Raw genomic sequence first — 57,671 nt, forward strand, 5'->3', positions numbered from 1 at the left:
TATCTTTTCGTCATTCCTTCTACTGTTTGGGCCAGTAAAGAATCGCGTTGAGGGACCATGTCACCGATGTAATAAGGCAACCCACAGCTCGCATAGGAAATGTATTCTCCTTTTTCAAATAAGACAATTTGCGCCTCCAGATCTAACCGACGTAAACGAGCGGCCGCTGTTGCTCCTGCAGCTGCTCCACCGATAATTACAATTTTCTTCATTGTCTATTCCTCCTCATATACTAATGGGGGTATTTTAAATAATAAAATAATGCCGCTTATTATTTGATATTTGTATCTTACTCGCTTTTTTTAATTTTGTCAAATACCCCTGTGTGTATTTTTCATCAAATGAACCTTTTTTTCTGGAAAGATATTGTTGGTATAATAGATAAATAAATTTACATATTGCGAAAGTGAGGAGAAGTGGTGAAAAGAGCGTTTCTCCGAAGATTTTTATTATGATTGTGGAGATGAGGAAGCCCCCTTTGGAAGTGACGAAGGAAGCGATACTCTAGCTATCTTGTCAGAAATCATCAGAAAAAATCCTCAGTTAGATTTTTTAGATTTTCCGCAAAAACTTATTGAAGAGGAGTGGGGAATGGAATATATTCCAGCGGATACATTCACCAGGCAGGAAATAGACAATTTGATGAATACAAAAGAAATGGATATGATACAAAGCGACATGGTGACTTATGCCTCGGTTTTTGCTCAAATTAAACTTACAGGAAAGTTGGACGAACGATTACAAGAACGGGCAGTTCATTCAATGAAACGTTTAAAAATAGCATGTAAAATTGAAACATCTGACGTGATAGATAAAATGATAGAAGATCTTTCATCATTTTCAAATTAGACATTTAGTCTTGTAAATAAAAATGCTGCTTTGGAGGGTAACTTCTATTTATCTACCCTCCAAATTCCATATTATATCTAAAGCACACCCTCGTACCTAGCTTTACAATAATCGTGACGATTAGATCTTTCTATCATTCATGTGCATGTAAAACAGGTTCAGGCAATAATTTGGCAATCTCTTCTTGCTTACCTTCGTGAAATAGCTGAACGATTTGACTGCCGACAATTACTCCATCACAATGTTGCCCTAGTTCTTGTGCCTGCTCTCTTGAAGAAACACCGAACCCAGCAAGAACAGGCACTTTCGCTTCTGCTTTGATTCGCTGCAAAAATTGATATACCTCCTCTTGAAAGTTAGATCTTACCCCTGTAATCCCTTTAATCGTGACAGCATAAATAAATCCTTCTGCCCCTTCTGTGATACGCTTTATTCGCTCTATTGGACTTGTTAAAGTCACTAAACGAATCAGTGCGAGATCATGTTGATCCAATGAAGATTTTACTTCCTCCTCTTCTTCCAGCGGCACATCCGGAATAATGACACCGGATACCCCTGCTGATGCCGCATCATGAGCAACTTGTTCGACTCCATATCGGTAGACAGGATTGAAATACGTCATTAACACAAAAGGAATGTGGAGGTCATTTTTTATGTTCCGTAGTTCATCTAATACTTTCTTCAAGGTCACTTTTTGCTGTAGGGCTCGTTTCCCAGCTTCTTGAATAACCGGACCATCTGCCACCGGGTCTGAAAAAGGAATGCCTACTTCAATCAATGTGACTCCAATCTGTTGCAAATAAAGCATTTGATCCTTCAATTTATTTAAGCCACCATCGCCTGCCATAATATAAGCAACAAAGGCTTTTTTGTTTTTCTCATTCCGCGTTTGGAAAGCAAGCTTTATCTTTTCTTTACTCATTGTCTTCTCCTCCTAATCTCTCTTGAATCGCAGCTACATCTTTATCTCCACGTCCCGATAAGCAAATGACCACTGTCTCTTCTTTTGACATCGAAGCCGCGAGCTTGACTGCATAAGCAACTGCATGAGAGCTTTCAAGTGCAGGGATAATGCCTTCTGTTTGCGTCAATAGTTTAAACCCTTCTAGTGCTTCTTCATCGGTCACCGCTTGATAGTCCACTCGGCCAATCTCTTTTAACAAACTATGCTCAGGACCTACCCCTGGATAATCTAAGCCCGCAGAAATGGAATGCGCTTCTTGGATTTGACCGGCTTCATCTTGCAATACATACATTTTGCTTCCATGAAGAACACCAATGGAACCTTTTGTTAATGACGCGGCATGCTGCTCCGTTTCCATTCCGTTACCAGCGGCTTCCACTCCATATAACTGAACTTCTTTATCATCAATAAATGGGTAAAACATTCCCATTGCATTGCTTCCTCCACCAATACATGCGACAACCGCATCAGGGAGCCTTCCTTCTTTTTCGAGCATTTGTGCTTTTGTTTCTTTTCCGATGACACTTTGAAAATCGCGGACCATTTGCGGAAACGGATGTGGGCCAAGGACGGACCCCATAATGTAATGAGTATCCTCTACATGAGCGACCCAATAGCGCAGGGCCTCATTCACCGCATCCTTCAATGTCCCGCTTCCTTGACTAACACCGATCACTTTTGCTCCTAATAGCTCCATTCGGAACACATTTAACTGTTGCCGTTTAATATCTTCTTCTCCCATAAAAATGACACATTCAAGATTAAGCAAGGCACAAATGGTCGCTGTGGCCACCCCATGCTGACCGGCACCCGTTTCGGCTACGACTTTTCTTTTTCCCATTCGAACCGCAAGCAGCCCTTGACCAATCGTATTGTTAATTTTATGAGCACCTGTATGATTCAAATCTTCGCGCTTTAAATAAATCTTCGCGCCACCAATTTTTTCAGTTAAATTCCGCGCAAAATATAGCGGATTTTCTCGGCCGACATAATCTTTTAAGTACCTGTTTAATTCTTCGATGAAGGATGGATCTTTTTTTGCTGTTTCATATGCTTCCTCTAACTCAATTACCGCCTGCATTAATGTTTCTGGTACATACCTACCTCCAAACTTTCCAAAATGCCCTTTTGAATCTGGTTGTGTATATATAGTCATCGTCGACAAACTCCTTTCACTTGATCAATAAATGTTTTCATTTTTATAAAGTCTTTAACACCCTTTGTTTCGACGCCACTCGAAACATCAACAGCCGCTGGGTCAATCGTTGTGATCGCTTCTTGTACATTGTCAGGATGAAGGCCACCTGCTAAAATGAGCCTTGTGCGATCAAAAGTTTCATTCGCAAGTAAATTCCAATCAAATGACGTTCCATTTCCTCCTCGATACGGACCTTTGGCGCTATCTAGTAAAATTAAGTCCGCTGGATAAGCAAGCACGTCTTGGATCGACAACTTTTCGGAATAACTAAACGCTTTAATGACTGGGCGCGTTAATTTTCTTGCGTATTCTGGCGGCTCCTCTCCATGCAGCTGAATGATATCGAGAGAAGCGGCCTCTGCGATTTCCTCTACTCGTTTGACGTTTTCATTGACAAACACACCTACTTTTAACGGACCTTTGTGTAAATGATCCGATATGGCAGCCGCTTGTTCAGCTGACACTTGCCGCTTACTTTCGGCAAAGACAAACCCGATATAATCCGTCCCTATTTGTTGAGCATATAATGCGGTGTCTATGTCTTGGATCCCGCAAATTTTCACCTTCACCTTACTCACCTCACAGCCTAATTTTTAATTCTTCGATGGTGCGAGGAATATCACTGCTCTTCATCAATGTTTCACCAACTAAAATCGCCCTTACCCCTGCATCTCGAACACGTTCAACCTCTTCCTTCGTTTGAATTCCACTTTCTGAAACAAATACCAGGTCTGGCTGATGATACGATTGAAGCAAGCGTTCAGTTGTCGCTAAATCGACTTGAAATGTATTTAAATCACGATTATTAATACCAATGATCGTTGCATTAATCGCTAGTGCCCGTTCCATTTCTTCCTCATTATGCACCTCTAATAGGACATCAAGCTCCCGTTCTGACGCATACTCATATAATTCTTGAAGCTTCTCTTGGCGAAGGGCAGCAGCAATGAGTAAGATCACATTAGCCCCAGCTTGTTCCGCCCGATCAATTTGAATGGGGTCGATGATAAAATCTTTACAAAGAATCGGTACATTCACCTTCGCATGAACGCTTCGCAGATCGTCCATCGTCCCTTTAAAAAATGGTTCATCGGTTAAAACAGAAATAGCATCTGCTCCACTGCTTTCATACAGTTGCGCCTGTTGTTGTGGATTGACATTTAAATTGATCGCTCCTTTAGAAGGAGAAGCTCGTTTGATTTCAGCAATCAGACTCATCGTAGTAGATTGCATGCACGATTCATACAAGGAATTCCTTTTTCTACTTGAAGACTTCACTTGTTTTTGAACATTCCCTTTCAATTGTTCAACTTCCTCTTTCTTTTTTGCCAATATTCTGTCTAATATAGTGATTGTCATCCTGTAATCCCCACTTTCTGTTGCCGTTTCGAATGCTCAATTAAAAAATGTAATTTTGATAAAGCGGCTCCTGAATCAATGCTTTCCTTCGCTAGCTGAATACCTTTTTGAATGGTTGATACCTTTCCATTCGCAAACAATCCAATACCCGCATTTAATAATACCGTATCGCGCGGAGCTCCTTTTTCTCCTTCCAACACTCGTTTTAAAATATCCGCATTTTCTTTTGCTTCTCCCCCGCGAATCGCTTCTAGGCCATATGTTGGCAATCCCACATCTTCTGGTGTAACGATTATTTTCTTCTTCTGCCCTTCCTCTAGTAACATCAAATGGTTTTCTCCAGCGAGTGAGGCTTCATCCATAAATCCTGCTCCATTAATGACCACCGCTCTTTTCCGTCCGAGTCGATCGAGAACATTCGCCATCATATCAAGCATATCGCGGCGATAAATGCCTAGTAATTGCGTATCGAGCTCGACGGGATTTGTTAACGGGCCAATCAAATTAAAAATTGTTGGGATTTTCAAATCTCGCCTAACCTTCATCACTCGCTTTAATTTTGGATGAACATGAGGAGCGAACAAAAAAGCGATCCCGTTTTCTTCTAATAAATAATCTGTCTCCCCTTCTAAATAATCGAGAGAAATCCCTAAATGCTCAAGTACATCGGCACTCCCTGTTTTACTAGAGACACTACGATTTCCATGCTTCGCGACTTTCACTCCTGCTCCCGCAAGAACAAATGCGGATGTTGTACTAATATTAAAGCTTTGCGAGCCATCGCCTCCCGTTCCACAGTTATCCATCACATTCGTAAACTGTTTGCCGGTTCCAAGAGAGTTTCTTCTAAGGACATTGACTAAAGAAGCGATTTCATCGACTGTTTCACCCTTTGATTTCAATGCGACTAGCAAAGCGGCAATCTCTCCTTCTGTTGCATCTTCTTGTAAAATTTCTTCGATCGCATTCATCATTTCCTCTTCCTCAAGCGCTTGTTGATCCGCCAATTTGAGCAAATAGTGCTTCATATTTTTTTCCTGTCTGTACTGTCTAAAGAATTGCTGAACGAGCTCGGTGCCTGCTTTTGTCCCGATTGATTCTGGATGAAATTGCAACCCATACACCGGATATTCCTTGTGACGAATGGCCATGATTTCTTCATCATCCGTTGAAACGGCAAGCACTTCTAACTTTTGTGGTAAGGTCGCTTTCTCGACAGACAAGGAATGGTAGCGCATCACCGAGATCGGGCCATTAAATGATGAGAAAAGATCTTTCCCTTCATGTTTGATCAATGACACTTTTCCATGCTTAATGGTTTTTGCTTGCACGATATCCGCTCCAAAAGCGGCCGCAATCGCTTGATGTCCAAGACAAATCCCTAAAATCGGCATGCGATGATAGAAGCTGCGAACGACTTCCATACAAATCCCTGCTTCTTTCGGTGTGCCTGGACCCGGTGAGAGCACAATCGCTTCCGGCGCCATTTTTTCAATTTCCTCAAGCGTGCATTCATCATTGCGAACCACTCGCACGTGCTTCCCTAAAGAAGCGATTTGTTGATATAAGTTATACGTAAAAGAGTCATAGTTATCGATTAATAAAATCATGATTTAACCTCCAATAATGCTTTCGCTTTATGCATCGTTTCTTCATACTCTGCTTCTGGGATAGAATCATACACAATCCCTGCGCCCGCTTGGACATACGCTTTATTTTCTTTGACAATCATTGTCCGGATCGCGAGGGCGAAATCTAAATCGCCATTCGATGAAATATAACCTACCGCTCCGGCATATAATCCTCGCTTCACACCCTCAAGTTCATTGATGATTTGCATCGCACGAATTTTAGGAGCTCCTGATACCGTACCAGCCGGCAAACAAGAGGATAACGCTTCTACAGGGTGGATCTCCGCTTGAAGTGTGCCACTGACTTCTGACACGATATGCATCACATGTTTATATTTTTCAATCTTCTGATATTTCGTTAAATGAACACTTCCGATTTCACACACTTTTCCAAGATCATTTCGACTTAAATCGACGAGCATGCGGTGTTCCGCTATTTCCTTCTCATCGTTGAGCAACTCTGTTTCAAGCGATTGATCCTCCTGCTCGCTTTTTCCTCTTCTCCTTGTACCAGCAATTGGATTCGTGACCACCTTTCGACCTCTCACACTAATTAAACTTTCTGGAGAAGCGCCGAGCACTGTATAGTCCTTAAAATCTACGAAAAACATATAGGGAGAAGGATTCGACGTTCTTAGCTTTCGATACAAAGAAAAAGGATTGCCGGTAAATTCAGACGAGAGCCGTTGGGACAACACCACTTGAAAAATATCGCCGCGAATAATATGATCTTTCGCTTTGTTCACCATTTCGCTAAATTGTTGTTTCGTCAAATTGCCTTGAAACTGTAGCGACTCAATTCCCTCTATGTAAGGAGGGTTGACCTGTATGCTGATTATTTGCTCATACTCGGTGATTTCTTCTTCTAGCTCTGCTTCACTCCGATCTCCGAAAAGATCAACAGCGACAACTGTCACTTTCTGAAGTACATGATCATACACCACAAAGGTCGAATAAAACATAAAATGAACATCTGGCATCTGTAGCTCATCTTCCAACACATCGCCAATCACTTCATCGAGAAACATTACATCATAACCGATATATCCAACTGCTCCGCCGAAAAAGGGAAAAGGCTGTGCTTCATTTTGTACTTGTAGCATTTCTTTTAGTTGTTTCAAGCTATGCCCTTGGAATTGTTCGACCGTTTCTATTTGATGGTCGATCACCTCGATTGCTGTTCCTGTTGCTCGATATTCTTTCGTTGGATTCATCCCTAAAAAAGAATAACGTCCACTTTGCTCATGCTTATAAGAGCTTTCTAGTAAAAACTTTTTCTCACCTTTCATTTGATGATAGAGCATAATCGGGGTCAGCATATCCCCTTCAAGTTCTTTTAATTTATAGTTCATCGTCTTTCACCTCATTAATATTTGAAAATAAAAAAAGTCCTCCATAGTCATGCAGTTTTCATGACTATGGAGGACGATCATACCGCGGTGCCACCTCACATTGGAGCAATCATCGCTCCCTCTTTTACATCCTGTTAACGGTGGAAACCGGGTAGTCATTTCCTTCTACCACTCACAAGTCCATTCAGTCAGCTTGTGCGTACCGGCTCTCACCTATTCCGGCTCTCTGTTACGCATCCCTCTCACTTACTCTTCTTGATCATCGCATTATCATTATTTTATATTTAAAAACACAAAAAGACCCCCATCGCAAAGGACGGGAGCCGTGGTGCCACCTTTATTGATTGTTTTCACAATCCACTCAATCTGCATCGAAGCAAAAATGCTTGAATGCATGTCTTTTGTAACGATAAGACATTCGCCAGAGCCTACTGCCAAGATGGGTTCGGTCTGGAAGCTCGGAAGGCCATTCACTGTCACTCCTGCACCGGTTCTCACCAACCACCAGCTCTCTGAAGCATTCATGACAACTACTCTTCTTCGTCAGCGCTCATTTCATGTACGTTCAAATTGTTAAGGTAATCATATTACACTAATATTCAGAAAGTCAATAGTTTTTTCAAAAAATCTTTTCTATTACAAAAATCTTTCCTATTAGGGATTTCCTTCAAAAAACATATATCTTTTGTATCGATTTAATAGTAAAATTGACATATGTGTGTGAGGTGTTTATATGACAGTATATGTAGCAAGACAACCAATATTTAACAAAAAAGAAGAAACAGTGGCCTATGAGTTACTTTATCGCAATCAACAAGGACAAACATTTGCAGATATATCAAACGGGGATCAAGCTACCATGGAGCTGTTAAAAAACAGTATACTCCATATTGGAATGGATCAATTATCAGAAGGAAAAAAGCTGTTTATTAACTTCACTGAAAATTTATTACTAAGTGCCCCCCTGCATTTTTAGAAAAAGACAAGATTGTTATTGAAATTTTAGAGGATGTTCAATCTTCTGAGAGACTCATTGAATCTTGTCAAAATTTAAGAAAAAAAGGCTATATTCTCGCTCTCGATGATTATATTTTACATGAAAAGAATAGAGCGTTAGTCCCACTAGCTAATATTATCAAAGTTGATTTTTTGCAAACACCCAAGTCCGAACGTCAACAAATGATGAAAGAACTAAAACCATACAATATTCGTTGGCTTGCTGAAAAAGTAGAGACAAGGGAACAGTTCCAACAAGCAAAGGAAGAAGGCTTCTCTTACTTTCAAGGCTTTTTCTTTGCTAAACCTGCTTTAGTGAGCGCAAATTCTATACCAGAGTTCTCCAATAATTACTTTGTTATTTTAAAGGAAATGGAAATGCCTTCACCAAATATACAAAAGATCGCCCGATTAATTGAAGGAGATTTATCACTTTCCTATCAACTGCTCAAATTATTAAACAAAACCGCATTTATTCAGAGAGAAAAAGTCAAAACGATTCAACAAGCCATTATGCTCATCGGATTAGAGGAGCTAAAAAAATGGATACTCTTTATTATGATCAATACTAACAACCAAACATGTTCAGAAGAAATTATGCGAACCTCTCTCGTTCGAGCCAAAACGCTAGAGCAATTAGCTAGGCGTTATTTCTCTAAACAGTCGGCTTCGCAATTTTTTCTACTTGGTATGTTCTCGATGATCGATGCTCTTTTAGGGAAACCGATGGAAAGTATTTTACCAGAATTACCAATCGATATCGAGATAAGGGAAGCTTTATTATTAAAAGAAAACCATTTTTCGAAGGTGCTTCTGTTAATCAAATCATTGGAAGAAGCAAACTGGGTATTAGCGAATGATTTTTGCTCACAATTACAATTGGAAGAAGATATCCTGTTCACTTCTTATAGCCAAGCCATTCAATGGACAGATCAATTACTACAAAAAAGCACCGAGCTTGAATAATTAAGCTCGGTGTTTCTCTTGTTTGGCTGTCGTAAAAAGCGTAACAATAACAAAAATAATCAATGAAATCAAAATAGGCAAAACGACGGTATGCATACCTAACGCATTGGGATAAAAAGAATGCAGCAAAATATAGGAGAGCATCCCTGAAATCATTGAAGCGACCGCACCTATTCCATTAGCCCTCTTCCAATAAAGCGCAAAAATCACTGGCCAAATAAAGACGGCTTCTAATCCACCAAATGAAAATAAATTTAACCAAATGATCAAATTAGGTGGATTCAATGCCACGAAAAAGACAATGATGCCAATAATGGTCGTTACCCATAAGCTGAGCGTTTTGATCTTCTTTTCCTCTGCATTTTTATTAATAAAATGTAAGTATAAATCCTTAATGACGGCGGAAGAAACGAGCAAAAGAAGCGAATCTACCGTCGACATAATCGCGGCCATTGGCGCCGCCAATACAATACCCGCTAGCCAATCCGGCATAATCGTCATCGCAAGTTCCGGCATCACCTTATCACCGACCGTGATCCCGGGAACGATCGCTCTCGCCATCACTCCGATTAAGTGCATTCCTAACATAATTACGCCGACTACAATCGTACCGATGATCAATGCTCGATGCATCGCCTTTGAATTTTTATAACTCATTGCTCGAACGGTTACTTGTGGGAGCCCCACTACTCCGACGCCAACCAAAATCCAAAACGAGGAGATAAACAGTGGCGTTAAACTTTGATCATGCCCGTACGGAGTTAATAGGTTCGGATTCTCCTCCCGTAGCGTGCCCATAATACTTTCCATACCACCACCGGCTTTTAAAGCCGCAATGAATAAGATAAGCGTACCGCCAACCATAATGATCCCTTGTACCATATCTGTGATTGCTACTGCTCGAAAACCACCGATGACGACGTAAATTAATACAGAACCCGCAAAAATAATTAAAGCAGTCGTATACGAAAGACCGGTAATCGACTCCACTAACCGAGCGCCACCAATCCACTGGGCAATCATAGCGGAAAACAAAAAGATAATAATGCTGAGGGCAGCCAGTACAACGACAAGTTGATTTTTATAGCGCGCATATAGAAAATCAACTAATGTAATAGCCTCATATCGCCGCGCCATAATCGCAAACTTCTTCCCTAAAATCATCAACACAAAGTAGCCAGTCGCCACTTGACTCATCGCAAGCAACACCCAAGCTAACCCATAATTATAAGCCGCTCCGGGGCCGCTTAAAAAGCTTGAGGCACTTCCATATGTCGCTGCCATCGTCATTGCTAAAATAAAGCCACCTAGCTCTCGGCTTCCTAAAAAGTATTCTTGCACAAATGAGGAGGAACTTTGCACATACTTAGACGCATAAACGCCGATGAAGAAGATAATAATTAAAAACAATAACAAAGGCAAAATAACCGCCATATTCATCGTGAATCACCATCCTCATCAAAAGGCACTTCTTTAAACAGTACCTTTACAACAACAGCGACAAGAATCACCATTAACACAAGTCCTGCGATACAGCTATAAAAAAACCAAGCTGGCAGACCTAATACATATGTATATTCTTCCACTGGCGCTTTGCCGAGTCCAAACGCAAAACCGTACCACCAAATGAAGTTAATGATCACTAAAATGACGCCAACCCACGCCTCTTTTTTAGCGATCACAAAACGCGGATCTTCTTTATTTTTCAACCTGTTTCCCCCTTTTTCTCTCTAAAGCAACATCACTCTTCCCTTGTTTACCTTACGATAAGCTTCTTTCGGATGCAATATTGTTTTTTTGAAAAACAGAAAAAAGTCATCGCCATTTCTCGATAAATTCCGCAAGCAATGGATTCACTTCTGCCGAGAATTTGGATGGGAGCTGGTGCGTCCCGTTCTTAATAAAAATAACTTGGCTATTAGGAAGTGTTTCATAGTAACGACTATACTTATTGACTACTGGAGACCTGCCCCCATATAGCGATAGTATGGGCAACTGCCAAGAAGCTAGTTGGCTAGTAATATCACTATGCAAAGACAGTTGATAAAACCGCTTCCATACATGCCGATCCACTTTTCTCATCGCTTCATACATCTCCCGTTTATCTTCTTGTCTGTTAAAATGACTGTTTGAAATCAGCTTTGCTAGCAATAAAGGCGCCTTGTCCGTGAGTTGGATACCTGTTTGATGTTGAGCTTGAAATAAAAAGGCGTCTACTTTCGGATAACCGCTCGCAAGGATGACCCCCTTCACTTTATCTGGATATGTAAGAGCATACCGTTGAACGAGCGTTCCTCCTGCCGAATAGCCAAACAGAAAAATTTGTTCTTCTTCGATTGCTGACTGAACAGCTGATATATCTTCTAAAAAACTGTTCATATCGCCGATGAAAGATGATTCACTTTGACCGTGCCCATTTAAATCCATCAAAATAAGCTTCATTTTTCCTTTTAACAAATATTGTTTACAAAAAACATATTGACTCATTCCTGGAGGATGAACGAAAAGAACAGCAGGCCCCTCTCCTGCTGTTTCATAAAAGACCCGGCGATTTTTGATTTCAGCGTAAGGCAAACAAGACACACCCTTTCAGTTTTTCTTAGTATGCGTCTTATTTACTTGCTTATACAAAAAGGAAAAGCCCCATGGACTTTTCCTTTTTACACATATTGAATACCGTTCTTCTCGATCTCTAATTGTTGAACATCACAATCTTTAAACACTTGACGGAAAATCTTAACCACCTTCTCACCCTTACCAGTTGGGGCAAACGTTAAAATCGTCGGTCCTGCCCCGCTAATAACAGTTGCATACGCTTCCGCCTCTTTTGCTAGCTTTCTAGCGTCTATAAATTCTTTAATGAGTGCGATTCGATATGGCTCATGGAACAAATCTTTCTCCATCATCTTTCCAGCAAGCGAATAGTCTTTCACCGATAAAGCAGCAAGTAATACATTCGCTACTGCGCTTGCTTCAACAGCTTGAGCCCTCGCAAAAGCATCTGGAAGCACACGGCGGGCATCCTCCGTTTTTAGTTCATAAGGAGGAATAACGACAATAAGATCCATCTCAGGGGCAGGGAGATGAACAATCTCTGCTTCTTCACCGAAGGACACACCTGCAACCATCCCACCAAAGATAGACGCGCCAATATTATCTGGATGACCTTCAAAGCGATTGCCGATTTTTAACTTCTCTTCTTTTGACAGCTGCAAGTTCGCGTAACGATCAGCAATTTCAATACCAGCTGCGATCGCTGCGGCACTGCTTCCTAACCCGCGAGCGAGCGGGATTTCACTTTCCATCACAATATGTAACGGCGGCAAATCCGCACCATATGTATCAGCCGTTTGTTTAGCCACTTGATACACTAAATGGCTTTCGTCGTTCGGAAGGCCCGCTAATATATCGGAGCGATGTTCAAATGACCATGTATCTGCAGGAGTGATATGAAGGGTCAAATAAAGATTAAAAGCAAGGCCGAGGGAATCAAACCCCGGCCCTAAGTTAGCCGTGCTCGCCGGCACCTTCATCGTTACAGGTGCTATACTCATGCACGAACCACTCCTTCAATATAATCAAAAACGGCTTTTTCATCGTTTGGAAGCACCACTGGCTTTTTCGTAATACACTCAATGGCTGTTTGAGGGTCCTTTAGTCCGTTTCCAGTTAAGACAGCTACAATCGTTGCTCCTGCCGGAATATCTCCAGATTGACGGTGTTTAATGATGCCAGCAATCGATGCGCAAGAAGCAGGCTCAGCAAAAATTCCTTCTTCTTTCGTGATCATTTCAAACGCTTCTAAAATTTCAGCATCCGTCACAAGGTCGATTTTCCCGCCAGACTCATCACGAGCAGCTACCGCTTTATCCCAGCTTGCTGGGTTGCCGATACGGATCGCTGTCGCAATAGTTTCTGGTTGTTCAATTACCATATTCTTCACAATTGCAGCAGCTCCTTCCGCTTCAAATCCATGCATCTTCGGAAGACCTGTGCCAAATTTTTCGTTATATTCTTTAAAGCCTTTCCAGTAAGCTGTAATGTTTCCTGCATTGCCAACTGGAATCGCTAAAACATCAGGTGCTTTTCCTAATTGATCACAGATTTCAAATGCCGCTGTCTTCTGCCCTTCAATTCGATATGGGTTCACAGAGTTGACTAGTGTGATCGGTGAGTTTTCGCTAATTTGACGCACCATTTTTAGTGCTTCATCAAAGTTTCCTTCAATCGATACGATCTCTGCTCCGTACATCATCGCTTGAGCGAGTTTCCCCATCGCGATTTTCCCTTCAGGAATGACGATGATGGCACGCATACCCGCACGAGCAGCATAAGCGGCTGCGGCTGCAGATGTATTTCCTGTTGAGGCACAAATCACGGTGTTGCTTCCTTCTTCTTTCGCTTTCGCAACCGCCATGACCATACCGCGGTCTTTAAAAGAACCTGTTGGATTCGTTCCTTCTGTTTTCACATAAATGTTAACGCCTAACTTTTTAGAGATATTAACAAGCGGAATTAATGGTGTGTTCCCTTCCATTAAAGATAACGCTGGTGTATTCTCTGTTACAGGTAAAAATTCTTTATATTTTTTAATTAAGCCTTCCCACATCATTTTGCACCGTTCCCTTCAACTCTGTAAAAACTTTCCACTGATTTAACAACTGTTAAATCTTTTAACTGTTCTAACACATTTTGATAGTTTTCCATGGAAGCTTTATGCGTAACGATTACAATTTCTGCTACTCCTGCTTCCTCAAGCGGCAATTGAAGAATTTTTTCAAAGCTAATAGAGTTAGAAGAAAATAGCTTCGTTAATTCTGAAAAAGCCCCCACTTCATCACGCACATGCAAACGGATAAAATATTTCGCAAAACGCTCGTTAGCTTCTTTTAATTTCTTTTCAAATTGCGGCGCTAAAGCACTATGTCCATTGACACCAAGACGCATATTTTTTACAACAGCCACCACATCACTCACAATGGAAGTCGCTGTCGGAAGACTGCCGGCACCCGGCCCGTAAAACATCGTTTCTCCAACAGCTTCTCCGTACACATACACCGCATTATATTCATCATTGACAGAAGCAAGCGGGTGATCATTTGATAAAAATGTAGGCTGCACGCTAACTTCTGCACGCGATTGATCTTGATTAGCATAACCAATTAATTTCATTGTATAGCCAAGTGTGTTTCCATATTTTAAATCATCTTTTGACACGTTAGAAATACCTTTCACCGATACATCATCAAGTTCAATGTTCATCGAGAAGGCTAAGCGAGCCAAAATCGCCATTTTGCGAGCGGCATCTAAACCTTCCACATCAGATGTTGGGTCCGCTTCAGCAAATCCTAAATCTTGAGCATCTTTCAGCGCTGTTTCATACGCTAAACCATCTTTATTCATTTTCGTTAAAATATAGTTCGTTGTCCCATTGACAATTCCCATAATTTTTTGGATCTTATCCGATGCTAAGCCATCAGCTAAACCTTTAATAATTGGAACACCGCCGGCTACACTCGCTTCATAAAACAAGTCACAACCATTTTCCGCCGCTATTTTTTGCAGTTCAGAACCGTAAAGGGCGATTAAATCTTTATTCGCAGTTACCACTTGCTTTTTCCCATTTAACGCATCAATTATGTACTGGCGAGTTTCTTCTACCCCACCCATTACTTCCACAATGACATCGATTTCCGGATCATTCAGTACTTCATATGGATCAGTTGTGAGGAGCGATCTATCTAGTTCTACATCACGGGATTTCTCGATGTTTTTCACTAACACTTTTTTGATGGAAACAGGACATCCCACTTGATGAACGAGCTGCTCTTGATGATTTTGAATCATCTTTACTACTCCTGTTCCAACTGTCCCTAAGCCTAATAATCCTACCTTTACATGATCTTTCACAATTCCTCACCTCTGTGTATTTTTAATGTGTACATTTGTTTTTGTATAGTAGACATTATATATGGATTGGCTCTCTTTGACAACCAATTATTTCAGTAAAATAAAATATTTTGCTTTTTTCTAAATTTTATAGAAAGAACAGTAGGGATTCAAGCTATTTCTAACTAATGAACTTACTCTTTTCCAAGAAAACACCTTTCAACAATAGATAGTAGAATCCTGTTTTTTATATCTCCACCATCCATGTGTTGAGAACTCTTAATCATTCACCATTTTATTCCAGATATCTTTTATTTAGATCAAAACCATTTCTTAAGCCTAAAGCATCGTAACAAGAATGAACAGATATAGCCTTTTCGTTCACTCGGGCTTCTGAAACTTATACGAGCAGGCTGTTTAAAAATATCAATAAAACAAAAGCTATACGTAAATAAGAGAAGCTTGTCACCTGTTGCAATACCAAGCTTCTTGTAAATATAAAATGAATAAGGAGAGAAATCGTTTGTCAAAACAGGAAACAATATAAAAATTTAAAAGCACATTTGATGCCTACACAGACATTTAGCAAACATTGGTGCGAAGGGGTCTATCTCAAGAAAACTAAACCATGTAAGCTGGTGATGACGAATTTTTCAGCTAAACGACTTTATAAATTTTTATAAGCTTTTGGCAACGGTGAATGATCTTGAACAGAATTTCAGAAGTTAATAACAGCTCAAAAATTTTTGATGCGCATGCTATCATTCGTGCGCTGGAAAAGCATCTAGCTATGATCCAGTTCAATACAAACGGAGAAGTAATCTGGGTCAATGAAAACTTCGCTAACACTTTAGGATACACTGTGAATGAAATGAAACATATGATGCACGAACAATTTTGTACAAACGATTATAAAAATAGTCCAGAGTACAGAAAATTATGGGGAAATTTAATCAAAGGTGAGAAGTTTCAAGAAAAAATCCAACGAGTAGGCAAAAAGAGAAACATATTATGGCTTGAAGCAACCTATATTCCTGTTCTCAATTCAGAAGGACGAGTAGAATCTGCACTTAAAATCGCGACGGATATTACGGATCGCGAAAATCAAGACATCGAAATCGTTTCTGAATTAAATCATTTGTCGATGAATCTAGGAAATTTAGTCGTCACTACGTTTAAAGAGAATATCGTAGCACTCAACAACTTGAAAAAACAAACCGAACTGATTCATGAGGTATCAAAAAAATACAATATACCGCTTCGCAAACGAATTTGTTAGCTTTGAATGCCGCAATTGAAGCAGCAAGAGCAGGTGAGCATGGGCGCGGATTTTCTGTTGTCGCACAAGAAGTCCATAAATTGGCCAATGACGCTGATGATTCAATAAAAAGTGTCAACACCAATATTGCCAATATTACTCATGAAGTTGCTCATGTAAGTGAGATTACTCAAAATCTCCAAACAAGCGTGGAAGAGACCCAACGGAAAAGAAGCCGAACGATGGAGCAATTCAAAAAGTGAAGTTAACGCCTTTTTCATCCCCATAAAATGGATGGGATAAAATATGAACGAGCGGATAATCTAAAGTCGTATCATGATTACTTTCAAAAAAGGGGAAATGAAAAATGGCACAACAGCAAGCACCCATTGATATCAATGTATTAAAGCAAGCAAAAGCGAATGTGACACTTACAGAGCAATTATTAACACAAGCTATTGAAAAATCCGTCTCTGATGAAATTTTAGTTCAAGAAGCACTGAAACAGGCAGCTACTGAAATTGCTCAAGCACAAACGGCTGTCAGCCAAGTGCGAAGTGCCATGCAAACCCAAGCAAGCTCAAAATCTTTATAATTTTATGTAGAAACCCAGCAGGCTCTAGTCTGTTGGGTTTTCATTTTCTTTTCGTCATTCTTGCTCATTAAGCGAAAAAGCTCAAAAATTTTCTCCCTTACGAGAAGGGGATCCCCTCTTTCATCTAGAAAAAATAGAGACAAGGAAAAGAGGGATACAGATGGAAAAGCTATATTCACTATTAAAGCAGCACTATGAGGAAATGGTGTCGATTCGCCGTTATTTGCATGAAAACCCAGAACTATCATTTCAAGAAGTGCAAACACCTACTTATATCGCCCGCTATCATCGCCAGTTAGGGCATGAAGTACGGACAGAGGTGGGTGGTAGAGGTGTTGTTGCGACCCTTCGCGGAAAAAAGCCAGGAAAAACAGTTGCCTTGCGTGCTGATTTTGATGCTTTAGCCATTCAGGAAGAGAATGATTTACCATACAAATCGAAAGTCGATGGAGTAATGCATGCATGCGGTCACGACGGCCACACCGCTACTTTATTAGTGCTAGCAAAGGTGCTGAATCAACTGAAAGAGGAACTAGAAGGAAATATTGTGTTTATTCATCAGCACGCAGAAGAAGTGGCTCCAGGCGGTGCGATTGCGATGATTGAAGACGGCTGTTTAGAAGGAGTCGATGTCATCTTTGGCACTCATTTATGGGCAACGGAGCCAACGGGCCATTTACTGGTCAAAAGCGGGCCGATTATGGCAGCCACGGATGGATTTAAAGTCACGATTCAAGGAAAAGGCGGACATGGATCCGAACCTCATTTGACAAAGGATGCCATCGTTATCGGTTCACAATTTGTGACAAGTGTTCAACAAATTGTGTCACGACGAGTAAATCCGCTCCATCCGGCAGTCATATCGATTGGACACTTCGAAGCGTTAAATCCATTTAATGTCATTGCTGATACAGCGCTTTTAAAAGGAACGGTTCGAACATTAGATGAGGAAACAAGGAATTTGATTGAACAAGAGCTCGAAACAGTCATACAAGCAGCTTGTCTGCCAACGGGCTCTACCTATTCTTTTACTTATAAACGAGGATATCCGGCAGTAAGGAACCACCCTGAAACAGCGGAATTTTTAATGGATATAGCCAAGCAGATCACTGAGGTAGAAGAAGTGCGTGAATGCGAGCCGTTTATGGCTGGAGAAGATTTTGCTTATTATTTACAGCATGTGAAAGGAGCTTTTTTCTTTACAGGTGCTCGCAATCTGCAGTGGAAGGAAGTCTACCCTCACCACCATCCGAAATTCAACATCGATGAACGAGCACTTCTCATTGCAGCAAACATTTTAGGCACCGCAGCGCTTTATTATTTACAACGCTCTTTAAGTTAATCTTGTACTTAGTGAAAATAAACGCCATTGTTTCAAACCATAAAAAAACAGAAAGGCCCTTGCACCTTTCTGTTTCCTTTTTATTTTCCTACTTGATAAAGAGCCTGTACATCATAGCCTTTAGCAGCATAGTAGTCTAGTGTACCATCATAAATGGCTTTGGCCATAACTTTTTGCCAGTAATCGGATTTCAACATCTCGTTTTCTTTTTTATTCGTGATAAACCCTAGTTCTACTAAAGTTGCTGGCATTTTATTATTCGTTAGAACCCCTAAATTTCTTCCAAGTTGTTCTGTACTTTTAATTCCACGATCTCTTGTTTTTAACACTGCAATTAAACGATCTTGAATTTTCGATGCTAACAGCTTGCTGTCAGCGACATAAGGATTACCTGCAGCAGCGTGATAAAGAGTTTCTGTTCCGTTAGCTGACGCACTAGCAGCGTTCGCATGAATGCTTACAAAGGTATTTCCTTTATTGCTTAAAGCAAATGCTACACGATTATTAATCGAGATAAAACGGTCATCAGAACGGGTCATTTTCACTTGAAATGGTGTCTGTTTAAATAATTGATTCAATTTCAAGCCTGTTGCTAACACGACATCCTTCTCGTTTACTCCAAAACCGATCGCTCCAGGATCATGTCCACCATGACCAGGATCAAGAATAATGGTTTGATTTGTTAAACGCGCATCAACATTTCCTTGAACGGGCTTCTCTTGTTCTGGGGTATTGCTCCCTTCTGCAGCGCTATCTTTTAAATAATTCGTGCTCACAAAACCGACAATATCACCGGATTTCACATATGTCCATCCGCCTACTTGGTGAGCAGTTAGCATCTTATCATTGGCCTGAACTTTTCCTTTAATTGAGTAAGCAGTTGATGGACCTGATCGCACATTTAAGTCATTGGCTTTAGACCAGCGTGTACGGTCAAACTGCACTGAATCTTTCAAACGAAATTCTGGTTGAATCGCTCGAGCGAGGAACACCGCGAAATCTGCTCGGCTAAGCACTTCGGAAGAACCAAACGTCCCATCTTCCATTCCGTTCGCAATCCCAAAAGAGATTAAGGCTTGTTCAGCACTTTTCATTGAACCGTCAAATGGATAGCCAAATGCTTTCGTAATCATAAGAGCCATTTCGCCGCGTGTTACCGCTTGATTCGGTAGAAATGATCCATTGCCATTCCCTGACATGATCCCTTTATCAACTACAGACTGGATGTAACCTGAAGCGAAGGTGCTAGCAGATACATCTTTAAAAGCTGTTGGCCGCTTTGTACCGTCTAATTGTAGCGCTCGTCCGATAAAAGTAGCGGCTTCAAGCCGGGTCACTGTTTGATTTGTACCGAATACAGTTGGTGAAGAGCCTTTCACAATTCCTCCTTCCGCTAAAAAGTTAACTTCTTTCCATGCTCGACTTGGTACATCAACGAAGCCTGCTGCTTCGGCAGATTTATTTACTCCAAAAAGAGAAATAACTAAAGAAAGTACCAATGCGACAAGAAATGAACTTCTTTTCACTACTTTTCCTCCATTCTCAATAAATAACGAGTTTTCTAGAGTCATACATTCATTATTTTACAGCTATTTTTTTACTTTGCTATATTTTCGTTCTGTTTGTAACATTTATGTTATATTTGTCATCTGCTGAAATATAGTATGGTGAATATTTTTTACCAGATCGGTCATAATAAAAGGAAACCTTATCAAAGGAGGAAGTCATTGATGAATTCACAACGAGCGAAGGAAATTACAGCTTCACCTGAAATGATCCATGTCACATACAATGGTGTACCGATTTACATTCAAGATGTAGACGCCAAAAGTGAAACGGCTAGAATTTACCCGCTGGATCATCCCGACAAAGAGCAAACGGTTCCCCTGCGAAGTTTATCTGAATAATAACCAAAAAAGACCTAGGTATATGCCAACTTAGGTCTTTTTTATATCATTTCTCTCGGATCAGCTTTCGCTCTAATAAGTCAACGAGCTGATACATGATCGTTGCTAAAACCGCAATAATCACTAAACTCAAAAGAACAAGCCCAAAATTAAATACTTGAAAACCGTAAATAATCATATAACCAAGCCCTTGTTTAGACACGAGAAATTCCCCAACAATCACCCCGACCCAAGCAAGACCAACATTGACTTTCAACGTCGAAATAATCGTTGGAAAGCTTGCTGGCAACACCGCCTCTTTAAAACAATGAAAGGTGGACCCTCCAAAGGTTTGAATAACCTTAATATAGTTAGGCTCAACATTTTTAAAGGCTGAATAAATGACAATCGTTGTAATAATCACCGTAATCAAAATACCCATGCCTAGAATGGATTTGAAATTCGGTCCGAGTGTAACGATTAAAATTGGACCTAAAGCAATTTTAGGCATCGCATTTAAAATGACTAAATAAGGGTCAAATACTTTAGAAAGAAAAGGATTCCACCATAATAACGCTGCCAGCAATGTGCCGAATAAAGTGCCGAGTAAAAAACCAAAAATCGTTTCAAATAAGGTAATCCCCACGTGAGAGAACAGACTGCCATCCCCTATTTTTCCCATAAATAAAATGGCAATTTGCTTTGGAGAGCTAAACAACAATGGGTTGATCCACTCTTGTCTAGAAGAAAGTTCCCATAAAATAAGAAACGCAGCAAACATAAGTAATTGAACGGTTCTGACATGACGCTTCTCTTTTTTTATGTGCTGAAGATACTCTTCATGCGATTTATACATTTTCCGTTTTTTCAATACGCTCCAACTCCTCCCATATTTGCTGGAACAGCACGGAATATTCTGGATGTTGTCTAGCTGCGAACGGATGAAGGCTTCTTAGCGTTTCAGGGACAAGAAAGATGCGTTCGATTCGTCCAGGGTTTTTCGAAAAAAGAATGATTTTTTGACTCATCGCAATGGCTTCTCCAATATCATGTGTGACAAGAATCGCTGTTTTGTTTCGCTCAAATAGCATTTTAGAGACAAGGTTTTCGAGCTTTAATTTTGTTTTAAAATCAAGTGCAGAAAACGGTTCATCCAGCAATAAAATTTTCGGGTCTGTAGCGAGGGTGCGGACAAAGGCGACACGTTGCCGCATTCCACCAGAAAGCTGATGAGGATATTGATTGAGAACATGATCTAATCCTACTTCTTTTAATAAAGATAATGTATCGGTTTTATAAGGCTCTTCCTCCATACCTCTTAACTTTAATCCGAGAAAGATATTTTCTTTCACTGTTTTCCACGGAAACAAGTAGTCTTGCTGAAGCATATACCCGACCTTAGGATGAGGTCCCTCAATCGGTTCGCCATTTAAAGTGACCATACCATTTGTTGGAGTTAACAGTCCGGAAATAATCGATAATACCGTCGTTTTCCCACAACCGCTTGGTCCAAGAAAGGAAATGAACTCCCCTTCTTCCACAGATAAATGAATATTTTGCAACGCTTTCGTTGCTGAATGCTTAGAAAAATATGTTTGACTGACAGACTGCAGCTTTAAAAGGCCCACCACAAATCCCTCCTTCATTTATTCAATATATTGCTAAAAGAAAAAAAGGTGAATAAGATGGACAACATAACTTCTGCTTCCTGCATTCATATATATAGAAAGATTAGGCTTTGTTAAGCAATGCAATCGATCTAGTCCTTCATTTGTAATATTGTTTAACAAAGCTAACCATTATTAACATCCTTTTTTCCAGGAGGGAATGACAATGAAAAAAGTGTCCTTCTTATTTATTATTGTGCTAGTAGCAGCGATGGGATTTTTCAGCGGATGCTCCCCTGCTACAGAGCCCGAAACTCTGCGAACAGTTCGCATTGCAGAAGTCACGCGATCGATCTTTTATGCCCCTCAATATGTAGCGATTGAAAAGGGATTTTTTGAAGAAGAAGGGATTAAAGTGGATTTAAAAACGACTTGGGGCGGCGACAAAACGATGACCAATTTATTATCCAACAGTGCAGATATCGCTCTAGTCGGCAGTGAAACATCCATTTATGTAGAAGCACAAGGAGCAAAAGACCGCGTTATTAATTTTGCTCAATTAACACAAACGGATGGTACCTTTTTAGTGGCCCGGAAAAAAACAGATTATTTTGCATGGGAACAATTAAAAGGGAGCACCTTTTTAGGGCAAAGAAAAGGCGGCATGCCGCAAATGGCAGGAGAGTTTACCTTAAAGAAACACGGCATTGATCCACATCAAGATGTGAAACTTATTCAAAATATTGATTTCGCGAACATTTCTAGTGCTTTCGCTTCTGGCACAGGAGACTATGTGCAATTATTTGAACCGCAAGCAAGCCTGTTTGAACAAGAGGGCATCGGCCATATTGTTGCTTCTTTTGGAAAAGAATCAGGGAAACTCCCATATACGACCTTTATGGCGAAAGAAAGCTACATTGAAAAAAATAAACAATTGCTGGAACAGTTTACGAAAGCAATTTATAAAGGGCAGCTATTTGTCGATACACATTCAGCGGAAGAAGTCGCGAAAATTATCGCTCCGTATTTTGAAGATACACCTGAAGAACTGATTGCTACAGTAGTGGACCGCTACAAATCACAAAACAGCTTTGCAACAAACCCTCTGCTAGATGAAGAAGAATGGAACAACCTTCAAGCAGTGATGAAAAGTGCAGGTGAACTGCCGCAACAAGTGGATTATTCCACACTAGTCAATACAGATTTAGCACAAAAAGCGATGAAATGAAATCAATAAAAGAGGCTTTCCGTCATCAGATGAGTACCTGACGGAAAGCCTTTTATCATTATTTAGGTTGAAAGGGACACTTTCCTTTAATCGGTACGATATCGTCTCCAATAAAATATTGCTTCCACTCCCTGTGTTCCGGATCTCCATAATGACTAATGTTAGGGTGTTTCGGCAGTTGATCCCACTTTTCTACACGTGTCCGCACCTTTTCTCTGGCTAAATGTCCGTGCATAGATGTTCCTTCTAACCCTTCAAAAATTCGCCGCGGTTGAAATCCAATGACGAGACTATTCCCTAAATTTCTTGTTTTCCTTTGCTTATAGGCAGGTGCATTGCCAAAAACGAAGAAAGGTTCTCCACCAAAAGAAAATGCCCATAAAGGATGATCTGGATCTTGTGGATAATCCTCTGGCCATGGCTTCGTATCCACTTCATGCAAATACTGTAACACCGCCCAAAAATAATCCCGATAATAAATCAATGGCTTCTCTTCATCTTCCGGTTCCACAAATAAGAAAAAGCCGTGTCGAACAAAGGGCTGGTCTGGATGGAACAAGGAAATAAATGCCTCTAATGTTTGCGGTAAGCTCGACCAATTATCGTGCGTAATATACGAATAGCGGAGCTCTCCTTTTGCCTCCGCTGCCATGCCAAATGTACACGGAAAGGTTCGTTCTGTGACGACCTGCTGAAAATGGCGATACTCTTTCGTAACCCATTTGGGAACGAAGGACTCATTCATCATTTCTTCCTTTGTTCGCAGTAAATGTTGTGTGGAAATACGCATGTCTCTCCCTCCAACGAAAATCACCTATTGATAATTATGCTACTCTATCATATCTATTAATAAAAGGAGGGTAACATGCAAAAAATTTTCATAAATCAACAATATGAAGGGTCCACTTTAAAGAGGAACTTCTTTACCGCTTTTTCAGTCGCATTCGTCAATGCTGTTTCTAAATTGACGGTCAATAAGTGATCTTGCTGAAACACCTCTTCTAATTCTTCCACAAAATACAGCAAACCATTTTTCTTGGCTTCATCAGGAAAAGACCCTGCATATACAAAACTTTCATCCGTTCCTAGCGTGAAGTCTCAAGGAGCACTAATTTTGATCGTTGTCTGGATCGGTTCTTTTTTAGGTGGATCTACCATTTAATATTTTTCTTTATTTTCTGTTTCTTTTGTATATGTTTTTTCTGGTTTAATCGTCAAATTTTGAACCCTCCTGCCACTTCTCTACTTTTGGCAAATTTAACAAATCCGAGTTTAGGCAATTTGATGGTATGTTCGACAATGGCGATGTTTCCGTTTGTGTGTTTGGTTTTGTAAGACTGAGTTTTGTTCTTCTTGGACTTAAAACGAGAAGCGTCATTTTGTTTGTTGAAAAAGCGATCAAACGCATCTGAGAGGTGTTCAAGGGATGACTGTAAAGCGATACTGTCCGGTTCTTTCAACCATACGATTTCTTTCTTCAGTTGTGTGAGTTGTTTCGAGCATTTTTTGAAAGACAGACCTTTTCCTGTTTGTTTGTACGTATCATTCCAAAGCGACAGGAAATGATTAAAGACGAATCGACTGGAGCCAATGGTTTTGTTGATCAGAATAGCTTGTTCTTCTGTAGGATAGATACGAAACTTATAGGCTTTGTGAACGATCACAGGTTTCACCTCCTTATGGACCACACTAAAATATACATATTATACCAAATTCGATGCTCGTTGTATATTGTTTTAGGAGTGAAGACGTGGAAAAACAATCCGTTGTATGACTATTTCCTAATTTCAGCAAGGTTGGATGCAGACCAAAAGCCAAAGGGGGTTCGGGGTTCGTACCCAAGCTATTTTTCACTTGTTACAAGCAGCACTCGAACAGTCGGACAATTGGGGTGGCAAGTAGCCATCCCTTGTCCGAAGGCGATTCATCTCCCACCTACTCATTGGGCTATCGCCCTACACATTCCTTGAGGGGGGGTCTTCTCGCCTAAAAAGATAAAGAAGACATCCTACATTTAAGACGCACCAGATAATGGTTACATGTCAAACAGATTTTTTCAATCGCCTATGTTTTTTCTTCCTGTTCGATTCTCCACCCCTCTTTACCTATTTCATGCAAAATATGTCCACAATTTCACTATAAAACTATTGTACAGCCAATCTACAAAAACAAGAAGAGCCATCTCAAAGTGAAAGGAGTGTCATCTGATCGATACCCTCCTATGATGAGACCGGCTCTTTATTACTTGCTTCTTCTCCACCTTTGAGCACCCCTTGACGATCGGAACTTCATCGCTGCCTCTTTTCCAACGAGCAACACCCCTAACCAGAAGGCGATTTCCGCACAAACGAGGGATCCAGTAATTAAAGCTACTTTCATAGTTGTTGTAAAAGACAGAAAGGGGATGATGAAAGGAAAAATCCAAAAGACGGCAGATCCAACAACCAAGACCATACCTAGTTTATAAAGAAATGGATGGGTTTGTTTCTTCGCTTCATTCATAAGCTCCTCCAACACGCATAAATTCATCCATAAAAGCTTTTGTACTAGTGCTTAGTATACACTTCTTCATAGCCTGTTACAGTAATATTTTTTATGTCAACATTTGAACTAGCTAAGTCACAACCGCATACTCCGTTATTATGAATAGCGATCATGTGGTGAATAAGCAAACGTTGAATACTAGGTCCAACTGCCAAGCCATTAGCAGCAGAGTTTTTGATATATATATGACGAATCCGCACATCATCCGCTCTATGTTCCCCACCAAAAATTTTAATATCGCTTCCTGCGGTTTTAAAGCCTTGAATGTTCACATAGTTTAGCGACACATTTCTCGAACGGTATTGCACAGCAATCACAGGTTGACCTTGATAATCATACTCTCGATCGCCAACAACGCGAAATTGATGAATGACCACATTTTTATAAGCAGAAACAACGAGCGCTCGCGGATGAGAGTCTCGATATAAATCTGTTCGAATCGGAGCGATTGCTACAATTCGTGAAGCGGTGATGTTATACGCTGTTTTGGATTCCGGGTCTTGTTTATGATGGTGACCGATATGGCGAAAATTAAAGGAACGATTGTCATTGATCGAAAGGTGACCAATAATATGAACATTCGTAGCCGCTGAAGAGTTATGATGCGCTTTCACTTCCACGCCCCCAAAACAGCGTGTCGTCGAATTATTGACAAGAATGACATTACGCGATCCATCATCAACTTCAATACCATTAGAGTTAGAAAATCCTTTTTTATGAGCTTTTCCGCTTGGGTCGCACATATGGGAATTAGCAATCATGATGTAATCACTATGGTGAGTCGTAATGCCGTCATCCCCAAACCCATAGCCATTTAAACCATCAAGCCATATATACTTACTACCTCCACGTGCCCGGTAGCCATCACCAGAATAGTTATATAACGTGGAAGATACATCAAAACAATGGAGCCCTGGATTGATGGCTTCAACGTTTTTTACCCAACCGTAAGTAACATTCGCATACGTTAAACAACTGGAACGATTTCCTCCCACACTTGTTCTTTCTGTTTCGCCAAGCCGCTCTACATGCCAGTCAAGACTCATCTCTTCCACAAACACATGATGATTTCCCTTCTTATGATCCATATTTGTCACCAGCCAGCTACTTTTCGGCGCATCTTGGTGTAGCTTCAATATGGTTTTCCCTTTTCCTGCTCCAACAAGCCAAGTCCATGACGGCAAACGAAGCTCTTTCACAACAAATGTTCCTGCTGGGATGATGACCTTCGCCTTTCCTTTGCCAATTGCTCGCTGAAAAGCTTCTGTACAATCCATTACCCCATCCCCAACAGCCCCAAATTCTGCTACATGTACTGGACGAACTTTGTTCTGAAGATGGTGAAATTGTTGATCCAAATTCCCCTTCCAGTCTGGGATTACTTCCCCTTGTTGATCTACTATCATTTCAACGTCTCTCGGTAAATTCCCCTCTTCTTTTGGCATAAAGAGGCCAATAAGAAAAGATTTCATCTTCTCTAGCCAAAACGAAACGGACCATGAGCGTCGCAAAGTCGGAGGATTCGGACGCGGATAGCGATGCTTATATTCATTAAATAAGACCATCGTTTCTTCCACTGTTTGCTTGACTGGCTGGTCAAAAAACGAATCAATAAGCTGTTTATTTTCCTGAGGATTATGCTTGTTACTCAGCTTGATATTCACGTGTATTTTCCCCTCTTTTTGTTAAAAATAGATATAACAACTCCGTATGGTTATGAATATACTTACGAATGCTACATTAAAGATTAATTAGAAAAATAGGAAATTTTCTTTTTTCCTCTACGTCCACGTCAGAAAACATAGAAGGAATAAGACTATTTCAATTAAATATACGATAAAGTAGGTGCCTCTCGATATGAGCCAGATCTCCATCATTATTCCCTCTTTTAACGAGGAAGAGAATATTGTATTGATTTATGAAAGTATAAAAAAAGAATTCGCTGCTCTTGCCTATGATTTTGAAATTGTATTTGTTAATGATGCTAGTACAGATCGGACGCTGAAGCAAATCAAATTGCTTTGTGGGAAATCATCAAAAATAAAGTATCTTTCATTCTCCCGAAACTTCGGGAAGGAAGCAGCCATCTTCGCCGGATTGCAGTATGCAACTGGAAAAGTGATCATTATTATGGATGCTGATTTGCAACATCCTCCTCACTTGATCCCTGCACTGATTCAAGGGTGGGAAGAAGGATATGATCAAGTGATCGCGCGCCGAAATCGAAAAGGAGAGCATCCGATTCGAAAAGTGCTTTCTTCGATGTATTACCGTGTGATGAATAAAGTCGTTGACGTGAAGCTAGAAGATGGCGTCGGTGATTTTCGTTTACTCAGTGAACGAGCTGTTAAAGCTCTCTTATCTTTAAATGAAGGGCAACGTTTTTCCAAAGGATTGTTTTCATGGATCGGCATGGAGCAAAAAATTATTGATTATGACAATGTGTTGCGCAAAAATGGTCAAACAAAATGGTCTTTACGTCAACTAATGGATTATGGATTAGACGGATTAGTCTCCTTTAATAATCGACCTCTTCGTCTTTGCTTTTATTCGGGGGCATTCATTCTTTGTCTATCCGTTTTATATAGCATGATTACATTTATACAAATACTAAAGAATGGGATTGCTGTACCTGGTTACTTCACCATCATTACAGCTGTTTTGCTTCTTGGTGGCATTCAGCTGTTAAGCCTTGGTGTTGTCGGTGAGTATATTGGCCGGATTTACTATGAAACGAAGAAGCGGCCCCCATTCTTAATTCAAGAAACCAATATTAGAAATGGAGTTACTTATGAAAAAAACCGGCCTAGAATTTATCAAGTTCGCGATCATCGGAGCCATTAATACTATTAATTACTATGCCATCTACTTGCTACTTCATTCCTTAGTGAACAGCCATTACATGCTGTCACATGTGATCGCCTTTGGAATAAGTTTAGTCATTTCTTTCTTTTTAAATTGTTACTTTACCTTTCAAGTAAAACCGACGTTATTTAAGTTTGTAAGCTTTCCGTTATCTCAAGGATTCAACTTTTGTCTTACCTCCTTTCTCATGTATGTGTTGATTGAATATGTACATATGAGCAGTACCTTCACACCGATTCTTGTTTTATTTTTATCCGTACCAGTGACGTTTGTCGTAACAGGAAAAATATTAAAAAAAGAGAGTGTCCATGCATGAAAAAAAAATCGATCGGACTTATTTTGTTCAGCAGTCTGCTCGTGTCCGCAGCTGCTCACTTTTTTTTCTTCTGGGAATGGCTCAATGGAAGGTATATGTTAGGCCCTAATGACGGTTTATCTCAAATCCTCCCGTTTAAACAATTTATTTATGACCATTATACAGAGGGAAATTTCTTTTACTCGTTTCGCTTCGGCTTAGGAGGAGGATTTTATAGCCAGCTTGCTTATTATTTCTCGACATCTATTTTGTTCTTATTAACAGTTATCATTGTATTTCTTTTGGAACTGCTACAAGTCATTAATACACCAAATATAGAATTTTGGGCTAATGCGGCGATTTTCATTAGCGTCTCGCGACTAAGCTTGATTTTATTCATTACGACGTGGGCCTTTCGCTATCTACAACTAGAAAAGACCGCTGCGTTTACAGGTGCAGTGGTCTACGGCCTATCTGTGATGTATTTTCGCCATGTCGTTTTTTGGGAGTTTTTTGCTGATGCAATGATTTGGATTCCACTGCTTGTCATTGCCGCGGAGAAAATTATTCGAGACGGCCGACCTGTTTGGTTGATCGTTATCCTCTCTCTTATGCTATTTAATAACTTTTATTTTGCTTATATTAACCTAGTTTTTTTAGCGATATATATAGTGTTTCGCTGGATCGTTCCTTTAACGCATCATGATCGCCATAAAATCGAGCAAATCAAATGGTTTATTGTTTCGAGCGTGATTAGTTTTTGTTTGAGTGCAATTTCTTTTCTTCCTGCGGCCTACGGTTTCTTTAATAATTATCGACCGTCTTATGATGGAGAGATTTCCATTTTTGCGGCAGTCGATCAGCCGTTATTTATTAGCCGTTATTTAATTGTGCCGGCCATATTTATATTATGTATGTGTACGATTTCTTTTTATAAGCACTCATTATTTCGCTTATTTGCGCTTATTAGCTTATTCTTACTGCTATTGCATTATAGTCCGATGGCCGGAAGCGCCTTTAATGGTTTTTCCGCCCCGCAGTACCGTTTTGAGTATTTATTATCATTTACAATAGCAGGATGTATTGCTGTTGGTATTGAACAGTTGAAGTACATTCGCTTGAAAGAGGGCATCATAGCTATCATTACCACTCTGGCTATTTATTTGACCAGCGCTACTTTTATAGATTCTACAGTAGAGATGACACTGATCAAGAAGATCGGGCTGTCTCTAGTAGGAATCACGTCGTTACTATTTATTCTGTACTATTGGAAAAAGAATACCCTTTTCCTTCGTTGCCTGCAAGGATGGGTCATCATCTCTTGCTTACTGATCGTGAATCTGTATGAAGTCACGTTATCAGAGAAGGCAGGAGTTAAAACAGTAACGAAAGATTTCCTTGAAAGCACCTCCTATAATAACAGCGAACAGCAACAACTAATTCACCAAATACAGCAGGAAATGAAGCAGCCGTTTGAAAAGATTGACTGGATGGTTCCGACTCGTAACAACACTCCAATTGTCCAACGTTTCCCTGGCACAAGCTTATATTCCAGTATTTTCAATCAACAGCTATTGTTTTTTTATTGGCATGATTTACAAATTGATATGGGGAGAGAAAGTGTGAGCCGCTATGCAACTTTCGGTAACCGTTCCAACCTCCATAGTCTGTTGCAAGCAAATTTTTGGATGCGGTCGAAAGATCAGGAGATGAATGTCCCTTACGGCTTTGAGAAATTTTCGGAAACGAAACATTATGTCGCTTATAAAAATAAATGGCCACTTCCATTTGTGCGCACAACGAAGACCGTTTTTCAGGAAACCGATTTGCAACAAAGTTCTGCCTTAGATCGTGAGCATGCGATGCTGCAAGGAATTGTACTAAAGGATGAAACCATTCCTCATCAGCCTTGGAATACGCGCGTCAAAAACCTCATCAATCAAGCCACGATAACAGCCATAGGAGGAACGTATCAAGATCACAAACTAGCAGTAAAAGAAAAAGTGGGAGGAATCGATCTCATTTCTAAACAGCATAACGAAAAAACGGCTGATTATTATGTTAGCTTTCATATCGAAAATACGGATGGCTTACCTTTTACTTTAAAGGTCAATGATTATAAAACTACTCGTAAAGCGTCCGATTCGATCTATAAAACAAATGTCAATGAGTTAATGATCCGAGTGCCAAAGAATGAAAAAATATCGATTCGAGTACCAAAGGGAAATTACATTGTGAAATCAATTTCTTTATTTGAAGAAGATTATGAAGTGCTTAAGCAATCGATGTCTCACCATGCTTATTCTCCTGAAGTTCACATAAACAGAAATAATGTAAAAATCAATTACAATAACCAAACTGAAGAACAGTTTATGGCCTTACCCATTCCATTTGAACAAGGATGGTCATTAAAAATAAACGGCAAGAAGCAACCAATCTATGAAGCAAATTATGCCTTTACCGGAATCGCTTTGCAGGAAGGAAGGAATCAAATTGAATTAACATATACTCCTCCATTTTTTCGTGTGTCGTTATTACTATTGATTATCGGACTATTTAGCACCTATTATGTATTACACACAAAAAGAGGCTGTCAGTAAGGAATTTCCTTACCAACAGCCTCTTTTTTGACGTATTTGCGGCGAAAACCATCCGGCCACATCCAGATGTTTAACCTCTAAAGGTATGTTGTTCGACTTACGCAAATTAGCTCATCGCTTGATTAATATAACACATAACTTTATAGAAAGAAAGGTTTTTTATCATTTTTTAATACAAAAACAAATACCTATTCTTTTTTTATACTTTTAAGCATTGTCGACAACTAGATAAAAATTAAACAAATAGGGCATAGCTAACAAAAAACAGGAGGAACTATCATGAACGAAAACAACGAACGATCTTTACGATTCGAAGTGGCATTTAACCGGATTCATCAGCAATTAAAACAGCTTGCTCTTAAATCAGACCAGCATTCCTTTATGGAAATACTTCATGATTGCGCAAGAAGTCATGCATCCGTCCGCAGCCATTTAGATGAGTTAAAGCAATTCGCTAAGCTGAGAAATGCCATTGTGCATCAAAAAATAAATGCGGAATTTTATATTGCCGAACCTCATGAAAACATTGTTAAACGAATTGAACAAATTGATGCTCTCCTCTCCCAACCAGCGAGCGCGCTTTCCATTGCTTCTCAACCAGTTTGTATCGTCGAACTACACACACCTTTCGTGCGGGTTCTACACATGATTCAAGAGCTTTCCTATTCAGAGTATCCCGTCTTTGATCAAGGAACATGCAAAGGTATTCTTACGGGAGAAGAAATGTTAAAATGGATGGCTCACCAACAAACAGATAATCACATCCCTTTACATGAAGTAACCGTGCGCGATCTTCTTTCTGAACAAAGCAGATCAAAAGTGGCTTTTATTAAAAAAGATGCCAATATCTTTGAAGTGGAGCACTTATTTGAAAACTATCAAAGCAACAATCAAAAACTTGAAGCTATTCTGATCACTCCAAACGGTACATCGAAAGAACTGCCAATCGCGATGATCACATCCTGGGACTTAACAAAAACGAATGATCAAATCATATAAAATGCGAACAGGGAATACCCCGTTCGCATTGTTTAGAAACTAATTATTCAACAAATTCAAATTCACTTAAAGCATCTACATGACTGGCAATCATGGCGATAATCGTATTCGCTTCCTCTTTACTAAAAACAAAATTAGTCACATCCTCCAGCTGCTCTTCCTCAACAGTTTGAATACGGTTGACTCTCCGTAACACCCCGTCGCCTGTTTCCTGAACGATACCAAATTGATAAGTGATCTCCACTTCATCTTTATGGGCATAAGCGGTCACTTCCGGTGTCGTCCACTCTACCTCAATCTCTTCATAATGATCATCCTCCATGTTGAATGAATAATCATCCGTTCCTTCAATAAACTCATGAAAGCTTTCATGGACCTCATCTACAATATCCTCAATATCCGGCAAAATCGTTTTAGACATATATTCCATATCTACTTCGAATGTTTTGACATAAAATTCTTCATTGTATGGATCAAAAAACACAGAACAGAAATATTCTGCTTCATTTTCATCCGTTTCTACAAAAAACTCTATTTTGGGATGCTTTGCTGCCCGATCAACGGTCATATGACCAACTTGATCATATTTTTCACAAATTGACTCTAAATGTTCTTCCAATTCCTCACTTACTCGCTCAAACCATTCTAATGCCATCCTGCATCCCTTCCTTTCAAATAATCCCTTTTATTATTTGTTAAGGCGGAATAATTATGCCCTTATTGTATTTACATCTTTGAGGAAAAGGATAGGTGAAAAATAGTAGACATATGAAAGGCTAGAATCAGAAGATGAGCACAAATAGTAATAAAATACAAGGCAAGATCAAACCATCCATTGGAAAAGCAAAAGATAAATGGCCTCGTTAATGATGTTTTGAAGATGAAGTGCAATCGAACAAAACCGGATCATTACCGACGGCACTGGTAAATCAGTGCCGCCTTTCCTTATGAAAGAAGCAGGTGGATCAATGTCATGACAGCTGCTATTCCTAATATGCCCATGTGCGTAAAGCGGATCGCTTTAGATCTCTTATTCGCCGATAAAATATAACCGATTAGTGCAGCAGCTGCCATAAATGCTGCAGCACCAATGCCGATATACTCTCTTAATTCTAATTCACGTTCTGCTAAAAACATCATTGCCCCATGAGCGCATACGGCCAGTAAGGTTAGAGATCCCATCCAAATATGCCACTTTCCTGATAATCGAGTTGCTTTTGCCATATGAGTTGCTTGATTCGGCCAGCGCTTTTTCACTGGTTTCATCAACTTTCTTAACGGGAAAAGGGTTGCTGCTAAGCCAAAACCGGCCATCCCTGCCCAACCAATTAGTTCTCCTCCTTCTTTCATTACTCCATTTTCCTCCTCCTCATGCCCTTCATCAGCATAGTCATCCGCATGAGCGGGATGGATGAAAGATGGAGAACTAACAAAGAGCAACATAAAAACAGTTGCAATTATCATACCTATTTTCTTTACCAACATAGCTTTTCACTCCGTTATTCTTTAATTGGGATTTGTATATAAAATATTGTGCCCTTTCCCACTTCACTCGTTACTTCAATTTTTCCTCCGTGCGATTCCACGATCCATTGGGCGATCGATAAGCCGATGCCGTTGCTGCCTAAATCCCGAGATCTGGCTTTATCTACTCGATAGAAACGATCAAAAATACGCGGCAGCTGATCACTAGGAATGCCGATACCTGTATCTTTAACCAGCATCTCCACCTGTTTTCCATCACGACGAATCGTTAAGTGAACCGTTCCTCCTGGCTGATTGTATTTCACTGCGTTATCAATCAAAATGTATAATAATTGTGTGATTCTCTCTTTATCTGCCTTTATCAAGAGAGGAGCCGATAAAGAGCTCTCAACAGTCACACCCATTTGCTTTGCCAAAGGAAGGAATGAGCGAACGAGCTGCTCCACTGTTTCTTTTAAATCAAACACCGTTGGATAAAACTCGATCTTGCCTGAATCCGAACGGGCGATGGTTAATAAATCCGATACGAGCCTTGTCATTCGTTTGACTTCTTCCTTCATGTCTTGAAGAATTTGTTGAGAAAAGGCAGACAAATGCTGTTGATCTTCTGCTTCGATTACCTCCAGTGAAGACTGCATAATCGCAAGCGGAGTCCGCAACTCATGAGACGCATCACTGACGAATTCTTTTTGACGCTGAAATGAGCGGGAGATCGGAATCATTGCTTTTCCCGCCATAAAGTATCCTAACCATAAAGATAACAACAAAAATAAAACCAATAAGCTTGTTAACACCAGTAACAATTTGTCCAATACATTTTGCTGTGCCGTCACATTCGTTCCAGCAATAATAGCTCCCATATACTCCCCTTCGTTTATTACCGGCTCTGCCGCTAACAATATTTTTTTGTCTTCTTGATTTTGATCGATAATTGTTTCCCGACGAACTTCCAACTCATCCGGCTGCCATGTTTGGATCTTTTCTAAAAAAGGAGAAGAAGCATAAGGAAGTCCTTCTTCTGCATCTACTAATTGACCATCTCTCGAGATCATATAATAAAAAGTTTGCATGTCAGCATCCTTATGTTCATGGTCTTCTTCGTCTTCTTTATTGATACTTTCATGAGTTCTCAATAACTCTCTTCCATGTTCTAGCCGCTCCTCTTGCAAAAGCTTTAACACAGCTTCTTGCTGATCTTGGAAAATGGAAGAGGATAACAGCGTATACGTAATGATCATAAACACGAGCAAAAACATCATCATCAGTCCAGTAAACAAAAGGGTTAGACGCTTTTTCGTTTGATTAAACATCGTGTTTCACCAATCGGTAGCCAATGCCCCGAATGCTTTGAATCAATCGCTCTCCATTTGGCTCTTCTACTTTCTTTCTGACTAACCTCACAAGAGCATCTAAGTTGTTCGCTGAAACATCCGCGTCGATCCCCCATATTTTATCGAGAAGCATTTCACGAGGTAGGACTTGCTCTTTATTGGTCATTAACAGCTGTAATAACTGATACTCTTTCGGTGTTAGCTGCACCTCTTTTCCTTTATGACAAACTTTATGATTTGTTTGATCTAATGTTAAATCTCCCGCTTGAATGATATTATCAGTAAAGGCTAGCTTCGACCGACGGCCTAACGCTCGCACTCTCGCTAATAATTCATCGAATTCAAAAGGCTTAACAATGTAATCATCTGCCCCTGCATCCAACCCTTCCACTCGGTCGTGCACATCATCTTTCGCTGTCAGCATTATAATCAGTCCTTGAAAGTCCGAGGCTCTTAACTGTTGACACACCTTAATCCCGCTAAGCTTTGGCATCATCCAATCAAGAATGACAAGGTCGTAATCAATCGAAGAGGCATAATCGATGGCCTCTTCCCCATCCATAACCCAATCAACTGTATGCGTCTCTTTGCTTAACATATGAGCAACTAAGCGGCCTAGCTTTTTATCATCTTCTGCCAATAAGATATACATATCCTTCACGTCTTTCTTTTTCTTATTATTGTACACAGAAGGCAAGAGAAAGAAAAAATGTTTAGGATCGAGCAGTTAATAACCGAACAAAAAATAGGGAGCTCAATACCCCGAACGTAATAGCATAGACAAGAATCATCCATATCGCGCCTGAATCAGTTCCAATTAGTATCCCGTGAATAAGCGCCAGCAAATAAGACGGCAATGCAAGAAAGTGAATGACCTTCCACCATTTCCTTCCTATTCTCTTCATCACATCAGAAGAAAAAAAGAGCAACACGAGAATATAACAAGCGATCGTTCCAGCTGCTGAAGCCAGTCGTTGATAGGTAGCGGTAAAAGGGATCAACAGTTCCGTGATAGTATAAGAAACATAATGATCAAACAGCAGCATCATCGCATGAAATAAAGCAAGAAGCAAAGCGAGCCAACCCGCGGTTTGATGAATCATTAATAAAACAGGGCGTCCCTTTTTAGACACCATCTTTCCTTTCACTAACAATCCTGCCATATTAGCAATGAATAATAATAAATAAGCAGTCATTCCGGAAGCTCGAATCCATTCCCAAGTGGTATAGATCATATTCATTACAGCATCAGCTTCTTCGTATAGTTTTTAATTGTTCGGCTTACTCTCACTCGTCCATTTTCATCCACCACTAACGCCGCTGCGTGCGGAAAATGAGCGCGCAACCATGAAAGCCCCTCATCAAAAGTGAAGATGCATAATACTTTTGCCATCACTTCGGCTTCAACTGTTGTAGAGGCGAACACAGTTGCCTGAATCACATCGCTTATTGCTGGCAAACCCGTTTGTCCGTTGAGCAGATGATGCCTTTGAACGGAGCCTTGTTTCCACGATCGAAACACTTTATTGGAAGTAGCTACACTGCCTTCATACATATAAAATTGAGCAATATCTAATGTTTCCTTTTCTGGATGGGCAATACCTATTAACTTTTCTTTCTCTCCCCAAACAGTTACATCTCCCCCGGCATTCAACTGTCCATCTGAAACTCCTCTTTGCCTCATCCATTTTGCTCCTTGATCCACCGCCCATCCTTTCGCGAATCCGCCAAGGTCAACCGCTTGTTCCGTTTGCTTCAAGATCGTACATCCATCCTCGGCAAATTCAAAAGGATGATCTTCGCTTTCTTCAATGAAAAGATCGAAGCTTTCTTCTATTTTCCCGATTTGCTCAAATGAGCGATCATAGCCAATAGCGGCCATATTGTTAGCGATCAAAGGATTGAAAAAACCATTTGTTGCTTCCGAGTAGTGAACTGCTTGTTTTAATATTTCAAACAGCATCGAGCTAACTTGAACAGCCGTACCAGGAGCCATTTGATTGAATCGGTCTAATTCATTGAATGGAAGAAATCGTGAACAAGTTTGCTCCACTTCTTGAAACCAGCGCTTCAGTTCTGCTATATCCCTCTCTTGCTGGGGAAATCCCCCAATGACTTTCACCTCTGTGTTCATCGCTTGAAATGAATAGAACTCGTCATCCATTATTAAGACCTCCTTGTTCGATTATCTGCCTGAGGCTGCCCTCCTTCTCCTCTCGGTGTAAACGTAGCCGAATAGGCGGAGGCATCTACATCCCAATTAGTCTCTTCCCAATCCAACGTAGAAATCCATTCGTCTCTCGCTTCTCTTTCTTTCGCATTGAGCGACTGAATATCTGTCACTGAATAGTTTTGCTCTTGCTGCACATCTGCTCCTTGTACGACATTTAAGAAGACGGCTAAAGAACTGACACTACCAATCCCAATTGCCCACTTCCACCATTTAGCGTTTGCCATTGATGCTCCCTCGTTTCTGCATTTGTACGGTTTCATCGGTCCAACTGACATCCCACCCTAACGCTCCTCCTATCACACTAATGGGTACATACACTTTTCCGTTCACATTGAGAGTAGCAGTTGGCATCGGTGTTTTCGCCATATTTTCGTAAACAGCTAGTGAGCCTTCTTTAAAAATTAAATGCACATCTTCATCCACTACTTCCATTGCTCTGCTGTTCTTATACACATACACATCGGCCCCTAAATATTGAGCGACACTTTTTAATGGTACGAGTAATTGCCCTTGATAAGGCAGAACATCTATCCAGATCGCTGTTTTATTTGGTAATTGCAACTTCACTTCTTGCTGCTTTGTTACTGGCAGCGTTTCATTGGCCAAAATAGCAGATGAAGCTCGTGACCAAGCATACCACGTCTCCTCAATCATTGTTTGGCGCTTCTCTTCTGTACCATACCACTCTCCATCTTCTTCCTCTTCGTATCCCTCATCATAATCTTCATAGCTTTCATATTCATCATCATCATCGGCATAAGTTGCCTGTATGGGCCAAATGAGCAGAGAGGAAGAGACTAAAATGGGTAAATATTTGCGCTTTTTATGCATTCATCTCACCTTCCATTTTTCATTCTAGTGCCACTATAAAAGACAAAACTGAAAATAAAATGAAAAGGGGCTGTCCAGAAAGTCAGTGAAAACTGACTTTCTATGACAGCCCTTCTTCATTTATGGAAAAAATCGACGAAACATTTTGAAGAAAAACTCAAAGAAAAGATCCAACAGACGCTTCAACACATTGAAGAAGTGACCAAATCGGAGTCAGAAATCCCTCAAGAAGCAACGCCTGAACAGTTAGAAAACCTAGCGAATCAACTAGAGAAGGAAGTCGATCAACTAACAGAAGAAATCGACCAAGAACCAGATGTTCAAGTACGGAAAGAAAAGCGAAAACAACGTAGTGCCTGCAGGAAACCTATGAAAGAACAGGAACGAAGCTATAAAAAAGACATCCGAAACGCAAAAAACTGGACCTACGAGGAAAAAGACGATCACTTTATTTGCCCGAACGGTCGTCGGGTGAAGTTTTTGAGATACATGAATAAGAAAAATCAATCAGGTTACATCAAGGGCAATCGGTCGTTCCGCAGATTTTCCTTGCGGGGGATCGACAAAGTACACACAGAATTTGGGATTGTGGCTTTAGCCCACAACCTCCTGAAAGTAGCCAGCATCCGCCAGCTACTTTCAGAGAAATATCGGAAACCGACAAAAAGAGGTGGAGAAAAACGACTCGTTTTTCTCCACCTCTTTTATTTTAGGGACTTATTGGACAGCCCCTTTTGCCTTAGAATAATTGCTTAAAACGAATAGGTTCATTTTGAAGATCATGTTCTTCAAGCTTTCTATATAAAGTGGCAAGACTAATATCTAGCTGGGCAGCAATTTGTTTTTTTGCCTTCACTGTATGGCCATATTCATTTAACATTTGTTGCAAAATATCTCTTTCGTAAAAACTAAGCCTCATTTTTAAAGAAGGAGTATCATCCATATAGTCTTTTCGGTCCACCATTCGAGCTGGGAGACTGTGAAGAGTAATTCGATTTGTTTGTTCCATATTCACAGCATATTCAACCGCATTTTCCAATTCTCGTACATTTCCGGGCCATGGATAATATTGAAATAACTCGATCACTTTTGGCTCAAATCCATAGATTTCTTTGTTTAATGAAGCCGTGTGTTTAGATAGGAAATGATTCATTAATATCGGTATATCTACTTGGCGATCACGAAGCGGAGGTAAATATAAAGGAATCACATTTAACCGAAAATATAAATCGGCTCGAAATTCACCTTCTTGAACCATTTTCTCTAAATTTTGATTCGTTGCTGCAATGACTTTAATATCAATAGGAATTGGACTTTTTCCCCCAACTCGTTCTACTTTTTTATGCTGTAACACATGTAATAACTTTACTTGTAAATGCAAAGGAAGATCTCCAATTTCATCTAGAAAAATCGTTCCCCCATCCGCCATTTCAAACTTTCCAATTTTCCCTTCTTTATTTGCACCTGTAAAAGCTCCTTTAGCATAGCCAAATAATTCGCTCTCAAGCAATGTTTCCGGGATAGAGCCACAATTCACCGCAATAAATGGGCCCGATGCTCGATTACTGGCGTTATGAATCGCCATTGCAAAGACACCTTTACCAGTACCACTTTCACCGGTTATTAGAATATTGGAATGACTATTACTCACTTTTAATGCCTGTTGTTTCAAGCTTTTAATAATGCTACTTTTTCCTTTGACTTCCGCAAAAGATAGATCAAGTTCGCCAGTTGTGAGAGTATAGGCAAGTTTTCTTACGTCAGACATCTTTCGAATCGAAGCAACAACGCCATAGACTTGAGTTTGATTAAAAATGGGGGTAGCTGTAACGATAAAGTGGAAGTGCTGTTTAGTAGTTTGGTAAATTTCTTCATTCTCCAAATAGCCTTTTCCTGTTTTTAAGACGGATAACATCGGTGAGTCTGGCATGATTTGCTCTAACGGTTTTCCAATGATGTCTTCTTTTTTTGTATAAAGAAGCATTTCAACTGTGTGGTTACAATGCGTGATGATGCCTTGCTGATCAATAGCCAGAATTCCATCTTGTATAGATTCTAAAATCGTATTTAATTTATTTTTTGTTAGCAATAATTGTTGCGTCGTTTCCATCTCGGCTACTTTTACGGTAATTAAATCAGACATGCGCCATAAGAAATTTAACATTTGCTCCTGGTTCTCCAACAAACGATTATGCTGTTCTTCATTAAAGGCCAGAAGACCAATTACTCCAATGGCCTTCTCATTGTAAATAATGGGACAACAAATTTCAGCTACTTCCTCTAATTCTCCCGTATTCACAAGGGGATCGTATGTCGGATCGTTTCGCGCATCTTCTACGACAAATGCCTGTTTTGTAATCAAGACTCTGCCATATACATAGCCCGCTTCCTTCTTCCCATCTTCTTCTATCGTATTAATTCTTTTTCTACATTCTCCCGTTCCGGCTATGACTGTCATCGACTCGTCGATAATCTCCGCTTCGACTTTTAATGCAGCTGATATCGCATCAGCTACTTGCTGCACTAATTCCTGTATGCCTTTTAAAAATGTCACAACCTCACCCCTGTATAATGATGGAAATTGTCTATTATATAATTCTCTATTTTTCAAAAAAAACCTTTCAATTCATGAAAGGTTCAGTCGTAATCCATAAGCAATGTTAGAAATTCACCAGGCTTAACTGAAATATTAATATCTTCCGCAGCAACAAAATCTTTAAATCGTTTGGCAACTCTTTTCAGTTCAACCATCGGTGTACTCAACTGATCTCCCCTTTTACAAACATAGTAAAGTAGCTATCTTCTATTTATCAGCAAACCAGCCTGTTGGTTCTACTTGTAAGTTATTAATAATTTGTTTCACTTCGGTATATTCTTCTAAACCATACGTCCCTAGTTCTCGTCCAATTCCGCTCTGTTTATAGCCACCCCATGGTCCTTCCACCAAATTCTGCTCATACGTATTAATCCAAGTTACACCTGCACGAATCGATTTGGCCATTCGCTCTGCTTTAGAAACATCCGAAGTAAAAATTCCTGCCGCTAATCCATATGGAGAATCATTAGCTACTTGGAGTGCTTCTGCTTCAGTTTCAAAGGGCATCACACATAAAACAGGACCAAAAATTTCCTCTTGAGCAATCGTCATGTGCGAATCCACATCAATAAAGATCGTCGGTTCAATAAAGCTACCTGTTTCACGTCCTTGATCAAGCAATTGCTTTCCTCCGCAGGCCAATGTAGCTCCTTCTTGTTGACCAATCTCGATATAATTAAGAATTTTTTTCATATGTGCTTGACTAATGACCGGTCCCATTTGTGAAGCTGAATCATCTCCAGGACCAACTTTAATGTTTCTTGTCGCTTGTACGAGGTCTTTAACAAATTGGTCATAGATAGATTTTTCGACTAATAAACGAGAACCAGCTGAACATACTTGACCTGAGTTATTAAAAATAGCAAAGGTCGCATAATCTAAAGCGCTTTCATAATCTGCATCAGCAAAAATTATATTAGGAGATTTACCGCCCAATTCTAGGGATACTTTTTTCAAGTTGCCGACCGCCTGTTTCATGATATGTTTTCCTATTACAGTACCACCTGTAAAGGCGATTTTGTCAACGAGTGGGCTTGTGACGAGTGGTTCTCCTGCATTCTGTCCGGTTCCATTGATTAAATTGACAACCCCTTTTGGAAATCCAATTTCATCAATTAATTCAAATAGACGAATAGCAGTAAGTGGTGTTAGTTCAGAAGGTTTTAAAATACATACGTTCCCAGCAGCTAGAGCCGGAGCTAACTTCCAAGCTGCCATTAAAAGAGGATAATTCCAAGGTATAATTTGACCGCAAACACCGATAGGTTCTCGAACTACTCTTGCAATAAGTGGAGCTGTCGTTTCAAACGTTTCTCCTGTCGGCTTTGTTGTTAATCCAGCATAATAGCGAAAAGTTTTCGCTGCTTCTTCCATATCGCTTAGAGATTCTCTCAAGGTTTTTCCGTTGTTCAGCATTTCTAGATAGGCTAATTCCTCTTGATGTTCATCAATTTTTGCTGCTAAATTCATTAGTAAAGTAGCTCGCTCATGGGCCGATACATGACGCCATTTTCCTAAATCAAATGCTGTTCGAGCAGCACGAATCGCTCGTTCGGTATCTTCCGCTTCAGCTGATGCTACTTCTGCAAGTAGTTCTCCTGTAGCTGGATTGACAACGGATAGTGTATGTTGATGAATAGGCTCGACCCATTCTCCATTAATGTATAGCTTTCTTAGATTCGTCATATCTTTCCAACGCCCAAATAATGTCTGCTTTTTCGTTTGGCTCATTTCTTACCTCTCCTTTATCTCACTTCGTTTATGATAAAATGAAACATCAATCAGTGGGGATTTTCTCCATCCTCCACTGATTGTTAGTTGAATGAACTTGAGCTTTTACGGGCTGTTGGTCTCCCACCTACCCGTTTACACTTTTTAGGTGAGTGTCTTACAGCCTGTTAATTTGGAATAAAAAGGGGCAAAACGCCCCCTTATTTTTGAATCTTGTAATCCTTAATTAGTAACCACTTGTTTTTTCGCTAAGTTTGCTACATGCTTGTTAATCGCTTCAATGACGGTGTCAATTTGTTGATACGTAATTACCGCAGGTGGCTCAATCCGAATAACTGTGGCATTATTTAAAGTTCCACCGACGAGAATTTGATCAGCAAACAATCGCTTAGCTAATTCAAATCCGATTTCATTCGTCGCAAACTCCATTCCGATCAATAACCCTTTACCACGTACATCAACCATTACTTCAGGATATTTTGATTGAATGTCAGATAATTTCTCGATAATATATTCACCTTTCTCACGAGCTTGTTCGACGATATTCTCTTCCAGAATGGTCTTAATTCCAGCGATGGCTCCCGCACAGCAAAGTGGGTTACCGCCAAACGTAGATGAACCAAGTAGGAATGGATTCTCCTCCATCTTCTTCCACAAATGAGGTCTAGCAACCATTGCTGTAATCGGCATAACTCCACCGCCGAATGCCTTTCCAAGTGTCATAATATCTGGTACGACATTCCAATGATCAATTCCAAACAAAGTACCTGTACGTCCCATTCCCGTTTGTATTTCATCGACAATTAATACACATCCATATTTATCACAAATCTCTCTTAATCGAGGGAAATAGTCATCGGCAGGAATGTTAATACCGCCTTCCCCTTGAATTGGTTCAACAATAATACCTGCTACTTTCTCTCCTGTCGCCTCTAAATGCTTAATAGCGTTTTCCATCGCATCAGCGTCTCCGAATGGTACATGCTGAAACCCTGGAATCAATGGTAAGTACGGCTCTCTAAAGACGGCTTTTCCAGATGAAGAAAGTGCCCCGAAAGTTTTACCATGGAATCCATTCACTGTCGAAATAAAATGAGTTTTTCCCGTAGCCAATCGTGCTAACTTAAGCGCCATTTCATTCGCTTCTGCCCCTGAATTGGTTAAATAAGTATATTGCAAGTCACCCGGGGTAATCGCAGCAACGAGCTTAGATAAATAACCGCGCAACGGATCGACTAATTCCTGACTGTGAAGTGCATAACGTTTTAATTGAGCCTCTACCGCTTTCACTACTTTTGGATGACGATGGCCTAATAAATAAACACCGTATCCACCTAAACAATCGATAAATTCCCGATTCTTCGTATCGCGGAAGATCGCTTCTTCATCCTCCCATTCAACAAAAGAAAAGTCTGTCGATGCCGATTTCCGATGATTCAAAATCGCTTTATTTACAAAATGAGTAAAGTTATAGATCGAGTCTTCAATTACTTGATCCTTCTGTTCCTCACTAAGTGAATCACTCTCAATCAACGCCAAAATTTCCGTCGCAATTTGCAAAGCTTCTTCATTCGTCTTTCTCATTCTCCTCATCCTCTCATTCTTTGTTCATTTAAATGATTACACCTAGCTATTTGCAAATGCTGTGCCAACTTAGGATCGGAAAATGATTTACTCCTTCGTTTACAACCTAAAACCGACCATATCAACAGTTGGACACCATTATAAGTAATTAACTTATTTTAAATTTCATATATCCCCTGACATTCTGATGGACTAAATTTCTTAATTGTGAGAAACAAAACTTCTTATTTATTAAATATTCTGAATTTCAATCTAGTTAATAGCACCTATTCCATTCTTTCTCATAATTGAAAAATGTTTCTCAACAACGAGAAAACTTGGTTTTTAAAACATGGCATCTAGTAATTTATAATAATATTTCATGATGCTAACTACTTTAGCATGTTGCTCATAAAAAGGAATGGGCGTTAACTTCGCTTTAGCTAAAGGGTTTTTCCCCTCATTTATTCGGCATACATTAGCATCAATTAATTTACCAATGTAAGGGATTTTAGCTGTAGTGAAACCTACTTTTCCACTTCATTGAAACTCAATGTTCGCCTGCTTTAAATCAGGGAAGACACGGGTCATTCCTTTATGCAAATTCGAAAAAATCTACTCCAGCCCCAATAGCGACTCCTTCCATTTCTTCAATTAAGTCATAATCATATCGATATGGTTTTTCGCCAACTCTCTTGCTTCATTCCAACGAATTTGACTAAAATCATAAAACAATGATTCATAGGTTTCTAAACTATTTAGTACTTCTTTTTTGCCTACAGATCCATGCTGTTTGCCAATTTCTTTGAAAGATCCATTTAAACGAATCTTCTTCATCGTCCATCCTCTGTTTTTTAAATATTCAGAATTTTTTTCATGCACTTCCTTAAACATTAAGAGGTAATTTCATCGACTTTGTGTAAAGACTCACTATTTTCAGTTCCAGAATCGACCTGAATGCGGTCAATTTTGATATTAAAATAACCATAAATAATCGCTATAATCGGGCTAATCCACGCTAAAAATGCATAAGGAGCATACTCTAATGCACTTACTCCCAGTACACCAAGCATAAAGACACCGCAAGTCGTCCAAGGTATTAACGGTGAACTCATCGTCCCTGCATCTTCCAATGTCCGTGCCAATACTTTTGGATGAAGACCTCGCCTTTGATACTCAGCTAAATACATACGCCCTGGTAAAATAATTGACATATATTGTTCACAGCCAACAGCATTTGCTGAGAAACATGTAAAAACCGTTGTCGCAATTAAACTACCTGTTCTTTTTACTCCTTTAACTAATGCTTGAACAATCGTTTCAAGAATTTGTGCTTTTTCCAACACTCCACCAAAGCTCATAGCAATTAGTACTAAAGCAATCATGCTCATCATGTTCTCTACTCCACCTTGATTCAACAACTCATCAGTAATGACGTTGCCTGTTTCAGCCGAAAAACCAGTATGCATCGCTGCTACTACATCTGCTAAACTAGACCCCTGCACAAATAAAGCACATAAAGCGCCGACAATTGAACCAATTGTTAACCCTGGAATCGCAGGAATTTTAAGCACTAAAATGACAATAATCAGTAAAGGTGGGATAAGCAAAAATGGGGAAATCAAAAATTGATCAGATAGCACACCTTGAATCAACTCCACATCATTGACACGAGAACCTTCACCAAAATATTTAATGCCTAACACTCCATAAAGAATGAGGGCAATAATTAATGCTGGACCAGTCGTAAAAGTCATATTGCGAATATGTTCAAACAGACCGATACCTACAACCGCGGGAGCTAAATTAGTTGTTTCTGATAAAGGAGACATTTTATCACCAAAATACACACCTGATACAATTGCTCCTGCTACCATTGGTAACGGAACCCCCAAACCTTGCCCTATACCCATTAAAGCAATGCCTACAGTTCCAGCCGCTGACCAAGCATTTCCAGCTGCCATACTAACAATACAGCAAATGATACAGGCTGCTAACAAGTAATAAGTCGGAGAAATCATTTCTAATCCATAATAGATCATTGCCGGGACGATACCACCTGCAAGCCATGTTCCCATCAATGTACCAATGATCATTAAGATTAATATCGCTTGAAGAGATAATAAAATCGTCTTAAAAATACTTTGTTCGAGTTCTGACCAACTATGACCTAATCGAACAGCAATAACAGCTGCCACAATCGTACTTAAAAAGAGGGGAATATGTGGATCGGCTTCAAATTTAATCACTGAAATGGATAGGGAAACAATCATAAATAAAACCGGTACTAACGCTAGCCAGATTGAAGGTTTTCTTATTTCTTTTTCTTTCTTTACCATAGTCATTCACTCCTCCCATTCTTTTGATCTCTTTCCAGTCTTAAAAAGGCTTACATTCACTATGCAAATTACATACCACCTTAAAAGCTGATTAAAGTAAATGGAAGAATTGAAACTTTTTCTCAATAATAAGAATAAAATTAGTTGTAAAGCTCTTTTATTACAACTTTCTATGTAATATTAGTAGTTTTTTAAGGACTTCTCAAAAATAATAATAATTTCTTACTTTTAAGAACAACATGGGACATCTGTCAAAAAGAGGTGGAGAAAAACGACTCGTTTTTCTCCACCTCTTTTATTTTAGGGACTTATTGGACAGTCTCTGGATGATTTTGAGCAATTCTTCTTTTGTTGTTGGAATCGGTATTCGCTGATCAGGATGTGCGGCTTGCCATGCTGAAAACACTTCTATGATCCACGGTTGCTCTAAATGACATGCTTCGAGCAATTCTTTTTGCATAAACAGATCAGCAGGCGAACCGAATGCTTGCAAGCTCCCATTATACAAAATAACGATTTCATCTGCCCATTCATAAGCTAAATTGATATCATGTGTGGATAAAACAATCGTTTGTCCTTCCTGTTGAAGATCAGACACAAATGCCATCATTTTTTTGGCGTACAGAGGATCCAGACCAGCCGTTGGTTCATCTAAAATAAGAAGTTTCGGGTTCATCACAGCGACTCCTGCAATGGCGACTCGCTTTTTCTGCCCTACACTTAAAAAATGAGGCGGTTTATGTTTCAGCTCGAGTAATCCCGTCGCATCAAGAATCGCTAATGCTACTTGTTCAGCTTCTTGTTTGGAATAACCTAATTGCAGCGGACCGTACATCACATCTTCAAGTACAGTAGGAGAAAAAAGCTGAGCATCCGGATGTTGAAACACAATGCCTACTTGTCTGCGCAATTCCTTGAGCGCCTTCCGTTTATAGCTGAGCGGCTGGCCTTGAAAACGGATCTCTCCTTCTGTCGGCTGAAGTAATCCGTTGAAATGAAGAAAAAGCGATGATTTCCCCGCTCCATTATTGCCTAAAATCGCAATTTTCTTCCCCGATTGAATCGTTAATGTGAGTTGATCTAACGCCTTCGTTCCATCAGGATATACATAACTGACATTATTTATTTCTAACATTGTCTTCACCTTCTTTTCTAAAACACATACATCACCGCACAGGAGATGAAAAAGCTGATTAAAATGACGAGCCACAAATCTCGCCTAATTGGATAGAAAATCATTTGTCCTACTTCTTCTTCATTCCCTCCTCGTGCATCGACCGCCATTTGGACATGCTTCGCTTCTCTCATTGTTTGGATGAATAAATTAGCAACAAGCGCTGATATTGAGGAAAAAGTCGAACGAAGACTGCTGTAGCCTGCCCGAGACTGTTGTGCTTTATAGGTTTCTTCCGCTTTTTCAATGAAAACAAAGATAAAGCGATACGTCACCGCTGTCAGTTCAATAAAAACTTCCGGCAATCGCAACAAGCGCAACAGCGTAGCGATACCATGAAAAGGCGTCGTTAAAATAAAGAAGTACATGCAGCTGACTGCTCCATAGGCAGAGGAACATAATAAAACAGCCTGATGAATCGATGCATACGAAACATAAATAAACCAGCCAGAGACACTGGCCGTTCGCACAATAGCTTCAACTTCTGTCCCTTCACGTGCAAAGGAAAGAAGTAAAGGAAACAAACTAAATAATAAAAACAACAATGGCAAGAAAAGTAGCTTCCCATACGTCCGAAGTGGAATTTTTGCATAACATACGGCGACGATTCCCATAAGTAAAAAGACATAGATCGATAAAACAATGTCTTTTGTTACAAGCACGAGCAATAAATGTGAAAAAGCAAAAGCGGCTTTTTCACCTGGATGCAAGTGAGAAAGCCGGCTGTGATTGGCATAATAATCGATGAACATCAGCTTTTATTACTATATTTCTCTTCTAACTTTTTTCTCGCACGCGCAGCTCCAATAAAATAGCCAATAAACATCGCCCCGCCTGCTGCTTGTAAAGCAAATAATAAACTTTCCACTTCTCCGCTAGGCGGCTCCCAAATGACATCAAACCATGGTTTATAATCTGGACTAATTTCAGTAATTGCTGCCTCAGCTTCTCCGTCTGCCCCAAGAAATTCAGCATCTTTATTCATCACAAGCGGCACAACAGCAAGCAACACGACAATCGCAAATAATAGTAGGTTCTTCATCTTTACGCCTCCTTCACTGCGACACTTAACTGATTTAATTCGTTTTTGTTATACTTCACAAGCCAATTCATCACGATCACTGTTAAAATTCCTTCCGCAACCGCTAATGAAATCTGTGTGACAGAGAAAATCCCGGCAAATTTCATAAATGAAGCGAACACGCCGCCTGTTTCCGCTGGAAAAGCAAGCGCTAATTGCAAGGAAGTCACCGTATAGGTCGCCAAATCACCTAAAAAAGCAGCAAAAAAGACAGCGAGCGCAAAAGAAAGATTCATTTTTCGTCCAAACTTGTATACAGCATAAGTCATTAATGGACCGACAACAGCCATCGAAAATGCATTCGCTCCTAACGTCGTTAAACCGCCGTGAGCTAAAAGCAGCGCTTGAAACAACAGTACGATCGTTCCTAAAACAGTCATGGCTAGCGGACCAAACAAAACGGTTCCAAGACCCACACCTGTTGGATGGGAGCTACTGCCTGTAACCGATGGGATTTTAAGAGCCGATAATACGAAGGCAAACGCTCCCGCTAAACCTAGCATCATTTTCGTTTCTGGGTGCTGTTTAATTGTTTTTTGAATGGATCGAATACCAGCCGCAATAAATGGAATGGTTAATGCCCACCAAAGAATCGCCCATTTAACCGGCAAAAACCCTTCCATAATATGCATCGCGGCGGCTGGTTGAAAGGAATTGATCCAGAAAAAACAAGTCAGTGCCAACATCACTATTGTCGTTCTTTTCAAAAATAACATTGTTTCACCCTTTTCATTTATTCTGTTTTCATTAATGTAGAGATATGTGGGTCCTGATCAAACCATCTAATCTTTTCTCGTTGACTAACGACTTCTCCTACAAGCACAATAGCTGGATTAGAAATTTTATAATCGTGTGCCTTTTGCTCAATTGAGGCAAGGTCACCTGTGATTGTACGCTGATTATTTGTCGTTCCCCACTCAATGATAGCAACAGGAGTGGAAGTAGCCTTACCATGCGCGACCAATTCCCTGCAAATATGACCGAGATTGCCAACTCCCATATAAAAAGCAATCGTATCAATTCCTTGCGCTAGCGCTTGCCAGTTAACAAAATCCTGGCCTTTTTCCGCGCGGCCATGAGCGGTAACAATAGCGAAAGTAGCTGCATGATTGCGATGAGTTACTGGAATACCTGCATAAGCAGGGGCCGCAATCCCAGCTGTAATACCTGGAATAATTTCAAACGGGATCTGAGCCTCGGCTAACTGTTCTGCTTCTTCACCTACACGACCAAATACACAAGGGTCGCCGCCTTTTAAGCGAGTAACAATTAAGCCTTGCTCTGCTTTTTCAACTAGCAGCTGGTTGATTTGCTCTTGAATGAGCGCATGTTTGCCGGGAAGCTTTCCACAAAAAATCAATTCTGCTCCTTCTTTCGCATACTGGAGCAGCTCTTTATTGACTAGCCGATCATACGCAATGACGTCTGCTTGCTGAATACATTCTAGTCCTTTCACCGTAATCAGCTTTGGATCGCCTGGTCCGGCTCCGACTAAATACACTTTGCCTTTTTTCACGTTCATCTCCTCGAATCTATTAAGATGTTCAACAGCCTCACTCGTTCTTGATCGTCTGCCTCTTTTAGTTGTTCGTACAGATCAGACTGAATCAATTCTGTTAATAATTGTTTTCTATGTACAGGGTCGCTCACTTGATGTTTAATTTGCTCTCGGCATTCTGCTAAAAAGTCTATAAAGCTAATAAACTGCTCATCATATTGAGTGGACAATTCTTGAATGATTTTCTTGCTGAGACCTGGGCTGCCACCGCTTGTACTGACGGCAATGGCTAGCTTTCCTTTTTTTAAAGTAGCCGGAACAAAGAAGCTGCTACCTGCGGGATCATCAACGATATTGACAAGCTGCTGACCCGAAGCACATTGCTGGATATATGCATTTACTTTTCGGTCATTTGTCGCAGCAAAAACAAGAACGGCTCCCTGCAAATCCTCGGGCTCAAATATCTTCTGTTTCCAGTCAATCGGATGATGATCGATGAATTCCGCCATTTCCGAACTGATTTCCGGACTGACGACTTGCACCGTTGCCTTTGCTTCAACTAACGAAATAACTTTACGAGCAGCAACCTTTCCTCCGCCGATCACAACGACTCTCTTCCCTTCTAGCTTAAGCATCGCTGGATACAGCATGTTCAGAGGTCCTCTCTGCTTGATATTGTTGAGCTGCTTCTACAAAACGGCGAGCAAGAGCTGTGTCTGATGCAAAATGAAAATGAGCATAGCCAGCGATCACATACGGCAATACAAATCCTTGTTCTTTCGTTCCAAAGCGCCCCTTTGTTTCGTAAGCGGCTTTCATTGGTTCTTTCGCCATAAATTTAGAATAATGGAATTCATGTCCGCGCGCTGTCGCTCCCTCCGCTAGCAAAAAGTTCGGAGCTAAGCCCGTCAGCTCACGGTAGCCAAGAGCAGCGAGCTTCTTTTGCATCGTGGCAACACCAGGAATGACCCCAACCATCGGATAAACCTCGCCACTTGTATCTTCAATCGCTTCCGTCAAGTACATAAAGCCACCGCATTCTGCTAATGTCGGTAAACCAGCCGCAATGGCTTGACGAATCGACTGTTTCGCCTTTTCGTTACTTGCTAAGAGAGCCGCAAACTCTTCCGGAAAGCCGCCTCCTAAGTAAAGCGCAGAAGCTCCAGTTGGAACAGGCTCATCCTGTAATGGCGAGAAAAATTGAATGTCAGCTCCATTGGCCTGTAGCAGCTCCAAATTTTCTTCATAGTAAAAATTAAACGCGGCATCTTTAGCTACAGCGATCTTAACAGTTGATTCTTTCACTTTAGTAAACATCGAACGTTCAGCTGGCTCGATCACCGGTGCTTCGGCGAGCTTCCAAATAGCCTCTATATCGACCGTATCAGAAACAAGCTGTCCAAGTTTCTCGAAAAAGCCGGCTAGCTCTCCTCTCTCAACGGAAGGGATCAATCCTAAATGACGTTCTGGAATAGAAATATCATTCTCTTTTTTTAAATAGCCAACAACAGGGATCCCACACTCTTGTTCAATCGCAGATTTGACAATGTTAAAATGACTTTCACTGCCGACTCGGTTCGCAATCACCCCGACGATTCTTCCGCTTGCAGCCATCGCTTGAAAGCCTTTCACAATCGCAGCGGCGCTTCTAGCCATACTGGCACAATTGACGACAAGTAAAACCGGACAATTGAGCACTTCACTTATATCAGCGGAACTGCCATCGTTTTTCAATGGATCCTTACCGTCGAAATAGCCCATAACCCCTTCAATAATAGAAAGCTCCGCACCCTTTGCTCCTCTAGCATAAATCTCCTTCACCGTCTCTCGCCCAGTCATCCAGCTATCTAAGTTTCTCGATGGCCGGCCAGTTACGGCCGTATGATAAGTCGGGTCGATATAGTCAGGGCCGCATTTGAACCCTTGCACACTTACTCCTCTTGCTTTAAAAGCGGCCATTAGCCCAATCGTTACGGTTGTTTTTCCGGCGCCACTTCCGGTTCCAGCGATCATTATTCTTCTCTGGCTCATCTGCTCCCCTCCTTAGTGATAGGAAATCAATCCAACTGAAATAGTGACATTGCCTGATTTCTTCTTGACAAGTAGTAGCTCATCATTTCCACTTGCCAGCATCGCTGCTGGTTCACTGACACCGTAAGCACCAGTGAATTTATACACGGTATCAGAGGGCTGCACTAATGTTTTCGTATTGAGCTCAGCTGGTGGATAATAAATAAAGTCCCATTGATTCTTTCGGACAACTTCAAGCAACCCTATTTCATCTTTCTTCAAATCAATCGTTGCCACTGTTTTGACGCTTTTTTTGCTAATCTTTAACTCTTGTAATGTCTCTTCAATCACTTGTTCAATTTCTTCCACTGCCGTTCCTCGGTTACAGCCAATACCGAGAACGATTACTTTTGGACGATATAACACACCGTTCGTTAAAATATCTTCCTCTTGTGGTTCAAGTAAGCGATGCGTCACAACGAGTGCCGCATCTGGCTGGTATGCCAATGCTTCGTCGATGGAGGAACATAGATGAATATTCGCTGGCATCGCTGTATCATGCATCCACCAATTTCGCTCGCCTGATTCTTGGACGACTACTACTTTTTCTTCATTCACTACCGATGCGCTGACTGGTGTCAATTTCTCATCCGATTCCCATTCCCAGCCAAAACGGCGGCCAAATAAATCAACGGGAATCGTTTTTTGCACATCAGAAGCAGTCGTCACAACCGGATAGGCATTCAGTAATGCAGCGATTTCTTTTGTTAACTCATTCGCTCCACCGAGATGCCCTGACAATACACTAATCACATGTTCGCCACGATCGTCCACAACAACGACGCCTGGGTCGGTCTTTTTATCTTTTAAAATCGGAGCGATCATGCGAACAACAGCCCCTAAAGAAATAATGATAATCAGGCCCTGATAATTGGCAAATAAACTCGGAAGCAAGATGCGAACGGAGCCTTCAAACAAAGTGATGCCATGTTCCTCTTCATCACCTTGTGCATGTTTCTTCATATAGTATAGATCGCTATCAGGAAATAATTTGGATATTTTTCTCGCCAACTGCGTGCCATGCTTCGTAATCGCTACGACGGCATACTTTCCTTTTACGTTGATCTTTGGTATCACATGTTCTTCTAATTGCAGACTCATTGTTTCACTCCTCGGCGGAATCCATGGGTAAACTCTTTATCATACAATTTTGAGCGAAAGTCTTTTTCGTGAATGTTTGGATCTAACGCCCAGCCGGCTAAAATCATTGCTTGCTTGCGAATGCCGTTTACGCGCATATCTTCATCCAATTTCTCAATCGTCGTGCGAACAATTTTTTCATCAGGCCATGTCGCTTTATAGACGACTGCGACAGGCGTTTCCGGTGCCCAGCCAGCACTGACTAATTCTTTCATCACCTTTTTCGTTAGTGTGGCACTTAGGAAGAAAGCGATCGTACAATGATGCTCTGCCAACTTCGCTAATTGCTCCCGTTCTGGCACCGGTGTTCTTCCTTCCGCTCTCGTTAAAATCACTGTTTGTGTTAGATCAGGAATTGTTAATTCCGCTTGTGCGCTAGCCGCTGCAGCAAAAACGGAACTTACACCTGGCACGATCTCAATCTCAACACCCGCTTCTTTTAATAAGGTCATTTGCTCCATAATCGCCCCGTATACTGCAGGGTCCCCCGTATGAAGACGAACGACTTTTTTGCCTTCTGCTAGGCGTTGCTTCATCACCTCAACCATTTCTTCTAAGTGCATGCCTGCTGTTTTTAATATTTCCGCTCCTGGCTTGGCAATGTTAAAATGTTCTTCACTCACTAATGAATCCGCATATAAAATGACGTCTGCTTCCTTCAGTAAATTCTGTCCTCTCACCGTGATTAAATCTGGTGCACCTGGACCTGCTCCGACAATATATAATTTCATTTTCTCACCACCATTAACGTTAAATATTCCGGTTCTGCTCCTTCAAGCTCAGCCATTGACCAAACAATTTCTTCTTCCGATGTAACCTTTGTGACGACTGATGCTTTATCTGTCAAATTCAATTCTTTTAAAATCTGAAGCATTAAATCAATCACTTTTGCCACTTTAATAAAAATCACACAATCATGCTGCTCGATCGCTTGCTTCATCGCTTCATAATTGTCATTTGCTGGCACAATTGCAACAACATCATCTCCATCAGCTAATGGTAAAGACAGTCTAGCTGCCGCTCCATTAATCGAAGAAATACCAGGAATAATCTTCATCGGGACATCGCCATAACGCTCTTTCATCACGTTCATCATATGTATAAATGTGCTGTACAGTAGCGGATCACCTTCTGTAATGAAAGCGACATCTTTTCCCTCTTGAAGCTTCTCCCATACTAAATCAGCTGTATTGGACCATTCCCGCTCTAAAATTTCCGGATCCTTCGTCATCGGAAAAACGAGACCAAGCATATCTTTTTCTGCCGGATTGACATACGCATCAATGATTTTTCTGGCATAGCTTTTGCTGCCTTTTCTTTTTTTCGGATAAGCAATAACTGGACACTCTTGTAGAGCGCGAAATGCTTTTACTGTAATTAGTTCCGGGTCCCCTGGGCCAGCCCCCACACCGTATAAAATACCTGTCATGCTGATTCTCCTTTCGCTCGCTTCGCTGTAATGATATAAACAGGGTTCAACCCTTCCATTCTTGTTAGATGCAAAATCGGTTTGCTTCTTGCGATTTGGGCTAATGTGAGCTCCGTTTCAAATCCGCGTTTCTTCAATGCTTGCACGGCTTCGTATAAATTTTCAATCGTGACAACATTCATGACAATCGTTCCATTCTCTTTTAAACGGGAACAGCATTCGTCAAAAATGCCTTCGATATTACCTGCCGTACCGCCGATAAATACCGCATCTGGGGCTGGAAAATCGGCTAAACCATCCGGTGCTTTTCCTTGAATAGCGGTCACATCCGTGCGAAACTTAAGAAAATTCTGAATGGCATTTTCTAAATCAGCTTCATTCTTTTCAATCGCATACACCGCTCCATCCGTCGCTATTTTCGCCGCTTCAATGGCGATCGAGCCTGTGCATGTGCCGATATCCCAAACGACACTATCTTTATGAAGATTCATTTGTCCAATAGTGAGCACGCGAATTTCCTTTTTCGTCAATAGCCCTTTATCTGGCTTGCGTTGAACAAACTCCTCGTCCGGAATGCCTAGTGACCATGTGTTTATGTCTGTCTCACTTTTTAAAATGACCACGTTTAAAACAGAGAATGCTGCTTGCTCCATCTCATCCAACGACATCCAACGACATCGCTCATTTTCACCGCCAAGATTTTCAGCGATAAAGGCCTTATATTCCGTCATACCATATGTTTTTAAATAAGCCGCAATCACAGCCGGTGTATTTGTCACATCCGTTAATAAAGCGATCAGCTTTTTGCCATCCATTCGTTGCGCAAGTCCTTTGATTGGGCGTCCGTGCAAACTAATAATCGTCGCATGTTGCCACGCCTCGCCCATCCTAGCAAACGCAAGCTGTACCGAACTCGGTTGCGGGTAAATCTCTGCCTCGATGGACTTAGATAAATAGCTGCCAATGCCGTAAAATAGAGGATCTCCTGATGCGAGCACAACCGCTTTTTCAGGCTGCTTACTCAATCTCTCTTTTAATTCTCGTAAATTCCCTTTAATTGTGAATGTCTCACCTTGATAATCTGGGAAAAAAGCGAGTTGACGCTCTCCCCCAGCCAGAAAATGAGATTCTTGGATCCATTGTTGATAAACCGGCAACAGGCCACTACGGCCTTCATCGCCAATTCCAATAATTTTCACTTTATCCATGACGCTCCGCCTTTCCTAAACATTCACCTTTTAACGTATATAAGGTCATATCAACGGTGAGCCCACCGTTGACTTCCTCAATGGCGTGCTTGCAGCAACTATCACACAAACGATCAAAAAATTCATGATAACCCGCTGCGAGCATTAAATCCGCGGCATGAGAAGCGGTATTGGCCGATCTCACTTCTTCCACCAATGCTTCAGCAGCTCCTGCCTGTCGTGCAGTGTCTGCCAAAAAATCGAAATCTACCGGGGCACTTTTCGAATGAACCATCATCACCCCTTGAGCGACTTTCGAAAATTTCCCCATCATACCAACCATCGATACTTTTTTTATGCCGAGGCGTTTGCAATGCTTTAATGTAAAGCCGACAAAGTCACCCATCTCGATAAAAGCTTCCTCTTTTAAATGAGGAAGTTGCTTCATCGCATATTTTTCACTGCGTCCGCCTGTCGTAATAGCGACATGGTCACACCCTCCAGCAATCGCTACATGAATCGCTTGAATGATACTCGCTTTATAAGCGGCCGTTGAAAATGGCATCACAATTCCTCGTGTTCCTAAGATTGAAATCCCACCTAGAATGCCAAGGCGAGCATTTAACGTCTTCTTCGCCATTTCTTCGCCACCTGGAACGGAAATAATGATCTTCACGCCTTCTGTCCGCTGAAAATCAGTTAAAATGTTCTCTGCTTCCGATAAAATCATCTTTCGAGGAACAGGATTAATAGCCGCTTGACCAACCTCTACCGCCAATCCAGGCTTCGTCGCTCGACCGACTCCTTCGCCACCATCAAGCTCAATGCCGGGCTCGTCTTTTAACGAAACTTCCGCATAAATCACCGCTCCATGGGTAACATCCGGGTCATCTCCGGCATCTTTTTTGATCGCCGCAATCGCTCGTCGCTCATGAATTTCACAGTGCTCAACGGTAAAAGTTGCAAACACTTTTGCTGGAAGATAAATCGTGGCTTCTTCCTGCTTTTCCCCTGTTAATAAAGAGACCAAGGCCGCCTGAACAGCGGCCGTCGCACATGCACCGGTTGTATACCCTTTTCTTAGCGGTTGTTCTTTTTGGGTGTCTTGTGCTTTCATCATTATTCTTGTTCAGCAAGCAGAGAAAGGGCGTTCAATGCAGCAACGGTAACCGTACTTCCGCCTTTTCTGCCGATATTCGTAATGTACGGAATGTCTAACTTCGCTAATTCTTCTTTTGATTCTGCAGCGGAAACGAATCCAACTGGAAGACCGATCACTAAGCTAGGTTTCGCAATTCCTTCTTTTACAAGACGAATGAGTTCCAATAAAGCAGTCGGAGCATTCCCGATGCAGTAAATACCGCCATCAGCTTCAGCTACTGCTTTACGCATTGAAACAATCGCTCTTGTCGTATTCAGTTTTTTCGCTTCCGCCATTACATCGGGATCAGAAATATATACATGAATGCTGCCGCCGTGCTTTTCAATGCGTCCTTTACTAATGCCGACTTGCACCATCTGCACATCACAAATCACCCGCTCACCATTTCTGATTGCTTG

58 protein-coding genes, 4 pseudogenes and 2 other annotated features (2 of these 64 only partly in view) are annotated in these 57,671 nt (G+C 40.7%); of the genes and pseudogenes, 14 read left to right on the forward strand and 48 right to left on the reverse strand.

Going from position 1 to position 57,671, the window contains the following annotated elements; genetic code table 11:
* A protein-coding gene (locus IRB43_RS06875) for an FAD-dependent oxidoreductase (RefSeq protein ID WP_203362700.1) crosses the window boundary here: on the reverse strand, window positions 1-212 show its start. Its footprint begins 2,242 nt before the window's first position; 212 of the gene's 2,454 nt are visible here — the first part of the coding sequence; it begins with the start codon at window positions 210-212; its stop codon lies off the left edge, out of view.
* A 301-nt stretch (window positions 213-513) separates the two neighbouring features.
* On the opposite strand from IRB43_RS06875, the gene IRB43_RS06880 reads away from it, so the two are divergent.
* Complete coding sequence (locus IRB43_RS06880; protein WP_203362701.1) at window positions 514-849, forward strand: hypothetical protein; 336 nt, start codon at window positions 514-516, stop codon at window positions 847-849.
* 133 nt (window positions 850-982) lie between these two features.
* Here IRB43_RS06880 and trpA read toward each other — a convergent pair whose 3' ends face one another.
* Genes trpA through trpE form a run of 6 tightly spaced genes read right to left on the reverse strand, consistent with a single transcriptional unit; the run spans window position 983 to window position 7,353 of the window.
* Window positions 983-1,771: a tryptophan synthase subunit alpha gene (gene trpA / locus IRB43_RS06885; protein WP_203362702.1), complete on the reverse strand. Its 789-nt coding sequence runs from the start codon at window positions 1,769-1,771 to the stop codon at window positions 983-985.
* Complete coding sequence (trpB, locus tag IRB43_RS06890; RefSeq protein WP_203362703.1) at window positions 1,764-2,969, reverse strand: tryptophan synthase subunit beta; 1,206 nt, start codon at window positions 2,967-2,969, stop codon at window positions 1,764-1,766. Before trpB ends, trpA begins: the two co-directional genes overlap by 8 nt.
* Entirely contained in the window at window positions 2,966-3,580 is a 615-nt protein-coding gene (locus IRB43_RS06895; RefSeq protein WP_203362704.1) for a phosphoribosylanthranilate isomerase, read from the reverse strand. The genes trpB and IRB43_RS06895 overlap by 4 nt, the downstream gene beginning before the upstream one ends.
* 10 nt (window positions 3,581-3,590) lie before the next feature.
* Window positions 3,591-4,370 (reverse strand): indole-3-glycerol phosphate synthase TrpC, encoded by a 780-nt coding sequence (gene trpC / locus IRB43_RS06900; RefSeq protein WP_203362705.1) that lies wholly within the window; start codon window positions 4,368-4,370, stop codon window positions 3,591-3,593.
* The gene (gene trpD, locus IRB43_RS18160) at window positions 4,367-5,980 is read right to left on the reverse strand and encodes an anthranilate phosphoribosyltransferase (protein WP_203362706.1); all 1,614 of its coding nucleotides are present in this window, start codon (window positions 5,978-5,980) and stop codon (window positions 4,367-4,369) included. The genes trpC and trpD overlap by 4 nt, the downstream gene beginning before the upstream one ends.
* On the reverse strand, window positions 5,977-7,353 hold the full coding sequence (gene trpE, locus IRB43_RS06910) for an anthranilate synthase component I (RefSeq protein ID WP_203362707.1): 1,377 nt from the start codon (window positions 7,351-7,353) through the stop codon (window positions 5,977-5,979). The genes trpD and trpE overlap by 4 nt, the downstream gene beginning before the upstream one ends.
* Before the next feature lie 66 nt (window positions 7,354-7,419).
* Window positions 7,420-7,625: a binding site (T-box leader), on the reverse strand.
* A gap of 37 nt (window positions 7,626-7,662) precedes the next feature.
* Window positions 7,663-7,909, reverse strand: a binding site (T-box leader).
* Window positions 7,910-8,086: 177 nt separating this feature from the next.
* Here trpE and IRB43_RS06915 point away from each other — a divergent pair.
* Together IRB43_RS06915 and IRB43_RS17990 are read left to right on the forward strand one after the other, a co-directional pair.
* On the forward strand, window positions 8,087-8,329 hold the full coding sequence (locus tag IRB43_RS06915; protein ID WP_203362708.1) for a hypothetical protein: 243 nt from the start codon (window positions 8,087-8,089) through the stop codon (window positions 8,327-8,329).
* Window positions 8,330-8,340: 11 nt separating this feature from the next.
* A complete protein-coding gene (locus tag IRB43_RS17990; protein WP_343070821.1) occupies window positions 8,341-9,315 on the forward strand; it encodes an EAL and HDOD domain-containing protein in 975 nt (324 codons plus the stop codon).
* Here the strand turns inward: IRB43_RS17990 and panF are convergent, their stop codons facing one another.
* The 6 genes from panF to IRB43_RS06950 form a co-directional block, all read right to left on the reverse strand.
* Window positions 9,316-10,755, reverse strand: a complete 1,440-nt coding sequence (panF, locus tag IRB43_RS06925) for a sodium/pantothenate symporter (protein ID WP_203362710.1) — start codon at window positions 10,753-10,755, stop codon at window positions 9,316-9,318. It abuts the gene before it with no gap.
* Entirely contained in the window at window positions 10,752-11,024 is a 273-nt protein-coding gene (locus IRB43_RS06930; protein ID WP_203362711.1) for a YhdT family protein, read from the reverse strand. Before IRB43_RS06930 ends, panF begins: the two co-directional genes overlap by 4 nt.
* A 106-nt stretch (window positions 11,025-11,130) precedes the next feature.
* Window positions 11,131-11,889 carry an alpha/beta fold hydrolase gene (locus IRB43_RS06935; protein ID WP_203362712.1) on the reverse strand — a complete coding sequence of 253 codons (759 nt, stop codon included), beginning with the start codon at window positions 11,887-11,889 and terminating at the stop codon, window positions 11,131-11,133.
* A gap of 86 nt (window positions 11,890-11,975) precedes the next feature.
* A complete protein-coding gene (gene thrB, locus IRB43_RS06940) occupies window positions 11,976-12,869 on the reverse strand; it encodes a homoserine kinase (RefSeq protein ID WP_203362713.1) in 894 nt (297 codons plus the stop codon).
* Entirely contained in the window at window positions 12,866-13,924 is a 1,059-nt protein-coding gene (gene thrC / locus IRB43_RS06945) for a threonine synthase (protein WP_203362813.1), read from the reverse strand. The genes thrB and thrC overlap by 4 nt, the downstream gene beginning before the upstream one ends.
* Window positions 13,924-15,225: a homoserine dehydrogenase gene (locus IRB43_RS06950; protein WP_203362714.1), complete on the reverse strand. Its 1,302-nt coding sequence runs from the start codon at window positions 15,223-15,225 to the stop codon at window positions 13,924-13,926. The genes thrC and IRB43_RS06950 overlap by 1 nt, the downstream gene beginning before the upstream one ends.
* Window positions 15,226-15,910: 685 nt before the next feature.
* Here IRB43_RS06950 and IRB43_RS06955 point away from each other — a divergent pair.
* The 4 genes and pseudogenes from IRB43_RS06955 (at window position 15,911) to IRB43_RS06965 (ending at window position 18,399) form a co-directional block, all read left to right on the forward strand.
* Window positions 15,911-16,483 carry a PAS domain-containing protein gene (locus tag IRB43_RS06955; protein WP_238941859.1) on the forward strand — a complete coding sequence of 191 codons (573 nt, stop codon included), beginning with the start codon at window positions 15,911-15,913 and terminating at the stop codon, window positions 16,481-16,483.
* A pseudogene (locus IRB43_RS17825) lies at window positions 16,459-16,725 on the forward strand (methyl-accepting chemotaxis protein); the annotation flags it as partial. The gene IRB43_RS06955 and the pseudogene IRB43_RS17825, both read left to right, overlap by 25 nt.
* 104 nt (window positions 16,726-16,829) lie before the next feature.
* On the forward strand, window positions 16,830-17,057 hold the full coding sequence (locus IRB43_RS06960; RefSeq protein WP_203362715.1) for a hypothetical protein: 228 nt from the start codon (window positions 16,830-16,832) through the stop codon (window positions 17,055-17,057).
* Window positions 17,058-17,217: 160 nt separating this feature from the next.
* Window positions 17,218-18,399 (forward strand): M20 family metallopeptidase, encoded by a 1,182-nt coding sequence (locus IRB43_RS06965; protein ID WP_203362716.1) that lies wholly within the window; start codon window positions 17,218-17,220, stop codon window positions 18,397-18,399.
* Window positions 18,400-18,479: 80 nt separating this feature from the next.
* Here the strand turns inward: IRB43_RS06965 and IRB43_RS06970 are convergent, their stop codons facing one another.
* A complete protein-coding gene (locus IRB43_RS06970; protein ID WP_343070813.1) occupies window positions 18,480-19,925 on the reverse strand; it encodes an N-acetylmuramoyl-L-alanine amidase in 1,446 nt (481 codons plus the stop codon).
* 204 nt (window positions 19,926-20,129) lie between these two features.
* Here IRB43_RS06970 and IRB43_RS06975 point away from each other — a divergent pair, with 204 nt between their 5' ends.
* Window positions 20,130-20,306, forward strand: a complete 177-nt coding sequence (locus IRB43_RS06975) for an H-type small acid-soluble spore protein (RefSeq protein ID WP_203362718.1) — start codon at window positions 20,130-20,132, stop codon at window positions 20,304-20,306.
* Window positions 20,307-20,352: 46 nt separating this feature from the next.
* On the opposite strand, the gene IRB43_RS06980 is transcribed toward IRB43_RS06975, so the two are convergent.
* Window positions 20,353-21,141: an ABC transporter permease gene (locus tag IRB43_RS06980; protein WP_203362814.1), complete on the reverse strand. Its 789-nt coding sequence runs from the start codon at window positions 21,139-21,141 to the stop codon at window positions 20,353-20,355.
* Window positions 21,134-21,913 carry an ABC transporter ATP-binding protein gene (locus IRB43_RS06985; RefSeq protein ID WP_343070814.1) on the reverse strand — a complete coding sequence of 260 codons (780 nt, stop codon included), beginning with the start codon at window positions 21,911-21,913 and terminating at the stop codon, window positions 21,134-21,136. Before IRB43_RS06985 ends, IRB43_RS06980 begins: the two co-directional genes overlap by 8 nt.
* Window positions 21,914-22,118: 205 nt before the next feature.
* On the opposite strand from IRB43_RS06985, the gene IRB43_RS06990 reads away from it, so the two are divergent.
* Window positions 22,119-23,120 carry an ABC transporter substrate-binding protein gene (locus IRB43_RS06990; RefSeq protein ID WP_203362720.1) on the forward strand — a complete coding sequence of 334 codons (1,002 nt, stop codon included), beginning with the start codon at window positions 22,119-22,121 and terminating at the stop codon, window positions 23,118-23,120.
* 58 nt (window positions 23,121-23,178) lie between these two features.
* Here IRB43_RS06990 and IRB43_RS06995 read toward each other — a convergent pair whose 3' ends face one another.
* The 5 genes and pseudogenes from IRB43_RS06995 to IRB43_RS07015 all read right to left on the reverse strand — a co-directional run bounded on the left by IRB43_RS06995 (window position 23,179) and on the right by IRB43_RS07015 (window position 27,328).
* Window positions 23,179-23,910, reverse strand: coding sequence for a YqcI/YcgG family protein (locus IRB43_RS06995; RefSeq protein ID WP_203362721.1), 732 nt, complete (start codon window positions 23,908-23,910; stop codon window positions 23,179-23,181).
* 101 nt (window positions 23,911-24,011) lie between these two features.
* Window positions 24,012-24,263 (reverse strand): annotated as a pseudogene (locus IRB43_RS18165) (CapA family protein); the annotation flags it as partial.
* An 86-nt stretch (window positions 24,264-24,349) separates the two neighbouring features.
* Window positions 24,350-24,784 (reverse strand): annotated as a pseudogene (locus tag IRB43_RS07005) (helix-turn-helix domain-containing protein); the annotation flags it as partial.
* Window positions 24,785-25,361: 577 nt separating this feature from the next.
* Window positions 25,362-25,622 (reverse strand): transporter suffix domain-containing protein, encoded by a 261-nt coding sequence (locus tag IRB43_RS07010; RefSeq protein ID WP_203362722.1) that lies wholly within the window; start codon window positions 25,620-25,622, stop codon window positions 25,362-25,364.
* A gap of 44 nt (window positions 25,623-25,666) precedes the next feature.
* Window positions 25,667-27,328, reverse strand: a complete 1,662-nt coding sequence (locus IRB43_RS07015) for a glycosyl hydrolase family 28-related protein (RefSeq protein WP_343070815.1) — start codon at window positions 27,326-27,328, stop codon at window positions 25,667-25,669.
* 193 nt (window positions 27,329-27,521) lie between these two features.
* Here IRB43_RS07015 and IRB43_RS07020 point away from each other — a divergent pair, with 193 nt between their 5' ends.
* The 4 genes from IRB43_RS07020 to IRB43_RS07035 all read left to right on the forward strand — a co-directional run bounded on the left by IRB43_RS07020 (window position 27,522) and on the right by IRB43_RS07035 (window position 32,423).
* The gene (locus IRB43_RS07020; RefSeq protein ID WP_203362723.1) at window positions 27,522-28,508 is read left to right on the forward strand and encodes a glycosyltransferase family 2 protein; all 987 of its coding nucleotides are present in this window, start codon (window positions 27,522-27,524) and stop codon (window positions 28,506-28,508) included.
* Window positions 28,456-28,845, forward strand: coding sequence for a GtrA family protein (locus IRB43_RS07025; RefSeq protein WP_238941860.1), 390 nt, complete (start codon window positions 28,456-28,458; stop codon window positions 28,843-28,845). Before IRB43_RS07020 ends, IRB43_RS07025 begins: the two co-directional genes overlap by 53 nt.
* Window positions 28,842-31,424 (forward strand): YfhO family protein, encoded by a 2,583-nt coding sequence (locus tag IRB43_RS07030; protein WP_203362725.1) that lies wholly within the window; start codon window positions 28,842-28,844, stop codon window positions 31,422-31,424. The genes IRB43_RS07025 and IRB43_RS07030 overlap by 4 nt, the downstream gene beginning before the upstream one ends.
* Before the next feature lie 279 nt (window positions 31,425-31,703).
* Window positions 31,704-32,423, forward strand: coding sequence for a CBS domain-containing protein (locus tag IRB43_RS07035; RefSeq protein WP_203362726.1), 720 nt, complete (start codon window positions 31,704-31,706; stop codon window positions 32,421-32,423).
* A gap of 43 nt (window positions 32,424-32,466) precedes the next feature.
* On the opposite strand, the gene IRB43_RS07040 is transcribed toward IRB43_RS07035, so the two are convergent.
* The 8 genes from IRB43_RS07040 to IRB43_RS07075 form a co-directional block, all read right to left on the reverse strand.
* The gene (locus IRB43_RS07040; RefSeq protein ID WP_203362727.1) at window positions 32,467-33,078 is read right to left on the reverse strand and encodes a hypothetical protein; all 612 of its coding nucleotides are present in this window, start codon (window positions 33,076-33,078) and stop codon (window positions 32,467-32,469) included.
* Window positions 33,079-33,368: 290 nt separating this feature from the next.
* Window positions 33,369-33,908, reverse strand: a complete 540-nt coding sequence (locus tag IRB43_RS07045; RefSeq protein WP_203362728.1) for a hypothetical protein — start codon at window positions 33,906-33,908, stop codon at window positions 33,369-33,371.
* Between the two features lie 14 nt (window positions 33,909-33,922).
* The gene (locus IRB43_RS07050; RefSeq protein WP_203362729.1) at window positions 33,923-35,218 is read right to left on the reverse strand and encodes a sensor histidine kinase; all 1,296 of its coding nucleotides are present in this window, start codon (window positions 35,216-35,218) and stop codon (window positions 33,923-33,925) included.
* Window positions 35,211-35,891, reverse strand: coding sequence for a response regulator transcription factor (locus IRB43_RS07055; protein WP_203362730.1), 681 nt, complete (start codon window positions 35,889-35,891; stop codon window positions 35,211-35,213). Before IRB43_RS07055 ends, IRB43_RS07050 begins: the two co-directional genes overlap by 8 nt.
* Before the next feature lie 61 nt (window positions 35,892-35,952).
* Window positions 35,953-36,480 (reverse strand): ferric reductase-like transmembrane domain-containing protein, encoded by a 528-nt coding sequence (locus IRB43_RS07060; protein ID WP_203362731.1) that lies wholly within the window; start codon window positions 36,478-36,480, stop codon window positions 35,953-35,955.
* Window positions 36,480-37,403 (reverse strand): FAD:protein FMN transferase, encoded by a 924-nt coding sequence (locus tag IRB43_RS07065; protein WP_203362732.1) that lies wholly within the window; start codon window positions 37,401-37,403, stop codon window positions 36,480-36,482. Before IRB43_RS07065 ends, IRB43_RS07060 begins: the two co-directional genes overlap by 1 nt.
* A gap of 2 nt (window positions 37,404-37,405) precedes the next feature.
* Window positions 37,406-37,696, reverse strand: a complete 291-nt coding sequence (locus tag IRB43_RS07070) for a hypothetical protein (RefSeq protein WP_203362733.1) — start codon at window positions 37,694-37,696, stop codon at window positions 37,406-37,408.
* Window positions 37,683-38,303, reverse strand: a complete 621-nt coding sequence (locus tag IRB43_RS07075; protein WP_203362734.1) for a copper amine oxidase N-terminal domain-containing protein — start codon at window positions 38,301-38,303, stop codon at window positions 37,683-37,685. Before IRB43_RS07075 ends, IRB43_RS07070 begins: the two co-directional genes overlap by 14 nt.
* 369 nt (window positions 38,304-38,672) lie before the next feature.
* Between IRB43_RS07075 and IRB43_RS18170 the strand changes: the two are divergent.
* Window positions 38,673-38,922, forward strand: a pseudogene (locus tag IRB43_RS18170) (transposase); the annotation flags it as partial.
* 120 nt (window positions 38,923-39,042) lie between these two features.
* Here IRB43_RS18170 and IRB43_RS07085 read toward each other — a convergent pair.
* The 19 genes from IRB43_RS07085 to IRB43_RS07170 all read right to left on the reverse strand — a co-directional run.
* The gene (locus IRB43_RS07085) at window positions 39,043-40,857 is read right to left on the reverse strand and encodes a sigma 54-interacting transcriptional regulator (protein WP_203362736.1); all 1,815 of its coding nucleotides are present in this window, start codon (window positions 40,855-40,857) and stop codon (window positions 39,043-39,045) included.
* An 83-nt stretch (window positions 40,858-40,940) separates the two neighbouring features.
* Window positions 40,941-41,066: a hypothetical protein gene (locus IRB43_RS17995; protein WP_275296755.1), complete on the reverse strand. Its 126-nt coding sequence runs from the start codon at window positions 41,064-41,066 to the stop codon at window positions 40,941-40,943.
* Between the two features lie 40 nt (window positions 41,067-41,106).
* Window positions 41,107-42,585, reverse strand: a complete 1,479-nt coding sequence (locus IRB43_RS07090; protein WP_203362816.1) for an aldehyde dehydrogenase family protein — start codon at window positions 42,583-42,585, stop codon at window positions 41,107-41,109.
* Between the two features lie 267 nt (window positions 42,586-42,852).
* On the reverse strand, window positions 42,853-44,214 hold the full coding sequence (locus IRB43_RS07095) for a putrescine aminotransferase (protein ID WP_238941862.1): 1,362 nt from the start codon (window positions 44,212-44,214) through the stop codon (window positions 42,853-42,855).
* A gap of 633 nt (window positions 44,215-44,847) precedes the next feature.
* Window positions 44,848-45,030, reverse strand: coding sequence for a hypothetical protein (locus tag IRB43_RS07100; protein ID WP_203362738.1), 183 nt, complete (start codon window positions 45,028-45,030; stop codon window positions 44,848-44,850).
* A 56-nt stretch (window positions 45,031-45,086) separates the two neighbouring features.
* On the reverse strand, window positions 45,087-46,538 hold the full coding sequence (gene nhaC / locus IRB43_RS07105) for a Na+/H+ antiporter NhaC (RefSeq protein ID WP_238941863.1): 1,452 nt from the start codon (window positions 46,536-46,538) through the stop codon (window positions 45,087-45,089).
* Between the two features lie 289 nt (window positions 46,539-46,827).
* Window positions 46,828-47,667, reverse strand: a complete 840-nt coding sequence (locus tag IRB43_RS07110) for an energy-coupling factor ABC transporter ATP-binding protein (protein WP_203362739.1) — start codon at window positions 47,665-47,667, stop codon at window positions 46,828-46,830.
* Window positions 47,668-47,684: 17 nt separating this feature from the next.
* Window positions 47,685-48,458 carry a cobalt ECF transporter T component CbiQ gene (gene cbiQ / locus IRB43_RS07115; RefSeq protein WP_203362740.1) on the reverse strand — a complete coding sequence of 258 codons (774 nt, stop codon included), beginning with the start codon at window positions 48,456-48,458 and terminating at the stop codon, window positions 47,685-47,687.
* Window positions 48,458-48,748, reverse strand: a complete 291-nt coding sequence (locus IRB43_RS07120) for an energy-coupling factor ABC transporter substrate-binding protein (protein WP_203362741.1) — start codon at window positions 48,746-48,748, stop codon at window positions 48,458-48,460. The genes cbiQ and IRB43_RS07120 overlap by 1 nt, the downstream gene beginning before the upstream one ends.
* Window positions 48,749-48,750: 2 nt before the next feature.
* Window positions 48,751-49,473 carry an energy-coupling factor ABC transporter permease gene (locus IRB43_RS07125; protein ID WP_203362818.1) on the reverse strand — a complete coding sequence of 241 codons (723 nt, stop codon included), beginning with the start codon at window positions 49,471-49,473 and terminating at the stop codon, window positions 48,751-48,753.
* Between the two features lie 47 nt (window positions 49,474-49,520).
* A complete protein-coding gene (cobA, locus tag IRB43_RS07130; protein ID WP_203362742.1) occupies window positions 49,521-50,303 on the reverse strand; it encodes a uroporphyrinogen-III C-methyltransferase in 783 nt (260 codons plus the stop codon).
* A 2-nt stretch (window positions 50,304-50,305) separates the two neighbouring features.
* Entirely contained in the window at window positions 50,306-50,935 is a 630-nt protein-coding gene (locus tag IRB43_RS07135) for a precorrin-2 dehydrogenase/sirohydrochlorin ferrochelatase family protein (RefSeq protein ID WP_203362743.1), read from the reverse strand.
* Window positions 50,913-52,316, reverse strand: a complete 1,404-nt coding sequence (locus IRB43_RS07140; RefSeq protein WP_203362744.1) for a cobyrinic acid a,c-diamide synthase CobB — start codon at window positions 52,314-52,316, stop codon at window positions 50,913-50,915. The genes IRB43_RS07135 and IRB43_RS07140 overlap by 23 nt, the downstream gene beginning before the upstream one ends.
* A 12-nt stretch (window positions 52,317-52,328) precedes the next feature.
* A complete protein-coding gene (locus tag IRB43_RS07145) occupies window positions 52,329-53,456 on the reverse strand; it encodes a cobalt-precorrin 5A hydrolase (RefSeq protein ID WP_203362745.1) in 1,128 nt (375 codons plus the stop codon).
* Window positions 53,453-54,226: a precorrin-4 C(11)-methyltransferase gene (gene cobM / locus IRB43_RS07150; protein ID WP_203362746.1), complete on the reverse strand. Its 774-nt coding sequence runs from the start codon at window positions 54,224-54,226 to the stop codon at window positions 53,453-53,455. Before cobM ends, IRB43_RS07145 begins: the two co-directional genes overlap by 4 nt.
* Entirely contained in the window at window positions 54,223-54,924 is a 702-nt protein-coding gene (gene cobI, locus IRB43_RS07155) for a precorrin-2 C(20)-methyltransferase (RefSeq protein ID WP_203362747.1), read from the reverse strand. The genes cobM and cobI overlap by 4 nt, the downstream gene beginning before the upstream one ends.
* A complete protein-coding gene (cbiE, locus tag IRB43_RS07160) occupies window positions 54,921-56,132 on the reverse strand; it encodes a precorrin-6y C5,15-methyltransferase (decarboxylating) subunit CbiE (protein WP_203362748.1) in 1,212 nt (403 codons plus the stop codon). The genes cobI and cbiE overlap by 4 nt, the downstream gene beginning before the upstream one ends.
* Entirely contained in the window at window positions 56,125-57,228 is a 1,104-nt protein-coding gene (locus IRB43_RS07165; RefSeq protein WP_203362819.1) for a cobalt-precorrin-5B (C(1))-methyltransferase, read from the reverse strand. Before IRB43_RS07165 ends, cbiE begins: the two co-directional genes overlap by 8 nt.
* Window positions 57,229-57,230: 2 nt before the next feature.
* Window positions 57,231-57,671: the 3' portion of a precorrin-8X methylmutase gene (locus IRB43_RS07170; RefSeq protein WP_203362749.1), read on the reverse strand. It continues 207 nt past the right edge of the window; the window shows 441 of its 648 coding nt (coding positions 208-648); the start codon falls outside the window, past its right edge; its stop codon occupies window positions 57,231-57,233.

The organism is Bacillus sp. REN10 (assembly GCF_016820555.1).
Lineage (GTDB): Bacteria > Bacillota > Bacilli > Bacillales > Domibacillaceae > Bacillus_CE.

Bases quoted from the DNA above. Each gene is read 5' to 3' on its own strand.
- trpA (WP_203362702.1), bottom strand. From the start codon at position 1,771: ATGAGTAAAGAAAAGATAAAGCTTGCTTTCCAAACGCGGAATGAGAAA.
- trpB (WP_203362703.1), bottom strand. From the start codon at position 2,969: ATGACTATATATACACAACCAGATTCAAAAGGGCATTTTGGAAAGTTT.
- trpC (WP_203362705.1), bottom strand. From the start codon at position 4,370: ATGACAATCACTATATTAGACAGAATATTGGCAAAAAAGAAAGAGGAA.
- trpD (WP_203362706.1), bottom strand. From the start codon at position 5,980: ATGATTTTATTAATCGATAACTATGACTCTTTTACGTATAACTTATAT.
- trpE (WP_203362707.1), bottom strand. From the start codon at position 7,353: ATGAACTATAAATTAAAAGAACTTGAAGGGGATATGCTGACCCCGATT.
- IRB43_RS06915 (WP_203362708.1), top strand. From the start codon at position 8,087: ATGACAGTATATGTAGCAAGACAACCAATATTTAACAAAAAAGAAGAA.
- panF (WP_203362710.1), bottom strand. From the start codon at position 10,755: ATGAATATGGCGGTTATTTTGCCTTTGTTATTGTTTTTAATTATTATC.
- thrB (WP_203362713.1), bottom strand. From the start codon at position 12,869: ATGAGTATAGCACCTGTAACGATGAAGGTGCCGGCGAGCACGGCTAAC.
- thrC (WP_203362813.1), bottom strand. From the start codon at position 13,924: ATGTGGGAAGGCTTAATTAAAAAATATAAAGAATTTTTACCTGTAACA.
- IRB43_RS06960 (WP_203362715.1), top strand. From the start codon at position 16,830: ATGGCACAACAGCAAGCACCCATTGATATCAATGTATTAAAGCAAGCA.
- IRB43_RS06965 (WP_203362716.1), top strand. From the start codon at position 17,218: ATGGAAAAGCTATATTCACTATTAAAGCAGCACTATGAGGAAATGGTG.
- IRB43_RS06975 (WP_203362718.1), top strand. From the start codon at position 20,130: ATGAATTCACAACGAGCGAAGGAAATTACAGCTTCACCTGAAATGATC.
- IRB43_RS06980 (WP_203362814.1), bottom strand. From the start codon at position 21,141: ATGTATAAATCGCATGAAGAGTATCTTCAGCACATAAAAAAAGAGAAG.
- IRB43_RS06990 (WP_203362720.1), top strand. From the start codon at position 22,119: ATGAAAAAAGTGTCCTTCTTATTTATTATTGTGCTAGTAGCAGCGATG.
- IRB43_RS06995 (WP_203362721.1), bottom strand. From the start codon at position 23,910: ATGCGTATTTCCACACAACATTTACTGCGAACAAAGGAAGAAATGATG.
- IRB43_RS07010 (WP_203362722.1), bottom strand. From the start codon at position 25,622: ATGAATGAAGCGAAGAAACAAACCCATCCATTTCTTTATAAACTAGGT.
- IRB43_RS07020 (WP_203362723.1), top strand. From the start codon at position 27,522: ATGAGCCAGATCTCCATCATTATTCCCTCTTTTAACGAGGAAGAGAAT.
- IRB43_RS07025 (WP_238941860.1), top strand. From the start codon at position 28,456: ATGAAAAAAACCGGCCTAGAATTTATCAAGTTCGCGATCATCGGAGCC.
- IRB43_RS07030 (WP_203362725.1), top strand. From the start codon at position 28,842: ATGAAAAAAAAATCGATCGGACTTATTTTGTTCAGCAGTCTGCTCGTG.
- IRB43_RS07035 (WP_203362726.1), top strand. From the start codon at position 31,704: ATGAACGAAAACAACGAACGATCTTTACGATTCGAAGTGGCATTTAAC.
- IRB43_RS07040 (WP_203362727.1), bottom strand. From the start codon at position 33,078: ATGGCATTAGAATGGTTTGAGCGAGTAAGTGAGGAATTGGAAGAACAT.
- IRB43_RS07045 (WP_203362728.1), bottom strand. From the start codon at position 33,908: ATGTTGGTAAAGAAAATAGGTATGATAATTGCAACTGTTTTTATGTTG.
- IRB43_RS07050 (WP_203362729.1), bottom strand. From the start codon at position 35,218: ATGTTTAATCAAACGAAAAAGCGTCTAACCCTTTTGTTTACTGGACTG.
- IRB43_RS07055 (WP_203362730.1), bottom strand. From the start codon at position 35,891: ATGTATATCTTATTGGCAGAAGATGATAAAAAGCTAGGCCGCTTAGTT.
- IRB43_RS07060 (WP_203362731.1), bottom strand. From the start codon at position 36,480: ATGAATATGATCTATACCACTTGGGAATGGATTCGAGCTTCCGGAATG.
- IRB43_RS07065 (WP_203362732.1), bottom strand. From the start codon at position 37,403: ATGGATGACGAGTTCTATTCATTTCAAGCGATGAACACAGAGGTGAAA.
- IRB43_RS07070 (WP_203362733.1), bottom strand. From the start codon at position 37,696: ATGGCAAACGCTAAATGGTGGAAGTGGGCAATTGGGATTGGTAGTGTC.
- IRB43_RS07075 (WP_203362734.1), bottom strand. From the start codon at position 38,303: ATGCATAAAAAGCGCAAATATTTACCCATTTTAGTCTCTTCCTCTCTG.
- IRB43_RS07090 (WP_203362816.1), bottom strand. From the start codon at position 42,585: ATGACGAATCTAAGAAAGCTATACATTAATGGAGAATGGGTCGAGCCT.
- IRB43_RS07095 (WP_238941862.1), bottom strand. From the start codon at position 44,214: ATGAGAAAGACGAATGAAGAAGCTTTGCAAATTGCGACGGAAATTTTG.
- IRB43_RS07100 (WP_203362738.1), bottom strand. From the start codon at position 45,030: ATGAAGAAGATTCGTTTAAATGGATCTTTCAAAGAAATTGGCAAACAG.
- nhaC (WP_238941863.1), bottom strand. From the start codon at position 46,538: ATGACTATGGTAAAGAAAGAAAAAGAAATAAGAAAACCTTCAATCTGG.
- IRB43_RS07110 (WP_203362739.1), bottom strand. From the start codon at position 47,667: ATGTTAGAAATAAATAATGTCAGTTATGTATATCCTGATGGAACGAAG.
- cbiQ (WP_203362740.1), bottom strand. From the start codon at position 48,458: ATGTTCATCGATTATTATGCCAATCACAGCCGGCTTTCTCACTTGCAT.
- IRB43_RS07120 (WP_203362741.1), bottom strand. From the start codon at position 48,748: ATGAAGAACCTACTATTATTTGCGATTGTCGTGTTGCTTGCTGTTGTG.
- IRB43_RS07125 (WP_203362818.1), bottom strand. From the start codon at position 49,473: ATGTTGGCACTGACTTGTTTTTTCTGGATCAATTCCTTTCAACCAGCC.
- IRB43_RS07135 (WP_203362743.1), bottom strand. From the start codon at position 50,935: ATGCTGTATCCAGCGATGCTTAAGCTAGAAGGGAAGAGAGTCGTTGTG.
- IRB43_RS07140 (WP_203362744.1), bottom strand. From the start codon at position 52,316: ATGAGCCAGAGAAGAATAATGATCGCTGGAACCGGAAGTGGCGCCGGA.
- IRB43_RS07145 (WP_203362745.1), bottom strand. From the start codon at position 53,456: ATGAGTCTGCAATTAGAAGAACATGTGATACCAAAGATCAACGTAAAA.
- cobM (WP_203362746.1), bottom strand. From the start codon at position 54,226: ATGAAATTATATATTGTCGGAGCAGGTCCAGGTGCACCAGATTTAATC.
- cobI (WP_203362747.1), bottom strand. From the start codon at position 54,924: ATGACAGGTATTTTATACGGTGTGGGGGCTGGCCCAGGGGACCCGGAA.
- cbiE (WP_203362748.1), bottom strand. From the start codon at position 56,132: ATGGATAAAGTGAAAATTATTGGAATTGGCGATGAAGGCCGTAGTGGC.
- IRB43_RS07165 (WP_203362819.1), bottom strand. From the start codon at position 57,228: ATGAAAGCACAAGACACCCAAAAAGAACAACCGCTAAGAAAAGGGTAT.